The sequence below is a fragment of the Providencia sp. PROV048 genome, assembly GCF_033688165.1.
Lineage (GTDB): Bacteria > Pseudomonadota > Gammaproteobacteria > Enterobacterales > Enterobacteriaceae > Providencia > Providencia hangzhouensis.
The window spans coordinates 1,730,145-1,787,815 of sequence record NZ_CP096360.1 but is presented as its reverse complement, the minus strand read 5'-3'; the positions used below and the strand labels follow the sequence as shown (position 1 = coordinate 1,787,815).

Genomic DNA, 57,671 nt, shown 5'->3' with positions numbered 1-57,671 from the left:
AACACATTCACGACATTGAGCTCGTTGTGCTTCTCATTTTCGTTATGTTCATTATGCATGGTTAGCGATCCACATCCGACATTACAAAATCGATACTACCCAGATAGACGATTAAGTCTGAAACTAAACTACCTCTGATCACGGCAGGAATTTGCTGCAAGTGAGCGTAGCTTGGCGTACGAATACGCGTACGGTAGCTCATTGTGCTGCCATCACTGGTTAAGTAGTAGCTGTTGATACCTTTCGTCGCTTCAACCATCTGGAATGACTCATTTGCTGGCATCACCGGCCCCCAAGACACTTGTAAGAAGTGGTTGATCAGGGTTTCGATATGCTGCAACGTGCGCTCTTTTGGTGGCGGAGTTGTCAATGGATGGTCAGCTTTGAAAGGACCTTCTGGCATATTCTTATAGCATTGCTCAAGAATACGAATACTCTGGCGCATCTCTTCTACTTTAATCATCACGCGATCATAACAGTCACCGTTGTGAGCGATAGGGATATCAAACTCAAAGTTTTCATAGCCTGAATATGGACGCCATTTACGCACGTCAAAATCAACGCCTGTTGCACGTAATCCAGCTCCTGTCACACCCCATGCCAACGCCTCTTCTTTTGAGTACATTGCAGTACCGATAGAGCGACCTTTTAAGATGGAGTTTTTCAGTGCAGAAGTCACATAAGACTCTAAACGTTTTGGCAACCAGTCTAATAATTCGCGAAGCAGTTTTTCCCAACCACGCGGTAAGTCATGCGCAACACCACCGATACGGAACCATGCAGGGTGCATACGGAAACCGGTAATCGCTTCAATCACGTTGTAGACTTTTTGACGGTCGGTAAACGCAAAGAAGACAGGAGTCATCGCACCAACGTCTTGGATATAGGTACTGATGTACAGTAAGTGGCTGTTAATGCGGAATAACTCAGACAGCATGACACGAATGGTTTTCACGCGATCCGGCACTTCAATGCCAGCCAGTTTTTCAACGGCTAACACATATGGCATTTCATTCACACAACCACCGAGGTACTCGATACGGTCAGTGTAAGGAATGTAGCTGTGCCATGACTGGCGTTCACCCATTTTTTCAGCACCACGGTGGTGGTAGCCAATGTCAGGTACGCAGTCAATAATTTCTTCACCATCCAGTTGTAATACGATACGAAACGCACCGTGTGAGGATGGGTGGTTTGGCCCCAAGTTCAGGAACATGAAATCTTCGTTTTCATTTCCACGTGCCATGCCCCACTCTTCTGGTTTGAAAGTCAAAGCTTCCATTTCCAGATCTTGTTTCTGCTTAGTCAGAACAAAAGGGTCAAACTCAGTCGCACGCGCAGGATAATCCTTACGCAGCGGGTGACCTTCCCAGCTTGGTGACATTAAAAGGCGGCGTAAATTTGGGTGACCTTGGAACGTTATACCGAACATATCCCACACTTCACGCTCATGCCAATTCGCATTCGGGAACAGGGAAACAATAGAAGGCACATTTAAGTCTTTCTCATTAAGAGCGACTTTTAACATGATATCGCGGTTACGATCGATAGAGATGAGGTGGTAGAAAACACTAAAGTCTGCTTCTGGCAGACCTTGACGGTGAATTCGTTGACGTTCATCTACCCCATGTAAGTCAAATAACATGACATACGGTTTTGGTAATTTCTTTAGGAAATCGACCACTTCCAGTAACTGTTCACGACGCACCCAAAGCACTGGCATACCAGTGCGAGTTGCTTGAACAGAAAAGGCATCCGGCCCAAATTGATTGCGCAGTTCCAGAAGCACAGGATCGTTTAAGTGATCCTGTGTCTGCCATCCTGGCTGGTTACTACTCGCTTGCGCTATCTGATCTGTCATCATTCTTCACCATAACGCTTGATCAGGTTTATTATTTCGCAACAACATTGCTCTGTTACGCTGTATGGCTTTAAGCCTTAAATTTCGTCTGGTGTACGCAGGTTTGTCACTGCAATACGTTCACCGTGCTTTCTTTCTCTTTCTGATTGCATATTGGCACGGTAAACCCCTTGGTCTCCAACAACCCAAGACAGCGGTCGACGCTCTTTACCGATAGATTCTTGCAACAGAAGCAGAGCCTGCATATAGGCTTCTGGACGCGGTGGGCAACCTGGGATATACACATCCACAGGAATAAATTTATCGACGCCTTGTACAACAGAGTAAATGTCATACATACCACCAGAGTTGGCACATGAACCCATGGAAATTACCCATTTTGGTTCAAGCATTTGGTCATACAGACGTTGAATAACAGGTGCCATTTTTGTGAAACAAGTACCTGCTACTACCATGAAATCGGCTTGACGAGGTGAAGCACGCAGTACTTCTGCACCAAAGCGGGCAACGTCATGAACAGCCGTGAACGAAGTCACCATTTCTACATAGCAACATGAAAGACCAAAGTTATATGGCCATAGAGAGTTTTTGCGCCCCCAATTAACCACATCGTGAAGTGCATGAGAAAGTTTTCCCATGTAAACACTGTTTTCAACTTGCTGCTCCAGTGGATCGGTAACGATTTCCTGAGTTTGCAGTGGGTAACGGTCGTTCTCACCGTTCGGATCTATGCGGGTGAGCGTATAATCCATTGTATAATGCCTCGCTTTTTACTGCGGATGACGATTGCTGATTTTAATAACTTCACTAGGATGCTTTACTTTTCCGCGGGAACGGACTGGAGTCCAATCCAATGCCCCAACGCGGACGAGGTAAAACAGTCCCGCCAACAATACCAAAATAAAGATCGCGGCTTCGATGAAACCTACCCAACCGGCTTCGCGGATGGCGACTGACCATGCAAATAAGAACATGGCTTCAACATCGAAGATAACGAAAAACATGGCAACTAAGTAAAACTTAGCAGACATGCGGAGACGTGCACTACCGACCGAGTCGATACCTGACTCATAAGGAACATGTTTTGTTCTGGCTTTGGCGCGGCTACCTAAAAAGTGACCTGCGACCAACATGAAAGCACAAAGACCGATAGTGCCGATAAGGAATATCGCAAACGCCCAGTTATGGGCTAACGCTAGGATTGATGTAGACATACTCGTTGCTTACTCATTACTTATGGTGTGTTAGCTGCTCTTTTTTACATCACGGCAGTATTGCACCACAATTGCCCAGTTAATCGAGAAGAAAGACCAAAATTGATCACAAACTAAAATATCACCAAACTTAAATCAGCCTGTTGACTGCGTTTGGTTTGTCCTCTCTCATTACAATTTATTTCACTTAAACTAAGTAAAATAACCCGTATTTGTTACAAAAACTTCACACTTTGAAAACAATAGAACAACAAAAAGCACTCATAATCTGCTAAAACGTGTCAGTGTAATGATACTCAAGTAAACACGCAAACTAGTTTAACTGATTATTCGTTTTTACTACACCATTATCTCAGGAAAAACCTGTCTTAACAGATGAAAAATTGCTCTTTTTATTTGATCTAACGCACACTTTTATTGAAAAAGTACTCAATTTGTTTACATAGCATTCAATTTAACTTTAAGTCTTTGTAACTCTTTTTAACGCATTACTTCAAGTAACTAACTGACATTACAGCGCTATTTTATCTATTCAATAAAAAAACATTGTTAATAACATAACAAATTGTTAACCAAACAATGAAATTCAGGTTATGCCAGCTACATCACAATTATTTCATGGTCTTTCTTATTTAACCATACTTATTAAGTGGTTATTTGCTTTTTTTATGAGCGGAAATTAATAAAAAATCGATAAATTTGAACTCGATATCCTACTAAGGATATCACTGGACATTATTTAAACATGCATAAAAACAAATTTCTCGATACCATTTCCCAATATTGAAAATTGAGTTCCACTGCATGAAATAATCGTTTCAGTTATTACCAACGAATCCGTTAAACTGTTATCTAACAGCTTAACCTACCCGTGTGTTAACCATTTAACCAAAAATAGCTATCTCAGTCGCCACACGAGCCTTCTTTAGATTGCGATTAACACATTGATTTTATTTGTACACAGCCAATAACACATTGATCACAAACAAGTGATTCAGTAATAAACCAACAAAAATGATATAAAAAAACGGCAATCCCAAAATAATTGGAATTACCGCCAGTACAATAAATCGATTAGATATTGCGATTAAAGCAACTAGATGAATCGATTAACTTAATTACCTTCCTCGCTGCTATCCATCAACTCACTTGCTGAGGCTGCAACATAAGGGATTTTTTTGTTTTCAATCGCACTGAATACTGTCAGAACAAAATCTTTTTGCTCGTCTGCATTCTTATACAACCAATACTGAATATCGGGTAAACGTGGCAACCCATCAGCTTCATTCAAAATACGTAAATCTGCATTTTGCATTTCCATTGGCCTTGCAGTTACCCCTACTTCCGCATTAACTGCTGCACGAACAGCAGGCAGAGAAGCTGCTTCATAAGCAACATGCCATGACAAACCTGCATCATCAAGGGCACTAGTACAAAGTTTACGATATGGGTTAGTTTCATCCATAACAACTAATGGGATCGGCTCATTCGGACGCAATTGAAAATCGGGTGCGCTATGCCACAAAACAGGCACGGTTCTTAAAGCCGTTTTAGGATGGTGGCTAATTCTTGCCGTTGTTAATGCAAGATCTATCTCATGGTTATCAAGCATTGACTCAATAAACTGAGCTCGTTTAATGCGTACTTCAATTGCAATTCTTGGATAGACAGACGCGATACGATTAAGCAAGAAAGGTAATAGGATATCGACAGTGTCATCAGATGCACCGATGCGCAATTCACCATCGGCGTCATTATAAGTTAATGATGCCGTTGCATCGTCATTGGCGCGCAATATTTGCCTTGCGTAGCCAAGTAATTGCAATCCGTGCGCGGTGAGCAGTTTATTTCGCCCATGGCGAGCGAAAAGCTCACGGCCGACTAATTGCTCTAAACGTTGCATTTGCTGGCTCACAGCAGATTGTGTTCGACAAACGGCTGCAGCTGCGGCTGCAAATGTGTTAAGATCTGCGACAGCGACGAAAGTACGTAGCAAATCAAGATCTAGGTTCATGATGGGACGATTGGAATTTATCATCGTTCATTCTCTTATATAATTTTATGTTACCTGGTGTTTCTGCTCTCCTCCATGAGAATCAGCGAGTTTATAGCGACTACTAAGCGAGTGCATTTCTAATCCATAGATCTGCAATGACTTCTCATTATTTTACTTTTTTGCATCCAGCTCATTAATCGCTAACGATAGAGCAGGGTACAAATAGCATACTTCCAAAAATCAAATAATTTTAATAAAAGTGGGATGATTTCCTAAAAAACACGCTAAAACGCGCTTGATAGGTTACGCTTAAATAGTAACATATTTAATGTAATCACAATTATTTTAATGTAAGCACATTATAAAATTCGTTTCACTATTTTTATATAGTCAAAAATATCAAATGGTTATAATTTTAAGCAGCACTTTTGGTTAAAGAAAGCAGCTTGAAACAATCAATATTACTAACAAAATCGCCCTGATTATTATAAAAAAAGGCTATTACAGCAAAAAAATCATGTCTGATTTAATGATTCAATGCTTAATATTACATTTTGATACAATTTTCTTTTTTTCCGCTATTTTTATGCTTTTTTACTTTTTATACTCCAAAACATCAAAGAATGTCGATATTATAATTCAACCAGTTCAATATTATGAGAATATACAACCAGCCTAAAATAAATAATAAGATACCAAACATTACATTTAAGCGTAAACCAACCTTTTACACCAAAAATAACCTTGCATCTTCAAAAGCTTCTGAGGGAGGAGTACAGTAAAGGAATAACGTCGGCCCGACCAATGCAACCCTTAGGGTAATGAGAGAACTATGAATAATCTAACTAAATCCAGTAAGCTCGATAATGTTTGCTATGACATTCGTGGGCCCGTATTAAAAGAAGCGAAGCGCCTAGAAGAAGAAGGCAACAAAGTCCTCAAACTCAATATTGGTAATCCGGCCCCGTTTGGTTTTGAAGCTCCAGATGAAATCCTTGTGGATGTCTTGCGTAATCTGCCAAGTTCTCAAGGTTATTGCGACTCAAAAGGCTTGTATTCTGCCCGTAAAGCGATTGTGCAGCATTACCAAGCTCGTGGCATTCATGAAATGACAGTAGAAGATGTCTACATTGGTAATGGTGTTTCCGAATTAATCGTACAAGCCATGCAAGCACTGCTTAATAATGGTGATGAAATGTTAGTACCAGCGCCTGATTATCCATTATGGACTGCTGCAGTTTCCCTTTCGGGAGGAAAAGCAGTTCATTATATGTGTGATGAACAGCAAGGTTGGATGCCTGATATTGAAGATATTCGCAAAAAAATCACACCAAGAACACGTGGTATTGTGGTCATTAACCCCAATAACCCAACGGGTGCGGTCTACAGCAAAGACCTATTAATGGAAATTGTCGAATTGGCTCGCCAGCACAATCTTATTATTTATGCTGATGAGATCTACGATAAAATTCTTTATGATGATGCTGTACATCACTCTATTGCCGCCCTCGCCCCAGATTTATTAACCATCACATTTAATGGTTTATCTAAAACTTATCGCGTCGCTGGTTTTCGCCAAGGTTGGATGGTATTAAACGGCCCGAAAAAACATGCAAAAAGCTATATTGAAGGTTTAGAAATGCTGGCCTCGATGCGCCTGTGTGCTAACGTTCCAATGCAGCATGCTATTCAAACTGCACTCGGGGGCTACCAAAGTATCAGTGAATTTATTCAACCAGGTGGTCGTTTATATGAGCAACGTAATCGTGCATGGGAGTTGATCAACCAAATACCGGGCGTTTCATGTGTCAAACCACAAGGTGCTCTGTATATGTTCCCAAAAATCGATATTAAACGATTTAATATCTATGACGACCAGAAAATGATTTTAGACCTATTGTTACAAGAGAAAGTGTTATTAGTTCAAGGTACCGCATTTAACTGGCCTGAACCCGATCACTTTAGAATTGTCACATTACCTTATGCAGATGACCTTGAAATGGCGATTAATAAATTTGGCCGTTTCCTTGAAGGTTATCGCCAATAAAAATTTATTCAAAATAATAAAAAGCCTCCTAATTCCGGAGGCTTTTTTTATTCTAAATTTAGCCATCATTAATAGACTGTATTATTTTGATAATCAAAGAATAGAAATAAAATAAATTGCCACAAGGAAAAACCCCAATAATATAAATGGAAAATATTTCATATTGCCTCGTTATTTCCGGATTGAACATCCATTATATTTTTTTAATTACATAATTCAACACAATTAAAATAGCAATTAAGTTATAATCTAAAATTGATTATATTATTATGATTATCTTAATATGAAAATAAATATTAATAAATAATTACGAACTAGTAACTTATTAAAAAACAATAAAAATATATCACTACCACATTATTTCCGTTATAATTTTAGTTGTTTGCAGACACCACAGAAGAGGACTTATGAGCTACTTTTTCGCCCACCTTGCTAGAATGAAACTCATTCACCGCTGGCCTTTAATGCGCAATGTACGAACTGAAAACGTTTCGGAACATAGCTTACAAGTGGCTATGGTTGCCCATGCTCTTGCTATCATCAAAAATCGTCGATTCGGCGGTCAGGTTAATGCAGAACGAATAGCCATGTTAGCCATGTACCATGATGCGAGCGAAGTTATCACTGGAGATTTACCAACTCCGATTAAATATCATAATCAGCAAATTGCTCATGAATATAAAAAAATAGAGAAGTTCGCCCAACAAAAATTACTCGAAATGCTACCAGAAGAACTGCAAGATGACTTCCGTGAGCTAATTATTGAAGATTTACAAACTGATGAAGAACATTCATTGGTTAAACAAGCTGACTCATTGTGCGCTTATTTAAAATGTTTAGAAGAGCTTTCCGCGGGTAATAGTGAATTTAAACTTGCAAAAAAACGCCTAGAGAAAATATTAGAAGAAAGAAAAAGCCCTGAAATGGACTATTTTATGGAAAAATTTGTCCCAGGTTTTAAACTTTCCCTTGATGAAATCAGTAATTAATTTTTTTAGTAGGAATAATAAATATTCCTACTCTGCATAAGCAGTTATTAATTATACTTCGTTAAATGCCGTAGAACAGTCAGACGATGACGGAAAATGCACATACAGCCGCTTAAAGTCCCCATTAACCCCCAAAACCACTTTTCCTTTATCTTCAAAGGTAATAGAACAATAAAAACTCGATTTTGTACGATATTTTTTGCCACTTTTAGTTGTTATTTCAACTAACCAGTAATCATATGAATCATTAATACCGAGCTCATATTTAAATGCAAAAATATCTTTCATAACTGCTTTATTTGCAATATTAGACAAAGTTTGTGAACTGGGATATTTTTTCGTTCTGCTATTACTAAGGTTATTAACATAGTGCTCAATAACAACAGAACTTAAGTCTTCCCCTTAAAAGTTTTCAAATGTTGCCAAGCCCAAATAATACCTTTCCGGTGTAGCAGTTTCTTTATTCATATTATATATTCCTCACATTGATTTGTCAGAAATAAGCTAGCATTTCATTTATCAAATGAAAAAACGAATAAATATTAACGCTTACGTTTTTTTAATAGAAAACCATCAATAACGATTTGCTTTTCATTCGTTATTGATGGTAATTTTGAAATTATAAATAACAAAAATTAATTAAAGGGAAATAATACCGGTACGACCAAAATACTAATTAACATTACGATAATAGTAAACGGTACACCAATTTTTAGAAAATCAGCAAATTTATACCCACCAGGCCCTAAAACTAAGGTATTCACTGGTGATGAAACTGGGGTCATAAAGGCAGCGGATGCGGCTATCCCAACAATCATGGCAAAAGGAAGTGGTGAAACCTCCATTTGACGCGCCGCCGCAATGGCAATCGGCGCCATTAACACCGCTGTTGCGGTATTGGAAATAAATAAGCCAATAGTGGCGCACAAAATAAACAGGCACAATAACATCACGTGCGGCCCTAACCCACCAGCCACTTTCATTAACGCATCGACAGCAAGCGCAATCCCCCCTGTTTCTTGTAATGCTAGCGCAAAAGGCATCATCCCAACAATTAAGATAATACTAGGCCAGTGAATTGACTTATAGGCACTTTCCATATCGATACAACGAAATTTCCCCATTAGCAAACAGGCAATAAGTGCTGCAATAAAATTAGGAATTTCATTGGTCACCATCATCGCGACCATTAGCGCCAAACAAAACAAGGCATGAGGAGCCTGAGATGCAGCGGGTGCAACGGCCTCGACTTCAGCAGCTAGGTTCAATACAATAAAATTACGCGGCTTAGTCGATAAAATTCGGATCAATTTCCAATCACCAATAACTAATAAAATATCACCTAACCTAAGCGGTTCATCAACTAGCTTTCCATCCAGTGCCTTGCCATCTCGACGAATACCAACAACGTTCAAACCATAACGAGTACGAAATTTAATGTCCCTCAACGATTTCCCCAATAGTTCGGAATCAGGGTTCATCGACACTTCAGCCATTCCCACATCACGTGATTGGTCTGAAAAATAATCTCCCCGTAAAATCATCGGTTCAAGAAGTTGCTCGCTACAAAATTGGCGCAAATCGTCATCACTCACGGATATATCGACTAATAAAACATCCCGCTCGCGTAGCTCGGTTCCCCCCGTTGCACTCACCATCACGCGACGGAATTTACGCCAACGCTCTATCCCAACCACGTTAGCTTCATAACGGGAGCGAAGATGCAGTTCATCAAGCGTATGGCCTATGAGTGGCGAACCTTTGCGGATAGCAAGGCGGCGAGCTCTACCCGTCAATTTGTAATCACGAATTAAATCACGGAAAGTACGTCGATAACGCTCAGGGAGTTTGTCGGGTTCATTACTGCCTAGCCAACGCCTTGTTAGCCACATGTAGGCAATACCGGCTAATAAAATGAGAATGCCTATAGGGGTAATAGAAAAAAATTGAAAGCCTTTGATCCCCTCTCGTACTAACTCACTATTCACTACCATATTCGGTGGCGTGGCCACCAGTGTCATCATTCCACTGATAAGCCCTGCGAAGCCTAATGGCATCATCAACCGGCTAGGGGACGTTTTCATGCGTGATGCAACGCTTAATACGACGGGGATAAAGATAGCCACCACTCCTGTGGAACTCATAAAAGCCCCTAACCCAGCGACGGTGAGCATTAAGAAAACCAGCATTTTGCTTTCGCTGCTTCCTGCAACGCGAACAAGCCAGTCTCCCATTTGATAGGCTATCCCTGTGCGAACAAGTCCATCACCAATAACAAACAATGCTGCAATTAGCAGGACGTTGGGGTCAGCAAAACCTGCGGTAGCTTGTTCTAGCGTTAAGGTATCGCTCAGCACAAACGCGACAATGACAAGTAACGCGACCACATCCATGCGAATTTTATTTGTGGTAAATAGAACTATCGCAATCAATAGAAGGGTTAAGACCCACAGCAATTCTCCGTTCAAAATATCCCCTTTCGACGAAAAAAAACATTGCTAAGAATTTTATTTAGTTAAGCATGTTTTACGGAGAATTTCTTTGATTAAATCACCATTAAGTCAAATTAGACACGAAAAGTTCATAATCACCATTATTGTCAGGTCCCATAACGGAAATTTGTTCCAATGAACTCACAATTACTTGAATTTCATCACGACGAGGCATCCCTTCTGGTGCATGGACTGCCACCACTTGGCAACCGGCTGTTAATGCTGAATGGATGCCTGCTTGTGCATCTTCAAAGGCAATACAGGATTTTGCAGGAAAAGAAAGTGCTTGGGCACCAAGTAAAAACGGCTCTGGGTCAGGCTTACCTTTGGACACTTTTTCAAATGTTACCCAATGTTTAGGCTCTGGTAACCCTGCCGCTTGTTGACGCCCATGAGCAATTGGTACAGTACCAGAGGTGACAATTGCCCACGGTGCACCAATTTCATTTAAACGCGTCAGCAAAGCAATAGCGCCGGGTAGAGCAACAACGCCCTCCACATCTTCGCTTTCCATTTTTTCTAGCCAATGGAAGTATTCCATAATTTCTTCATCACTCGCCTCGGGTAAAAAATGGCGCAAACTGGTCATTGCGGGTTTACCATGAATATAGCTAATAACTTCGTCCGCACTTTTACCAATACGCTCACCAAATTTGCACCAGCAACGTTCAACGACTGCGAGTGAATCCGCTAACGTACCGTCTAAATCAAATAGAAACCCTTTTGCCTTTAATTTCACATCTACCCCTTTAATTTTGCAATTCACATAACATAAAAAGTTGAATCGATTCTAGCCCACTAGTTAACGCTAAATAGGCGCTCATACGCAACCTCAATATTAAAAATAGTTAAGAATTGAGCCTAAGACATAAATTTGAATGCGCTAGGGCTGTTGATCTTTGTGTTTTTTGAACGATATGGTGATTTCTGTTGTATTTGCTTTTTTACGAAATCATTATATTGCTCCTGTACCACACAGGAAAAACGTAAAACTTACAGTTGGTTAGCATATTTATCGACATTAATAACTAGTAATTACATGATAAATAGTTAAATACACTGATGAATTAGACCGATAATTTCACGGCTAGTAGAGAGGAGCTTAAATTCTCTATTTTATTTATTTTAAATCATGTGGTTGCGATAACCTCTTAAGCTGAAATATTTGGTTACATAGTTTATTTCTATGTACATTAGAACTTACTGGGCTTATCGCAGTTTGGTCTATTTTTTGCTCGATGATTATTCGATAATGATTCATTTTTGGTGTTTTTCTGGAGTTATATAGCGATATTTCAACCCGTTTACGCTAAGTCACTTATCCTAGAGAGATACAAACTGGCCCTCCGGTTTACAGTCCATTCATAAGCTTTTATTATCCTTAACTCAAATCTTACCATGCGCACTGGCTGAGATGACGGAAATTAATCGATAATTATGTCGACCTAACCCAATTTGTCATTCTGGATAAAGGATATCGCTATGCCAACTCCATGTTATATTTCCATTGAAGGAAAAACCCAAGGCAACATCACTGCCGGTGCATTTACTGCCGATTCAGTGGGTAACATCTATGTGCAAGGTCATGAAGACCAAATGTTAGTGCAAGAGTTTTCTCACGTTGTGACTGTACCGACAGACCCACAATCCGGCCAGCCTTCAGGCCAACGTGCGCACAAGCCGTTCCGTTTCACCGTGGCGTTAAATAAAGCCGTTCCGCTGCTGTATAACGCCTTAGCGTCTGGCGAAATGCTGCCGAAAGTGGAACTGAAATGGTACCGCACCTCAGTCGAAGGTAAACAAGAGCATTTCTTCACTACCACGTTAACCGATGCGACTATCGTCAATATCGATTGCCAAATGCCGCACTGCCAAGACCCCGCAAAAGCGGATTTCACGCAGTTAATCGAAGTCTCTCTGTCTTACCGCAAAATCGATTGGGAACACACCGTTGCAGGCACATCCGGTGCCGATGACTGGCGTGCGCCGCTCGAAGCGTAAGTTCGAATTTAGCGAGCCTTTCGAGGCTCGTTTGCGTTTTTAGCTTTTTCTCCCGTAGAGGAAATTCCCATGTCTTGGACAGACCCCAATAAAAACAAACGACTCGGCAGCCCCGAAAATAACCCGCTTATTCACGGTGGCGGATACACCGGCGGCAGAACCTATGCACAGGACCAAGCCTTGCAAGAAGCCCATGGTCAACTGCTAGACCGTATTATGAATGGCGAAATGGGGACGGGATTAGTATTCACCTGTACCATTGGTGGGTTACCTGAAAATACCTTTCAAGTGACTCAGTTTGATTTACAAGAAGGGCTTTCCCAACTCTTTTCACTGTCGATTCAGGCGGTCAGCCCGTTACCCGAGATTGATTTTCAAACAGTATTGGGTGTGGCCTCCTCGCTGACCGTAAAACGAGATGGAAAAATTCTTCGCACGGTACAAGGGATTTTAGCGGGGGCTGAACAAGGGAATACCGATGGGGTTAAAACCTGGTATCACTTTGTGATACGCCCTGAAATGTGGGTGATGACGCTTAAGCAAGACAGCCGCATTTTCCAAAATATGACGGTGCCGAACATTCTTGAGACGCTATTGAGCGAGTCTCATATCAAATTTGATAAACAGCTTTATCACCCCGAAGAGCATCTGAAACGCGAGTACATCACTCAAAAGCGTGAAACCCTGTATGAATTCTGGTGTCGGCTTGCTGCCGAAGAGGGAATTAATTACTGGTTCGAAGAAGGCCCACAACTGTTTTACAGTGACCGTCATTTAGGCATGAAAGCGGGGATATCGCTCACCTATAATCCGCAATCTGAAACGGATATCACCGACAGCACCGCCACCACATGGCGCTATGCCGAGCAGTTGTGCAGCGATATTCGCGTGGATAAAGACTACAATCAACTCAGGCCCTCTTACCCGCTGAGTCATCAAGTCACTGGGGAAGTGCATCAACAACATGAAATCTTTGAAAGCTATGGTCGCTTTCAAGAAGATGCGCAGGGGCAACCTTTTAACCAAATTCGCTACGAACAATCACAAAACCAGCGGCAAGTAGGAACGGCTACGACGAACTGCATTGAGTTAGCACCGGGGCGTATTTTTACCTTGTCTAACCATCCTAGCCCTCGAATGAATACGACGTGGCAAGTGATTAGCGTATCCCATCACGGTGTGCAACCTCTTGCTGATAACAGTGGCGGTGAAGGGACTCAATTGAGTAACCAGCTTTCCTTTATTCCCAGCACTCAAGAGTGGCGACCGCCCTATCGGTATAAACCTACAGCGGATGGGGATGAAGTTGCGACAGTCGTAGGCCCAAAAGGGGAAGAAATTTACACGAACAGCAAAGGGGAAGTGACCGTCTATTTTCATTGGGACAGGCGTGGTATTCCTGACCACAGTGCTTCTTGCTGGGTACCTGTAATGCATGGCTGGAGCGGAAATGGCTATGGGTTTATGAGTATTCCCCATATTGGGCAGCAGGTTTTAATTAGTTATCTGAATGGCGACATTGACCGCCCCGTCATTACGGGATGCATGTACAACGGTCGCAATGCCCCTCCGTTAGATTTACCGACCCAAAAAACACGCACCACCTTTAAAACGTGCACTCATAAAGGGGAAGGTTTTAACGAATTACGTTTCGAAGACCAAGCAGGGCAAGAAGAAGTATATATTCATGCCCAGCGTGACATGAATGTGCATATTCAACATGATAGCCACACCCATGTTCAACAGGATGTCAAACAGCGTATTGACCAACACCGTTTTACTGACATTCAAGGGGATGACCACCTTCACATTAAAGGGACGCACAAGGCTCAAATAGAAGGTGATATCTCTGAACAGGTGCTTGGCAGTTATCACCAACAAATTAACGGTGCACTGGTGAGTGAAAGTGGTCAAGAGACCCACATCACCAGCCAAGGCAAAGTGGTGATTGATGCAGCGACGGAAATTACCTTAAAAGTGGGGGGTAGTTTTGTGCGGGTGACACCGGGCAATGTGTTTACCTCCGGCAATGTGGCGATTGGTGACAGTGCGGGAGGCTCAGGGCAAGCGGTAGACATTCAATTGCCGGATGGCGTTGACCCGTTTGCGATACCGCTGTTAGCGGAAAACCTGGCGTGTGAACTGTGGGAAAACCATGCGGAAATAGCGCTGTCACTCGACACACCGGAAGGTCAACTTCACCGACGTTTAGTGGATTGGTTACACCTGCATCCCTCACTCGTGGGGGATATTCATACTCGTACCGCCACACAATTTACGGACTATGCCCAGCAACAAGGCTGGTTAACCACGACAACGGAGCCGTCATGAGTCAGAAGGTTGAATCGTGCATTATCTGTGAAAACTACCGATTTTGGTTAGAACTGCAATTGGTTGATGATAAGGGACAACCCTTAGCCAACGTGCCCTATTCGCTCGCAGAGCGAGGCACAGGCCGTACATTGCAAGGCAGCAGCGACCCACAAGGCCTGATTAAAGCGGAAGGCTTAACGGCTCGCCCGTATACACTGAGCCTTGAACCGCAACCCTTAGCCGATGCCCTGACAACGCTGTCGCCTCCGGCAGCGATTCAAGGCAGCGATAAATTACTGAGTGATTATTGCCGTGAACAGGGGTATCTCCTGAGTGAAAACAACCGCGCTGGAGCATTTAACCCCAATATCCCAACGATCATCCACCGCATGACGGCGGGGCAAATCAGCCGTTCAGTGCATTATCAACAACGGGATAACGGCTATCCCCTGTTGTTCCCCTATGACCATCGTCGCGTGATTGCGATTAAACGCATTGCAGAGCCCGTATTTGCCAAATCCACGTTGAGAGGTCTGGGCAATACCGATGCGGGCGACACCGTCGAAGACTTGGCTAACTTTGGGCTATGTGATTACAACGCGTATACCTGTGGTATTGATGCCGCAGCGAAACAACCGAGCCAACGTTCTTCCTCATTTTTGAGCTTGTTAGGGATTGGTACTGCCAATGCCTTCGTAGCTCCTATGCCTCCGAGTCCTATAGGCGGATTCGGTGGAGCAGCGGCAGGTGGCGCTATGGGTCAACAAGCAATTAATCCACCGGATATCAATCAAGACTCAAGGCGATTTGCTTTCCAGTCTGAAAATGACTATGCAATAGCCAAAGGGGTATCGAAAGGATTCGGTTCGTCGACTTGGTTTGACAGTGCACGCGTATTGGTTGGTATGATACCGAATATCTATGATGGGGATAGTTTAACACACCCAGACTTGCTGGAAATCGCGGAAATAGGTGGAACTGCACCAACACGTATGCGAGTGGGATTTGCCTCAACGGGAACCACAGAGGCAGCGATGGCAAGTGCATCTCAACTGATTGCGTTCCATACTGAGCGAGACAGTGGCTTTGACCAAGTGCCGGTGATTAAAGGTGAATTGGCTTCCGAAGCTGAAGCGAGAGAGGTGTTGAGCTTACCGATATATCAATCCCCAAATGGATTGCCGAGCACTAATAACCAAGCCGAAATTTACCGTTTTGATGCAGGCGGGACAACTCTTTACATGGGCGTGGCGGCATCAGGGGAGATAATTAATATCTCTGCGCGGATTGATGATATCCCAAATGAACCCATCATTCATGCGGGCCCCTCGCCTCAGCCTCAAAGAGTCGAGAAACCGGAAGGTTTTGCTATCCATGAGTCTGATACTCGGCCTGAAACATTGCCGATTGCGGATGATGGGATTATTTGGCGCCATACGGGACACGATGTAGAGCCGGTGGATTTTAGGGATTATATTCTGACGGTTGAAAGAAAGGATGTAAAATCTGCTTATGTAAGTCTAGAAAAGGAGTATAAGAAGAAAATACAAGACTTTGAAGCAGAATATGGTAGCGACAATATACATGGCTTACGTAGGCATGGTTCCGGTACAACATTAGAACAACAAAAATACAGATCAAAAACTGGATATACTCCCGATGGAGTACAAGGTAGTCCAACTAATTCAACACGTTTTATCAATCCACAAGATCAGTTAGAAGCAATAGAAAAAGCAGGTGAATTATATGATCCTAACATTCATACAAATGGGCGTGTCGATGTTGACATGGGAAGAATCGTTGCGGAAGGCTATACAAAAGAAGGCGAATACTTTCAAACATCAACAGTAAGAGCTGGTTTTGATAAAAAAACAGGAAAAATGTATAGCATATTTGGAATAAAATGAAATGAAAAAGATAAAGATTAGTAGATGGTATATATCTGGATTTTGGGCTCCACTTGATGGTGGCCCGAATGAAGATGAAGCGTTATTGAAACTGAATTTGAATAATCATTCAAGTATTGATTTAATTGTTGATAAAATACTTAAGCCGTATATTGATATGTTGCCTTTAAAGTATCAAATTCGTTTCAAGGATAGTTTTAAGTATGCGATAGCATACTATTCAGAAAAAGAGCTAAAGGATTGCTACTATACTGGAGCACCTCAATTAGACTTACCTGACGGTATAACCGCTCGGGATTTTTATATCTATGTATGGAATTTAATGTATAAGAACGAAAGTTATTTGGCATCTGAGAAGGATAATTATACTGAGCTTTCACTTAACGAAATTTATAAAAAATAGTAGAGCCATTAAAGTATATCGAGACGAATAAAAAAATAATAGCAATTGTTTGATGTTCAATTACCAATCGATATATTGGGGATAATTTAATAGGGAATATTAGTGACTATGTCTATGGTTTATAATCGATTCAGTTTAATTGCCATCATCATTGGAGCTTTTAGCATTCTTGTAATACTTGTTAATCAAAGCCTTGAGCGTGAATACGTCCAATCCAAACCTAAGTTAGAGCAAATTGTTCATGAAAAGGTAAGTAGTATAAAAAAAGCGACAATCGATGCAATTAAAGGAAAAGCGTATCAAGCTCCTACTGTAGATCCTGCCAATGAACAGCGACAGCTTTTATTAGATAAAATTGAATTATCCAAACAAATTAGTATAACGCTCAGTGTGTTTGGCATTATTTTGACTGCTATTTCATTTATCCGCCATGAAAACAAAAAATCGGGCAGGATAGCGTTAGCGCTAAATGGGAGTGTTCTCGCTATTTCTCTTCTATTGTATGCTGCTGCTGGCGTAGCTAGCATTGTTGCTGTTTTACTTGTCATTTGGTTTATAGGTCACTTTTTTGACATTTTTAGTATTTGCTAACTTTTTCAGAAAAACTTGCTCATATAGCTCGCATATCAGTGTCACGTGTTGCTGCTTTACTAATGACAAGCAAACATGCTCTAAATATTCACGCTGTAGCTAGGCGACTAGAGAAGATATCTCGGGGAACATACAAATGTATGTGACCCGAGTCGCCGAACGCAGTCAACAAAGCTACAGCGCGAAGAATGACGAGCATTAGGCATTTAAAATTTGGGAGATCTCCACTGCTGATAAATGATACTGCCTTGGACATGCATGCCAAATCGCTAACATACGATTATATTTTTCCCACATTGGTGTTTGTGAGTTAAACCCATGCGTCCCGCTGTCAAAGTGGGTATAACGCCCTTCTGTGTTGACCATAAAACGGACATAGCTCAGATAACGTGCTTCTGTTGCCGCATCAAAGCCCAAAAATTGCACACGGCGGCCATCAATGTCTTCCTTATTAGCCATGTTGCTATAAGAGACTTGCAGCGCATGGTACATTTCCATGATATCAATAACAGTACGGCAGGTATCTTCACTTAAATGACCAAAGTCTCTGTCTAACTCACGCATTTGTAAACCGAAACCACGTTCAATAATGGTTTGTTGTCGGCGATAACGTTCTGCATTATCGGGGTCAAGCATGGTCATCATTTTATATTGATTAGATAAGATCAAGCGTTGTGCGTTAGTCATTTCCATCAGGGTTCTCCCACAAAAAAGTATGGCTTATCTTCGCATTCAACATCAATCATAGACAGTGAAAACATCGCTTTTATTGATCTAAACACTATTTTTGCATTACTTATTGTTAAATCTACCTTTTAATAAAAATTATCCCTTAGATATCTTCCATAAAGGAACGATCTAGCTGGTTAAATGCACGTTTTAGCAAGTCAGCCAACGCCATATAATCGGGTTGGTGTTCAACCGGTGCCATCGCAATTCCCGCTTCGGTAAATTTATCACGGATCTCATAAAACCAGCTTAGCAAGCTGGATGGCAAAGGCGTCGCCGCACGTTTTCCTAACCACCATAAGCCTTGCATTGGCAAACTACAGGCAAAAAGTGCCGTGGCAATGGCAGGTCCCAATTGCCCACCTAACGCGATTTGCCATGCTAATGTAAAAATTGCAATGGGCGGCATAAAGCGAATACCAAAGCGTACCGCCTTGTTAATACGAATTTCGGGGAATATCGGCGACAGTTTTTTCTCCATAGGAAAAGCCTTCAGATAGCGGTTACCTAATCTAAAGCGCTTAAAAAAACCGGGCGGTGTACTTTGCAATGTACTCATGAAACGTTTCCTATCGACTTCTTAAAAACTGAGGCAATAATTTATAAATTACGCATGGTAAAATGATAGCACATTTAAGGTAACGAAATTATTTCATTACATTTACCTTAAGTTAAGTCAATTTACTAAATATCAGCTATTCTAATAGCAACGTAACCCTGTGCTATAACACTACTTTATACGTCACTTATGATTTTAATCAATCAAAGTCCCTATTTTTAAAAAAAACGTATAAAATATAAAATAATTTTAGTAGAATCTGCCACATTTAGAATTGCTGTTGCATTTGTTATTTTTTAGCTTTATCCATCTTCGATACTGAAGATAGACAACAGTTATATATTGGGGTTGTTGGTCGTTATTTCAACACTAGGTGCAGAGGTTTACTTTTATAACCTTCTGTAGAAAAGAATAGCGCCTGCGTTATCAACCCCTGAAGATCTCACGATCTTTAATTTTTTTCGCCTTTAACATGATATCAATCATGATGTTTCAGGTCATAAATACGCTAGGCTCTAGCGGTATATTTTTATATCTGAGTCTTTTCATGTTTTTAAAAGGCTTCACAACAACAATTAACGATAGGTATTTCCATGTCAAGTAAGCTGGTACTGGTTCTAAACTGCGGTAGCTCCTCACTGAAATTCGCCATCATCGACCCAACTAATGGCGATGAATTTTTATCTGGATTAGCTGAGTGCTTTAACCTCCCGGAAGCCCGTATTAAGTGGAAAATGGATGGTGCTAAGAAAGAAGCGCCTTTAGGTGCTGGTGCAGCGCATAGCGAAGCATTGGATTTCATTGTTAACACTATTCTTGCTGAAAAACCTGAGCTATCAGAGCAAATCACCTCCATCGGTCACCGTATTGTTCATGGTGGTGAGAAATTTACCTCTTCTGTATTAATCACAGATGAAGTGATTGAAGGCATCGAAGCGGCTATTCCATTCGCGCCATTGCATAACCCTGCTCATCTCATCGGTATTGAAGAAGCAAGAAAATCCTTCCCGCATCTGGTCAACAAAAATGTCGCTGTCTTTGATACCGCATTCCATCAGACCATGCCGCAGGAAGCTTATCTGTATGCATTGCCATACGAATTATATTCAGAGCATAGTATTCGCCGTTATGGTGCGCACGGTACAAGCCATTACTATGTTTCCCGTGAAGCTGCGAAAAAACTCAACAAACCTGTTGATGAGCTAAATGTTATCACTTGCCACCTAGGCAATGGTGGTTCTGTTACTGCTATTGTTAACGGTAAATGCGTTGATACTTCAATGGGTTTAACGCCATTAGAAGGTCTGGTAATGGGAACACGTAGTGGTGATATCGACCCTGCAATTATTTTCCATTTACATGATTCTTTAGGTATGAGTGTTGAGCAAATCAACAAGATGCTGACCAAAGAGTCTGGTTTATTAGGTTTAACTGGCGTAACAAGTGACTGCCGCTATGTTGAAGATAACTACGGCACTAAAGAAGACGCAACTCGCGCAATGGATGTTTTCTGCCATCGTTTGGCGAAATACGTTGGTGCATATAGTGCTCTGATGGAAGGCCGCCTTGATGCTATCATCTTCACGGGTGGTATTGGTGAAAACTCAGCGCAAGTTCGTGAAATTACCTTGAAGAAACTGGCTATCCTTGGTTTCGAATATGACCACGAACGTAACTTAGCGGCGCGCTTCGGTAAAGAAGGTTTAATCACTACCGATAACAGCCGCCCAGCACTGGTTATCGCAACCAATGAAGAGTTGGTTATCGCCCAAGATACTGCGCGTTTAACCGCATAAGCAACTTCTACCGCCAGCAACCTGCTGGCGGTATCGTTTTGTCATTAGAGTAACCGAAATAAAGAGGTTCCCGTGTCCCGTACAATTATGTTAATACCTACTGGCACCAGCGTTGGCTTAACTAGCGTTAGCCTAGGTGTCGTTCGCTCAATGGAACAAAAAGGTGTTCAATTAAGCGTTTTCAAACCTATCGCACAGCCACGCGTCTCTGGCAATAAAGACCAAACCACTGAAGTCCTGCGCTCTCATTCAAGTATTACCACCATTGTTGAACCACTAACAATGGAATACGTAGAATCGCTACTGACCTCTTCCAAAAAAGATGTGTTAATGGAAGAAATCGTCGCTCGCTATCATGACCACACAAAAAATGCGGAAGTGATTTTAATTGAAGGTTTAGTGCCAACGCGTAAGCATTCATTTGCTCAATCATTAAACTATGAAATTGCCAAAACGTTAGGCGCAGAGATTGTTTTCGTCACTGCACCAGGCAACAGCTCAATCACACAAATGCAAGAGCGTTTAGAGTTAGTACGTAACGAATTTGGCGGCCAACGTAATAAAAATATCATCGGCGTTATTATCAATAAGGTGAATGCACCTGTTGATGAACAAGGTCGTACTCGCCCTGACCTATCTGAAATCTTTGATGATTCAACAAAAGCGACTGTGGCTAACCTCGATACTAAGCAACTTTCTGCGCTGAATCTGCCTGTGCTGGCATCCATTCCATGGAACTTTGATTTAATTGCCACCCGTGCAATTGACATGGCAAAACACTTGGGTGCAGAGATTGTTAACGAAGGCGAAATCAAAACTCGTCGTGTTAAATCAGTGACTTTCTGCGCACGCAGCATTCCGCACATGCTTGAACACTTCCGCCCAGGATCATTATTAGTGACCTCAGCGGATCGCCCTGATGTATTAGTTTCTGCCTCACTAGCGGCAATGAACGGGGTTGAAATCGGTGCAGTTCTACTCACTGGTGGTTACAACATCGATGCGCCTATTCGCCAGCTGTGTGAACAAGCTTTCGAAACCGGCCTGCCTGTTTTCATGGTGAAAAGCAATACATGGCAAACATCCCTGAATCTACAAAGCTTTAGCTTAGAAGTCCCAGCTGATGACCATGAACGTATTGAAAAAATTCAAAACTATGTGGCTCGTCATATTAGTAGCGATTGGATTGAATCACTGGTTGCTGACTCAGAACGCCCTAACCGCCTATCACCACCAGCATTCCGTTATCAGTTAACTGAATTAGCACGTAAAGCTGGCAAACGAATCGTTCTTCCTGAAGGCGACGAACCGCGTACAGTTAAAGCTGCATCTATCTGTGCAGAGCGCGGCATTGCAACTTGTGTTCTATTAGGTAACCCAGAAGATATTCGTCGTGTTGCTGCTGCACAAGGTATTGAACTCGGTACTGGTATTGAAATTGTTGACCCAGTTAAAGTACGTGAAGAATACGTTGCTCGCCTCGTTGAATTACGTAAGAGCAAAGGAATGACAGAGGTTGTTGCTCGTGAGCAATTAGAAGATAACGTTGTATTAGGCACATTAATGCTAGAGAAAGGCGAAGTGGATGGCCTAGTTTCTGGTGCTGTTCATACGACGGCGAATACTATCCGTCCACCGTTGCAATTAATTAAAACAGCACCGGGTAGCTCATTAGTTTCTTCTGTGTTCTTTATGTTATTACCAGAACAAGTATTTGTTTACGGTGACTGCGCTATCAACCCAGACCCAACTGCAGAGCAATTATCTGAAATCGCTATCCAATCTGCGGATTCTGCCAAAGCGTTCGGTATAGACCCACGTGTTGCGATGATTTCTTACTCTACAGGCGATTCAGGTGCGGGTAGTGATGTTGAGAAAGTGCGTGAAGCAACGCGTTTAGCACAAGAAAAACGCCCTGATTTAATTATCGATGGTCCATTACAATATGACGCGGCTGTTATGGCAGATGTCGCTAAGTCAAAAGCACCTAATTCACCAGTTGCAGGTAAAGCGACCGTATTTATCTTCCCAGACTTGAATACCGGTAATACCACGTATAAAGCCGTACAACGTTCTGCTGACTTAGTCTCTATTGGTCCAATGCTGCAAGGTATGCGTAAACCAGTCAATGACTTGTCACGCGGTGCATTAGTTGATGACATCGTGTATACCGTTGCGTTAACTGCTATCCAAGCAGTACAAAACGAAAACGCTTAATTCATCTCTTTATGCTAAAAAGCGCTCAACTGAGCGCTTTTTTATTGCCTGATTATTTTTAACTATCTTTTACGCGTAAATAATGAAACCACTACCGCAACAATAATATTCAGAATAAATGCAGCAATACCGATATTCATAAAGCTCAAACTTTCTCCTAACCAAGGGAACAATTGTGCTAAAGAAATTTTCTCTATATAGGTTACCGCAAGGAATAAAACCCCCGCAGAAATGCCACAAATAGCACCCGCTGGTGTCATTGGGTTTTGCTGTTTAAAGCTCATCAGTAAAGCAGGGAAAAACTGCGCGACAATATTGACCCCGAGTAACATAATAGCCACTAAGGTATCATTACTGTGGAAAATAAAATACAAGCTGACCAACGCAACGACAGGTACCATAAAGCGAGCATACACACCAGACTGGCGTTTTTCTTCACTTACTCCCATCGCTTTTTGCACAACTCCCGCTAACATATTAGAAGTGGTTAGCAACAACATCGAACCAGGTACTAATGCGGTTAACATCCCTGCCGCACCAATAAAACCAACCACAATCGGTGAGAAGGTGCTCTTAGATATCTCAAACAGCGATAAATCCACTGCCGCCCCTTCAAGATGTGGAATTTGTAATATAGACGCATAACCCACAAAAAATGCAAATAACATAATTAAGCTATAGGCAGGAATTAAAATACTATTGCGTTTTAAGGATTTTTCATCTTTAGCCGTAAATACCGCAGCCATATAATGTGGCCAACAGAAATAGGCAACCACAGATAAGAATATTGTGGAAATATACCAAGGGATATTTAGACCCGTTTCGGAGAATGTTAAAAAGCTTGGCATCGCCGTATCTATCGCTTTAAACATCTCCCCAAAGCTACCGTAATAATGAAGTGGGATATAAATACCAATAAATACGACCACAATTAAAATCATTAAATCTTTCAGTGCTGATGTCCAAGCTGACCCATGAATACCGGAGATCATCACAAACAACGTCACTGCAATAATTCCAATCCATATGGCAATATCTGCAGGAATTGCACCATAAGACGCTTGTGAAACAATAATGCCTAATCCTTTAAGCTGCAAAACAAATAAAGGCACCATCGCAGCAATAGAAATCAAGCTAATTAATAACCCTAACCCCGGGCTTTGGTATTTCTTGGTAAATAACTCAGAAATCGTTCTGACATCATTATCTTTTGCGAATCGCCATACCCTTGGGTGTACCCAGTATAAAAAGATCCCCATAAAAGCATTGACCGCTAAGGTATATAAAATTGCAGGTCCTTTACCGTAAGCCCAGCCGCTTCCACCAAGAAAAGTAAACGTGGTATATATTTCCCCTGCACTTAGAAGGAAAACCAGCAATGCACCATAGCTGCGCCCACCGACAGACCACCCTTCGTGATCCATCGTTTTGCCTTTTTTAGCACGGATAGCAAGATAAATGCTAAATAGGAAAAAAATTGTAATAATAATTAGCGCGGAGCTCATGGTGTTTCCTTCGTATTTTTATTATCTAATACATTGATTAGTAACATAACTAAGGCTGTAACAATCACCCATGAGACAATCCAGAACATTAAAAATGGCAAGCCCATAACAAAAGGCTCTACTTGGTTGGCATAATAGATACCCACGGTTAACGCTAGGATTGGGAAAATAACTAAATAATGATACCACTTCATATTCCGCCCCTTATTCCACTTGCCCGAAAGAAATCAATTCACGAGGCAAATGACTTAACATTTCCACACCGTCTTCAGTAATCAGAAGCATATCTTCAATCATAATACCGCCAACACCAATCCCGTAATAAGGTGTTTCTAAGCTCATTACCATCCCAGCTCGAAATATTTCTGTGGTCGCAGCGCTCACAAAAGGGGCTTCTTCCAACCCAACGAACACCCCGTCCCCATGGCCTAAGTGCCCACGGTTATAATGGGGCAAACCCGAAGAACGAATGAGTGCCATTGTTTCATTGAAAACATCACTTAATGCTACGCCGGGCGCAACTCGACTTAACATATATTGATGGCCTTTTAAGATAGTTTGATAAATAGCAGCGACTTTTTTATTCGGTTTCCCAACCACAAATGTCCGTGCAATATCAGCACCATAACCTGCCACATCAACGCCACAGTCAAATTTAATTAAATCCCCTTCTTTTGCAGGTTGGCCATCAGGGATCATTTTCGGTGAAAAATCACTGCCCACTGAAATTAAATTGAAGCGACTATAATTCGTTTCAGGGAATTCCATCACTTTCGCTTTAAAAGCGGCGGTTAATTCCGCTGAAGTACAGCCGACTTTGATCAATTTACTCGCAGCAGCAATACCAGCCTCTGTAATTTGTGCTGATTTTCTGAGATGAGCAATTTCCCACGGGCTTTTAATCATGCGTAATTCATTAAATAGCGGCGAAGAATCAACCAAATTTAATTCAGGAATAACCTTATCCAACCATACTTTACCTGTATGTGTAATTTGGTTTAATTCAATTGCAACCGGTTTACAATAAACTCCCGCTTCTGACAACGCCTCCTTGAGTAAATTGAAAATGGTTTCTATTGGGCTATTAATTGGCCTTGCCTTCACCACTTTGCCATTTTCCGGGTTGTAAGGGTCATCAACATCCACCCAAATTGGAAATGTTTTAATCCTTGCGTTAGGCATTTGAAGCGACAAATTTGCCGCTTCAAATTCATTCATAATAACCAATGATTGAATAGAAGGATCACGAAAAATAACCGCAATCGCCGAACCTGTTTGCCTGAAAGTGTACATAAAGAAGCTCGCAAAACCGGTTAAGTGATAAAAGTTATCACCCACGGTTGCGATTAACGCTTCAATTCCTTCACGCTCCATAATCTCACGGGCTTTATTGGTTACGTTATCAAGGTGTTGTTGTTTCAAAAAAGTATCTTGTTTATCAATTGTCATTTTTATTCTCTCGAAGCGTCATGTATACACCAAGCAGTGCATCATATCGCAAACGATAAATGTTAAGATCTGTCACATTATATCTAGTGTAGAAATGAATACATCGTTTAGCTTGCAAGTTGGTTATAACTAATCGTTATATATTAGCTTGAAATTAACTTTGCTAGAGATTTGATTTTGAGAGAAATAAAGTAAAGGACTAAATAAAATAGCCCTTTAACAATTTTAATCTGATCAACTATGAGTTTTCAGCACAAGTGATGGTTTTTTCTAACTCATTATTCCGAGTCAACCATAAAGAAAGCGCTTTAAGTGAATCCGGCGTAAATTCGTCACAGCGTGCGCTGATCTCTTTAGGGGTCAACCAACTGACCTCAACAACTTCAGATTCTTGTAAAGCAAATGGACCATGGCTCACACAGCTAAACAAACCACCCCATACACGACAATGCGCATCTTCAAAGTAAAAATGGCCATGTTCAGCAAAAGGAACGCCAGCAATACCTAGCTCTTCTTCAGCTTCACGCTTTGCAGAATCAAGAATGTTTTCACCTTGCGTAACCACTCCTCCAGCTGTTGCATCGAGGAAACCGGGGTGAAAATCTTTAATGTCTGTGCGTCGTTGAACCAATATTTTGCCCATTCCGTCATGAACAACAATGTAAGTTGCACGATGACGTAGGTTTTCTGCTCGCATTTGGCTACGTGTTGCCTGAGCAATCACAGTATTGTCTTCATCAACAATATCGACCCATTCAACAACTTCGGTTTGTTGTTCCATCCTGTAAACCTTTTATTTTTAAGCTAAAACTGCTTATATCATTAGACTGATTATTATTGTATGCCTGACAATACCAATCTGCATTGATCCGCACCTATGAAAATGATCCTAGCTGAATTTGTGATTGGTTGCCATCATAAAAAGCACTTCTTATTACAGTGATAATGAAACCGAATTTTTTAAAGGCAGGCTAAGCAAATCATACAAATTGTGTTCACAAATGCTATAGTTAAATCATAACGCTGTAGTTTGTTACTGATCTCAGGGATATCCCCTAAATAGTTCAAATTGCAGCTAGGCGCCAAGAGATGGCAGCCTTAGGAGCATACACAAGTATGTGACTAAGGTGACAAAACGTAAGCAACAACGCTGCAGTTTGAAATATGACGGGGATGGCGATGAAGATACTCATAACAGGCGGCACCGGGCTAATCGGAACACCACTAATCCAAAAACTGATTTCTCTTGAGCATCAGGTTACTGTATTAAGCCGCTCTCCACAAAAAGTTTATAGCCAGTTTTGCAAGGCTGTTGAGTGCTGGACGTCTCTCAATGGTAAAACCCACTTAAATGACTTCGATGCTGTCATTAACCTAGCAGGCGAACCTATTGCTGATAAGCGCTGGACAGAGGAACAAAAAAAGTTACTGTGTGATAGCCGTTGGAAGTTAACTCAGCAGCTTAGTGAGTTAATCACAGCCAGTGAAACCCCTCCCCGGGTATTTTTATCGGGCTCTGCTGTCGGCTATTATGGCAATCAGGGCCAATCGGTCGTTACCGAAGACGAACAGCCCCATGATGAATTTACTCACCAACTCACACAGCATTGGGAAGCTTTAGCCGCTAATGCTCAGTCAGAAAAAACTCGCGTTTGTTTATTACGCACTGGCCTTGTGTTATCAGCGAATGGCGGTTTACTTGCCAAAATTCTCCCCATTTTTAAAATGGGTGCAGGTGGGCCAATTGGTGACGGGAAACAATACATGCCGTGGATACATATCAACGATATGGTTCGTGCAATTTGTTTTTTATTAGATAACCCAACGCTTTCTGGCCCCTTTAATATGACCTCACCTTATCCAGTCCATAATGACCTATTTTCCGCCACGTTAGGTGAAGTTATTAATCGTCCTTCATTTGTACGAACGCCCGCTTTTGTGATTAAGGCCATCATGGGGGAATCCGCAGCGCTGGTATTGGGTGGCCAACAGGCGATCCCCAAACGGTTAGAAGAGGCAGGCTTTCAATTTGAACATATCGAGTTAAAAGAAGCGCTAACTGACTTACTTATTCCACATACTGATGAGTAAGGGTTATTTCGCCCCCTGCCAACGATGAAATAGGTCTTGTTCCAGTTCGATATCAAACTGATCAAGGATACGATTAACTGTTTGGTCAATAATATCTTGAATAGTTTCAGGCTGGTGATAAAACGCAGGCATGGGAGGCATAATCACGGCTCCCATCTCCGCCGCTTGCACCATCAAACGTAAATGGCCGACGTGCAATGGCGTTTCGCGTACACCTAACACCAATTTTTTACCTTCTTTAAGCACTACGTCCGCCGCCCTAGTGACCAACGTATCAGTATAACTGTGAACAATACCTGATAACGTTTTCATGGTGCAGGGCATGATCACCATCCCAGCAGTACGGAACGAACCGGAAGAAATCGCTGCAGCAATATCACGACTGTCATAGTTATGATCGGCTAACTGTTGAACGTCTTTCACCGTGTAAGTTGTTTCAAGTGCTAATGTTTGACGGGCGGCCGCACTCATCACCAAATGGGTTTCTACACCTTTGAGCGGTTTCAACACTTCAAGCAAGCGGACACCATAAATAGCCCCACTCGCGCCAGTTAACCCAATGATAAGTTTCTTCATTTCCCTACCTAACCACCCTAGCAAACAATAATCGAGCATTATATACGAAATACGCCACGGTTGCAGATGCAAAGAAAGCATTAAAATTAATTAAATAGGCGACTAATAACTCACTCATTATTTTAGCCTGTAGCCAACAACGCTACAGGTTAAAAGGCAAAAAGGATTTCTGGATCAGCCGCAATCCCAATTATACACCACACGACTAAAATCACGTTTTTTCAGGTCATCTGGGTGAATAAAGAAATTACCGACTCCCATATCTCCCCACATGATCCCTATTTCATAATCGGTATTTATTTGTAGAAGCAATTCATATTGTTGAATATCTTCTTCGTATTCTCTTGGGTCGGTTTGAGTGAAAAACGGATAGCCGCCGATGCAGTGTGCCCCTGATTCAAACGTATCACTGTAGGGCTCAACCCATTCATCGTAAAAATCTTCCCCTTCAAATTGCTCTTCATAATCATAGAGGTTATCAACCCCTAATATTTTCTGACCAAATTGGAAATCATCGATGCTGATGAACTGTTCCGCAGGCGTATATTCAATACTGTATTGGTGATCTATAGGGGTATAGTAATCATCGGAATGAGCCGCAATCACGGCAGAAAAATCTTGAGTTAATTGGCTGGCATCTTCAATAATATCTTCCCAATAAATAATGCGGAAATCTTCCTGTTTTTGCCTGTGTTCAAAGTCGGCTCCATATAAGTCATCACCACCAATAAAAAACTGTAAAATCCCCTTTTCAGGGTAATTTTCTAATTTAGGCATTTGTGCAAAGTTAATTTGGGCAAGCAACTTGAGTGGCATCCCTTCGATATTCGTCGGATATTTTTCATTTAGTGGCAAATACGGCATTCCCCCAACACGACTATCCCATAAAATATAGTCTTCAACTGGGGTTAACGTCATTTCAACAAGGGATTTTTTAGTGGATTTGATTTTATCTACAAAAGGTTTAATCACATCAGGAAGGGAGTTGAAATCAGCCATATATCGCTCCAAATAGGCAGTTAATGTCCCTCTAGCTTACTCGATTTTTACGTATTTTAAATCAGATATAACTGTAACTTAGGCCTTCATTTGACGTCATAGTTTTCTTGATATTTTAGGCTACAGATTAAAGATGGGAAAAATCAGAATCACTGTGGATTTTCTATATAGTTAGGGTTACAGCTAGGCGGCTAGCAAAGAGACCCTAGGAGCGTAGAAAACTACGTGACTAGGGCGAATTTGTGAAGCCAACAACGCTGTAGCCCAAACTATGACGAAAATTGACGAAAATTTAGCCTTCGTTATAAATCTCTAGGTCTTCAACCTCACTCTGATCCTTCAACTTTAACTCATCGTCTTTTCGTAAGTTTTCTAGGTAGTCTAAATAACTTTGGTCGATATCTTTGGTCACATAAATACCATCAAACACGGAACACTCAAATTCTGTAATTTCAGGGTTTTCTTCACGCACCGCGTCGACTAAATCCGTTAAATCTTGGAAAATTAGCCCATCTGCGCCGATAAGTTTGCGAATTTCATCCACTTCGCGCCCGTGTGCAATCAATTCATTTGCATTTGGCATATCAATGCCATATACGTTTGGGAAACGCACTTCGGGTGCCGCTGAGGCAAAGTAAACATTTTTTGCTCCGGCTTCACGCGCGAGTTCAACGATTTGCTCAGATGTTGTGCCGCGAACAATGGAGTCATCAATGAGTAAGACGTTTTTATCACGAAACTCTGCACGGTTCGCATTAAGCTTACGACGGACTGATTTACGACGTTCTTGCTGACCCGGCATGATAAATGTACGGCCTACATAGCGGTTTTTCACGAAACCTTGGCGGTATGGTTTATCCAGAATATGTGCGATTTCTAGCGCGATATCACACGATGTTTCTGGGATAGGAATTACCACATCAATGTTTAAATCTTCCCATTCGCGAGCAATTTTAGCGCCCAGTTTTTGCCCCATACGTAACCTTGCGTTATACACAGACACTTTATCAATAAAAGAGTCTTGGCGAGCAAAATAGACATACTCAAAAATACATGGGGTTAATTGCGGGTTATCAGAACATTGGCGTGTAAATAATTGGCCTTTTTCTGTCACATATACCGCTTCGCCAGGCGCCACATCGCGTAAAAACTCGAAACCTAAAGTATCAAGCGCAACACTTTCAGAAGCGACCATATATTCATGTTCACCACTTTCAGTAATGCGGCGCCCTAATACTAACGGACGAATACCGTGAGGATCACGGAAGGCTAACATGCCATGGCCAATAATTAATGCCACACAAGCATACGCACCGCGTAATTTTTTGTGCATCGCGGACACAGCACTGAAAACATTGTCTGGCTCGAGAGGGAAATGATCAAACCTATCCAGCTCATGGGCTAATACGTTCAGTAATATTTCAGAATCAGAAGTGGTGTTAACATGGCGGCGCGCTGTTTCAAATAAACTCCGAGTGAGTTCATGAGCGTTTGTCAGATTACCATTATGCGCAAGTGTAATACCAAAAGGTGAGTTTACGTAGAAAGGTTGCGCCTCGGAAGCACTTGAGCTACCTGCCGTTGGGTAACGGACGTGCCCTAACCCCATGCAGCCCTGTAATCTCAGCATATGACGTGTTTCAAACACATCTTTAACAAGGCCATTTGCTTTGCGTAAACGAATGTTGTTTTTGCCATCAATAGTGGCAATACCTGCTGCATCTTGCCCACGATGTTGAAGCACCGTGAGAGCATCATAAATTGATTGGTTTACCGGTGTAACACCGGCGATACCGACAATACCGCACATTTAGTCTTTCCTCATCAGCCAGACGGAGAAATGTTCTCCGGTAGGAAACTTGACGCATTTTGCAGGTAGTCAAAAAACCACCTGATTATATGACTGAACTGCGGAATAAGTTCCGAACGCTGCCAGTCCTCACTTTGAGGTAATGGTGTAAAGGTATCGAGAAAAAACAGCAATGCCGAAACAATCAATACACCACGCAACGCACCGAAGCAGATCCCCAGAACACGATCTGTGCCTGACAACCCCGTTTTTTGTACTAATGAGCTAATCACATAGTTTACGACTGCGCCAACAATCAAAGTGGCAATAAACAGTGCGGCGATAGCAATGCCATTTCTAACCAGCACATCCTCAAAGCGAGTAAAATAGTCAGCTAAATAAGGATAAAACGTACTTGCAACAAAAAAAGCACAGCCCCATGTAACCAGTGAGAGCGCCTCTCGTACAAACCCACGGATCAAGCTAACTAATGCCGAGAAGCCAATAATGGCGATAATTGTGTAATCTATCCAGACCATATTCCATTCCAAAATTCGCACTCGCGACATCAGCGAAGTGCATTCTAACAGAAAACGAAAACGTTTGCGTAACCATTTTTCTATCAAATTAAAAAAAATAGCGGCGAAAAGAAAAAATCATAATCGCCGCAGTAAGTTACTAAATCCCCTTACCTTTTAGGGATTATTTAAATTCTATTTTAAGGTTTATAGCTTTGAATTATCCCTTTTGTTCCCGTAATCCTATTCAGTTCTGGTAAAGCCGCTTCTAGCCTTTGCCTTGAGGCCTCAGGCCCTACGTAAATCCGCGTGAGTTTATTATTCACTGGTTTTGCAGGAACAGTATAAACTTGGTAACCAGACAACCTGAGCTGTGCGACTATCTCCTCAACTTTACTCGCATTGTTCAATGCGATGACTTGCACCACAAATGCTTTGCCTTGTGGCTGAGATTTCGGCTCGGGCTTAGGTTCAGGTTTCGGTTGTGGCTTCGGCTCAACTTTAGGCTCAGGCTTCGGTTCTGGCTTTGTGGGTTCAACTACGCTTGGTGCGGGAGTTGTCGTCGATGGCCGTGTTTCAACCTGTTCGTTTTGCTGCTGCGTAATCGCTTCTGATAACATGGCTTCAGAAGCCCCTTCTGAAGAAGCTGTTGTTGTCGTACTTACAATAGGCGCTATTGCCTCAATGTCTTCTTCATCACCTGGTTTAGGGATAATAGGAATGGCCGCAAATTCATTTTCATTGTATTTCTTATCGCCATCAAGCAGAGCAGGAAGCACAATGACACCCACTGCAACAAGCACAATGGCGCCAGCAAGTCGATTCTGAAATTTACTAGCCACCGGCACTATCCTTCTTGATTTTCCAATAACATCATAACGTGAGCGACGGTATGAAATGACCCGCACACCACAATCACATCTTGCTCATTAGCATCGACGCAAGCTTGCTGCCACGCTTTTTCTACGCTTTCAAACTGGTTAGCTGTGGGTAAATATTGACTAAGTTGGGCCACATCTGCTCCCCTAAACTCAGTTAATGGCGCAAGGTACCAGTCGGTGACTTGTTGTGATAAGCACTCAAGCGTCCCTTTGATATCTTTATCGCCTAGCATCCCTACCACCGCGAGAATGCGACGGTTTTTAGTTTCCGGTAAGGCCGCTAATTTACTGACTAAGTACCCTGCGGCATGGGGGTTATGCGCTACATCCAATATCATTAACGGTTTTTCACCAATAATTTGGAAGCGCCCCGGTAATTGAGCAGATTTCAAACCTTGATGAATAGCGGACTCAGTCACTTTTTGGGCAATATCAGCATCAATTTCCAATAAGCAACTCACCACACCCAGCGCTGTTGCTGCGTTCGCTAAAGGTACATTGGGTAACGGTAAATCATGCCATTCACGCTGTGAACTTTTCCATGACCAGCTATTTGCTTGCTCACTGTATTGCCAATCCGTACCACGGCGAAATAGCTGTGTACCTAGCTGCTCAGCCACTTGGGCAATTGAAGCAGGCATGTCCGGTTCACCGACCACTCCATAGTGATTTTTGCGGAAAATACCGGCTTTTTCATAACCAATATGTTCACGGTCTGCACCTAACCAATCTGTATGGTCTAAGGCAATACTGGTGATCGCCGCAATATCCGCATCAACGACATTGGTCGCATCTAACCGACCGCCTAAACCGACTTCTAAAATCACAATATCGAGTTTAGCTTGCTTAAATAATTGTAACGCCGCCAAGGTGCCGTATTCAAAATAGGTGAGAGAAATATCTGCACGTTGTGCTTCAATTGTGGCAAATGCTTCACAGAAATCAGACTCAGGGAGCTCTTGGCCTTGAATACGAACGCGTTCGGTATAACGAATAAGGTGCGGTGAACTGTAAACCCCAACTTTTAACCCAGATGCCATAAAAATAGACTCTAGCGTATGGCAAGTTGTCCCTTTTCCGTTGGTCCCAGTGACAGTGATAACTTTAGGTGCAGGTTGCGTTAGGTTCATTTTCCTAGCAACTTGACCGACTCGCTCCAACCCCATATCAATATTTTGACTATGTAAGTCGGTGAGATAAGAAAGCCAAGCCTCCAATGGAGACTTGGCATTAGGAATGATTAGATTACTCATCATCTTTTTTATGCTTTTCAGAATCCTTTTTTGGCTCTTGGGCATCAAGTTCATCAACGGCGTTAATGTCGATTTCAACCGTTTCCGCTACGATGATAGGTGTCTCATTAAAGCTTGGTTTATTGGTTAACATCGCTAACACTTCAGCTAAGCGATCACGCATCTCAGGGCGGCGAACTATCATATCAATCGCGCCTTTCTCAAGTAAGAATTCACTGCGTTGGAAACCTTGCGGTAACTTTTCACGAACCGTTTGTTCGATAACACGTGGCCCTGCGAAACCAATTAATGCTTTCGGCTCTGCCACATTAATATCCCCTAACATCGCTAAACTTGCAGACACCCCACCCATGGTTGGGTCGGTCAATACAGAGATGTAAGGTAAACCACGTTCTTGCAATTTTGCCAAAGCTGCACTGGTTTTTGCCATCTGCATCAATGATAACAGCGCTTCTTGCATACGCGCACCACCACTTGAAGAGAAACAAACCAACGGGCAGTTATCTTCCAGAGCTTGCTCCACTGCACGCACGAAACGCGCGCCAACAACAGAGGCCATTGAACCGCCCATAAAAGCGAACTCAAACGCCGCAGCCACCACAGGCATACCTTTCAACGTGCCTTTCATCACGATGATCGCGTCTTTTTCACCTGTTTCTTTTTGCGCAGCAGCAATACGGTCTTTATATTTTTTTGAATCTTTGAACTTAAGAATATCTTTTGGCTCAAGTTCACTGCCCAATTCCGTTGTTGAGTTTTCATCAAGGAAGGTTTCTAAGCGCTGACGTGCGTGAATTCGCATATGGTGGTCACATTTTGGACACACGGATAAATTACGCTCTAATTCAGCACCATATAATACTTGCCCACAGCTATCGCATTTGGTCCAAACCCCTTCAGGGATATTGGCTTTGTGTGATTGGGTCAAGTTACCTTTCTTTAAAATTTTTTCAATCCAGCTCATTAATGGACCTTTTTGTCTGATTCACTCTGGTTATCACCAGTATGTAATTTTTTGCCATTAAACCACAATGATATCTCACTGTAGATAAAAACTTGTTAAACCGCTTAGCGGTTATCGATTTTTTGCGCTGCCGCACGCTTTTCTTTCGCCGCTATTCGACGATGACGAATAATTTCAACCACACCCGGCAGAATTGAAACAAAGATAATCGCGACTATCAGTAATTTCAAATTGTTTTGCACGAACGGTAATTCACCAAAGAAATAACCCGCATAAGTGAATAATAATACCCAAATAAACGCGCCCGTCACATTATAAAAAGCAAAGTGACGATAAGACATTTTCCCCATTCCTGCAACGAATGGTGCAAAAGTTCTGACTATCGGCACAAAGCGTGCCAGTATAATCGCTTTACCGCCATGTTTTTCATAAAAAGCATGAGTTTTATCTAAATAAACACGACGAAAAATCTTCGAGTCTGGATTTCTGAATAATTTCTCACCAAAAATACGCCCAATTGCGTAGTTTACAGCATCACCAATAATCGCTGCCGTAATCATTAAAGCGACCATTAAATGGACATTCAGGTCATTGCTGTCTAATGACGCAATCGCGCCAGCAACAAATAATAACGAATCTCCAGGTAAAAATGGTGTGACCACTAACCCTGTTTCACAAAATAGGATCAGAAATAGGATACCATAGACCCATGTACCATAATCTCTGACCAGTTCAGCAAGATGGACATCGATGTGTAAAATAAAGTCGATAATAAAAGTGATAAATTCCATAAAATCCTCATTGATAATAGCATCCATGCTATTTACAAAAATTATGAGATAAATAAAAATTCGCTTTACATCAGTTCATCTGCCAGAAAAAGCGGCCCCATCACATTCTGAGGTAACTCAAATTTCTCTGGGTAATCGACACTCACTAAATACAGCCCTTCCGCTTTTGCGGTTGCAGCTGCCTTGGTACGGTCTTTTAACTCAAGAAGATGCGCCATCCAATCAATGTTTTGATTGCCACAACCAATCTCCAACAGACTTCCGACAATATTTCTCACCATATGGTGAACAAACGCATTGGCTTTGATATCTACCACCACATAATGACCGTGGCGACTGACATTCACATGCATCACATTACGCCATGGCGACTTCGACTGACACTGGACTGCTCTGAATGAGGTAAAATCACGCTCACCCAATAGCGCCTGTGCCGCTTCATGCATTCTTTTTTCATCGAGTGGATAATGAAAGTGCGTTACGCCACTCGATAAAATTGCTGGCCGATAACGGTGATTAAAAATCACGTAGCGATATCGACGCGCTGTTGCACTAAAGCGTGCATGAAACTCCTCGGCCACCGGTTTACACCAGCGGACAGCAATATCAGGGGGCAAATGCGTATTCGCCCCCATAGTCCAAGCCGCTTCTTTGCGGATGGCAGAGGTTTCGAAATGCACCACTTGCCCTGTAGCATGAACACCTGCATCTGTGCGCCCTGCGCAAAACACGCTAATTGGCTCCGCTGCAATTTTTGACAAGGCTTCTTCTAAACAACCTTGAATACTTTTCACTTCTTGCTGACGCTGCCAACCAAAATAACGACTGCCGTTGTATTCAATACCTAATGCGATTCGATACAACTGTGTAGGCTTAGACATTAGTAAAACAGCTCCTGAGCCAGTTTTTCTGCTGTTTCTACCGCCATCAGTGCCCCACCGAAACGCACGTTATCAGCCACTGACCAAAATTGTAAAATTTCAGGTATGCCATAGTCATTACGTACACAACCAATGCTTAATTGGTCATTACCTGACGCTTCAGTCACCTGTGTAGGATAATCACCCTCTTCTGAGACCTGAATATCTTCAAAACGTTCAAGTTCTTCGTTCGCTTCTTCTGCACTCATTGGGCGCAAAGTTTCTAAATGAACGACTTGCGCATTCCCATAAAAAACAGGGGATTGAATAAAACTCACCGCCACTGGTAAGCCATCATCTTGCAGCACCTTACGCACTTGCTCAACCAAACGACGTTCGTGAACGACACTACCTTCCATATCCGCCAGTAATGGCAACATATTGAACGCTAATTGCTTACTAAAACGGCCTTCTTCCGCAGGGATACCATTTAATAAACGCGCACTTTGCCCTGCCAGCTCGTCTACGGCGGCTTTACCATAACTGGAAACCGACAGCATATTTGTTAAGGTAATACGCCCTAACCCTGCGGCATCTACCAGCGGTTTAATTGCTGTTAATAGTTGGCTTACCGAGCTATCTGCCAATGAAATAATATTACGGTTGCGATAATCAGCTAGCACGTGCGGATTCACATTTGGCACGACCAACGGCACATCCGGTTCTTGAGCAAATACGCCACTCGTATCGATGACAATGCACCCTTCTTGTGCCGCTAATTCGGCATATTGTAGGCTGACACCTTCATTGGCTGCAAAAAAGGCAATTTGTGCCTGTGACCAATCAAAGTCGGTCACATTTTCAACTTGAATACTTTTACCATTAAAGCGTACGCTCTCCCCTGCACTACGCTCGCTGGCAAGTAAATACAATTCGCCGACTGGGAATTCTCTTTCTTGTAACAGTGAAATAATCGCTTCACCTACAGCACCGGTTGCGCCTAATACTGCAATATTCCAACCTTCAGTCATGGCTATTCCTCTAAAAAATAAAAAAATCAAACAACCCCCAATTATTAGGGGCTATTTAATTAGATGTTCATTTTAACTACATTTATTATGCGTGGGTTAAACGAGTCTTAAAACCCAGCGCATTCAGCTGCGATACCGTTTGTTCATGATCACAAATAATTTCAAGGGATGACCATTCACGGCGTTCTTGGTAATTTTTGCGCAGTTTATCAAATTCGCCTTTGCCCCCTGCAACCGCTCTTAACGCAGCGTCATCTCGGCGCACATCATACACGAGATGCACTAACCTTTTGAGCTGGTTTTGCGTTAATTTACCATTGAAAGTCAATTGATTGATATCTGGCTTAGGCAGTAATGATGAAAGAGAAACTTGTGACGATTTGCCGAGAAACTGGCAGTAAGCTTCATAAACTTGCGTCGTTCCTCGGGCTTTACCTTCTAGCGTATAGCCTGCAATATGCGGCGTGCCAATATCCACTAATGCTAAAAGTGCCGTATCTAAATCAGGCTCTGGCTCCCACACATCTAAGATAACGCTCAGTTTTTTTCCCCGGTTAAGTACAGATAATAGGGCTTTATTATCAACCACCTCACCCCGACTTGCGTTAATTAAAATGGTACCATCGCGCAATTTTTCTAAATGCGTTTCATCCATTAAATGGAAAGTTTGATATTCGCCTGACATATTCAGCGGAGTATGAAAGGTAATGACATCAGCGTGCTCAAGGATATCATCAAAAGAAACGAATGACTCGTCATCCCCCTTGGCTGCTCGCGGTGGGTCGCAGAGTAATGTTTTGACGCCCCAAGCCGATAACCTAGCGGCTAAGCGCCCTCCGACATTGCCAACGCCAATAATGCCAACTGTTTTATCACGCAAATCAAAGTTATCGCGTTCCGCTAGCAATAATAGTGAGGAAATCACATATTCAACAACGGCTATCGCATTACAACCCGGCGCTGATGAAAAACCAATATTTGCCGCCGATAACCACTCGGTATCAATATGGTCAAAACCGGCTGTCGCGGTTCCAACGAATTTAACTGGCGTATTACCAAGCAGTGATTCATTAACCTTAGTGATAGAACGCACCATTAATGCATCTGCATCAATTAATTCTTGTTCTGGTATAGGACGTCCCGGTACTGCTTTCACTTCACCAAGCTCGCTAAATAAAGTTTGAGCATATGGCATATTCTCATCGACTAAAATTTTCACGCTGTTGTCCCAATCAATAACTTTTTTGTATTGTGTCGTTATATAGATAAGTGGAACAATATTTTGCCACGGTTTAAGCCAGATGCCTATGATAGGTTGCCTTCTACGTCAAATTCTTTCGCTCGAAAACGGTCTGGTGTGACACCTGATATCTGCTGGAACATCGCAATAAAGGCGGATGCCGAGCTATACCCAACATCCAATGCGACTTCATGGACACTTTTCCCCTTTTCTAACCCGGCAACGGCATGTAAGTATCGCAAGCGTTGACGCCATTCACTAAACGACATACCTAATTCTTGCTGGCAGCGTCTTGATAACGTGCGTTCCGATGTATAATAGCGTTTTGCCCATTGTGCTAACGTCGTGTTATCAGCTGGGTCGCTTTGTAACTCTAATAAGATTGGGGCAAGAAATTTGTCTTTTGAAATAGGCAAATAAGTATCTTGGCAAGGGGACAATGGAAATTGGTCAATCAGCACATGAGCCAAACGTAAGTCTTGCTCTGTTTCAGGCTGAACAATACCGCGTTGGTACATATCCGTCATAATTGACTGAAATATAGGGCTAAGCTTAATCACACAAGGCCGCTGGGCAAGCACTTGGTTATATTCATGAGAAAAATCGATGATCCGAAATTTGACACTTTCTTTATTAAAGCTAGCATGGGGAATGTTCGCTGGGATCCAAATGCAAAACTCTGGCGGCGCTAGATAATGTTGACCAGCCACCTCCATTTCCATAATGCCACAGACCACATACAGCATTTGCCCAAAAGGGTGTGAATGGGATTTATACTCAGTGAGGGCCGCGGTTTGCTCGTGCCGAAAAGCCACCAATTCAGGCTCTGCGATATTACATTCACTGATTTGCCAAATGTCTGATTTTAAGTTTTCCATGGTTCCTGTCTGAAAAGCGTTATCGGTTGTCTGGTTATCAGTATATATAAAAAATCGGACAGATGTATACTAGCGCCCATTCAATATGGGAGAATGTTTTAATGAAGAATCTTCTTTTTCCGCTGATTGCGGTTTTATTATGGTCAATTAATGCCATTGTTAACAAAGCGGCATCCACTGCCATTGACCCTGCGGCAATCTCATTTTACCGTTGGGCATTGGCATTTCTTGTCATGACTCCTTTCGTATTACGTTCGGTGCTCCGAAACTTTAAAACGGTTATGAAACATTGGTGGCAACTCGCCATTTTAGGCGCGCTAGGGATGATGCTATACCAAAGTTTAGCTTATTATGCGGCTCACAGCGTAAGTGCGACCTTTATGGGAATTATGAATTCAATGATCCCATTACTAACAGTAATTATTAGTATCTTTGTGCTACGCGTTATTCCTACTGTGGGGATTATATTAGGCTCAATTCTTTCATTATGTGGATTAGTATGGTTAGTGAGCCAAGGAAGCCCAAGTGCGTTATTTTCTCAAGGCTTAGGTCAAGGGGAAGCCATGATGTTGGTTGCGTCAGCTGCATACGCCCTGTACGGTGTACTGACTAAGCGTTGGTCAATCCAATTATCTAGTTGGGACTCGCTGTACGTTCAGGTTTTCTTTGGCGTTATCATGCTACTCCCTAATTTCTTGCTAGCTGAAGATGTCTCTCTGAACAGCCAAAATATCGGTTTAGTGGTATTTGCAGGGATTGCCGCCTCCATTGTTGCTCCGGCATTGTGGATCCAAGGTGTTATGCGCCTTGGTGCGAATACAACCTCTATTTTTATGAACCTAGCTCCCGTTTTCACTGCCATTATCGCTATTTTCGCCTTGGGTGAAGAACTTAAAAGCTACCATTTAATCGGTGGTGGTGTGGTATTACTCGGGGTAATGTTAGCGCAACAATTACGTACACCACTGACAGAATTATTCCGCCGTGAAAAAAGGTGGTTCAAGAAGATTCTTGCCAGTAGAATAGAATTACAAAAGCAATAAATGCAATGTCGTCACTCATATGCCCCACTTTGTGGGGCTATGTTTGAAATCCTCGCCATTCCTTTGTTTATTTCCCCTTCATATTCCTTACCATTAATACTTTGTGACATTTTAAATCCCTCTCAAATCACCTTTAATTCGCCCACCATTGATATGATTTATCGAATTACCGTTTTTCAGATAGAGGATAATCCGATTGAATCTTCTGGAATTCCAATTAGACTTAAGCAAAATTAAATACCCCTTTAGGAGTATTAACTCCACTCAATAAGCCGTGATAATGCGATAAACCTAAATGGATCGTGGCAAGTAACCACCATAATAAGGAATGACAATGACTAAGCCGTTCAAAGTTGGGTTGTTCATATTGATAATAATTGCTGTAGCCATTGGCATTTATTTCATCAATACCACCAACTCATCCTCTCCCTCACAATTAGGCTACGACTTATATCAACAAGGTGAATCTCAAGCTGCATTTGAACAATTCCAAAAAAACGCAGATAAAGACTCACAATCCGCTTTTGCCTTAGCCATGATGTATAAAGAGGGTATTGGCACAAAAACTGATGATGTGGCAGCCCAAAACTGGCTAATTAAAGCGGCGGAAGATAACAATAAAAATGCATTATATAACCTTGGCTTTTTTCGTTATAAACACCTAATAGAAGACACTTCTACTGATGAAAACGGTTTAATTTCTTTAACTAAAGCGGCTAATCTCGGTGTCAAAGAAGCACAAGAAATGATTGGGGGTATTTATTTAGCTGATAAATACGAACAAGTTCCACAAAATATCGAACTTTCTCGCCAATATTTTACGTTGGCTTCTAACCAAGGCTCAAAACTGGCAAAATTTGCTTTGGGCTATATCGCTCATGACTTTGAAAATGACAGTAAGAAAGCCGTTGAAATATTAACACCGCTTGTCAGCAACGACTTTCCCTTACCCGCGATGTTACTCGCGTCGATATATGAAGAAGGTGGTAACGGCGTACCACCAAATCCGCTGTTAGCCAAAAAATATGAACGCCTCTCTTTTTCCTCTGCATTAGAATACATTTCTGACGCAAGTGAATTAGAGCCAGGGGCTTTATCATTGTATGGTTCACAAACAGAAGAAGAAAAACAAAAAGTCATCACTAATTTAGAAGAACGGGCGAGCCGTGGTGATGAGAACGCCATCTATGCTTTGTACCAAAAATATATGACCGGCGATGGCGTGCGGAGAAATAAAAACCGTGCGATAGTTTATCTGCGACCGCTTGTGGAAGCTAAACACCCTAAAGCCTTATATTTAAATTACAAAGCTGACACCGACCGCATTCAGGATTTAACTGATGCCGCTGATGGCCAATACCCTCCCGCGATGTATCAAGCCTATAACGTGTATTCTGGCCGTACATTTAGCGATGTTAAGCGAAATGACGCTTTAGCTGAAAAATATCTCACCGCTGCCGCAGATCTTGGCGACTTAAACGCACTTGTTACCATCAACGAGAGAGCAATCTCCAGTTACGATTTTCCAAACAAAAAACTGAGTGGTATTGTCGCCAAATACACTCCTATTTTAATGGAAAAATACCCGAACTCCGCAGATGCTTTAGTGGTAGCAAGTGAAGTTTATAGTGCTAAAGGTAGCCCATTATTTTCGCCAGAAAAAGCCTTCGCTGCTTTAGAAAAAGCAAATCGCATAGACCCCACTTATGATGCTCAGATGCAATTAGCGCGTTATTATATTAATGCTTTTGGTACTAAGCAGGATGTGCAGAAAGCCGCTAAATTACTCATCGACAACCTTAATGAAAACGATTACCCATCAACAGCCGATCGCTTATTAGTTCAAGTATATTATCGCTATGATATTAAAGCACTTATCGATGAAAAAACGATTGTCGATATCCTCAAAAACGATGTCATTAAACGCGAAAATTACGCCTTAGCTTATTTGTATGCTGACTATTTACTAAAAGAAGATGCAGAGAAAAATAGTGATCAGGCCTTTGATTTATATGAAAAATCAATCAAACAAAATTATAATAGCCAGGTTTATTATGCTGCAGCATTATTAAAATACCGGCCAACAGAAACCAATAAAATAGCTAACCTAATAGTCAATGTGCTCCATTCATCTCAAGCACAAGCCGAATTACTTCCAAGTCAGTTACAAATCGCTAAAGATATTTTATTAAAAGCAGGTTTAAATCGCGCTGACACAAAAGCGTTATTAGTCAAAATGGCTTTATATGATAACCATGCTGAAGCTCAAAAATTAATTGAACCGCTGATTAATAATGATGCTGATATCACCTATTTATATGGGATAAACAAACTCACTCAATTAACTAATGTTGATACCTTAAGTGATGCTGAAATAAAACCATTGTACGATTATATTTTAAAAGCTGCAGAATTGGGTAGTGCATCTGCTTATTTATATATCGCGCAAAACCTTGATGGCGTTACTTATCACAATGATAAGGCGTATTACAAATCTCGCTTCCAGCAAATTACTGGGCTTACCGCAAAAGATTTAGTTCCTCAATATAAAAAATGTGCGCCACTCAAAAATAACCGCTGCTTATATGAATTAGGGGAAATATATCAAGAAGGTAACTACGGCGAAGATGCCAATTATGATACCGCCCTTTTCTATTACAACCAAATTTCTGACCCTGATTTTAGCTTTTTAAAATCACGTAAAAGAGAAATTGAAAAAGCCAAAGCTTCATTTGCCAATATTCAACTAAAAGCGAAACAGAATGACCCTGATGCGTTACGTACGCTCGCCAATGCTTACAAATATGGTAATTATGGGCAAAAAGTCGACCAGAAAAAGTGGCTTGAATATTTAGAGAAAAGTGCAAAATTCAATCAAGAAAGTGCACTTGAAGAACTCATTGATTATTACCAACAGGATCAATATCTCAATGCAAATAAAGCAAAAATCCTAGGTTATTACGACCAATTAGCAGCGATTGGCAGTAAAGACTATACCCGTAAACTGGCACATCAGTATTTAAATGGCAGCCAGCTTGTTGAGCCTAATCGACAAAAAGCACGTGAGTATTACCTTAAAGCAGGAAGCTGGGGCAATGAATTCATCAAATATATGGATGATTATGACATTGGCATGAAAATGCTCAATGAAAGTCCTTCAGCAAAATACAAAGTGGGTCGAGCTTATTTCTATGGCCAAGGTGTCAAAGAAGATCGCCTTGAAGCGGCTAAATACCTGAAACAAGCTAGTGATGAAGGTAATGACCACGCAATCGCTCTCTATAGTGAGATGCGATATATGGGCGTGCTAAATGAAGAAAAAAACGCTTGGGTAATGGAACCTGACTGGGATGAGGCCATCGTTTATTTACGTAAACATTCGAATCCAAAACGGGTTGATGATTATATTGAAGTCTATGAAACTCTCGTTGTTCCTGCCAAAAAAGGCGATACCTCTGCTTATATTAAACTCGGGGATTGGTATAGTTCGCGCGGTAGAGATCTCGCGGCGCAAGATTGGTATAAGAAAAGTATCAAGGCTGGCAATTTAGCCGCTTATCAACCGCTTGATTCGGTTACTAAGGATAACCAAGAAAAACGCCAGAATTACGTTGAAGGTGCAGCAAAAGGTGATTTGTTCTCTAAAGTTCAACTAGCCAGAACGTATTTATATGATAACAAAATTCTCTCTGGCTCTCCTGAATATGATTTAGCCATTCAATATCTACAAGAGGGTATGAAATCAGCTGATGATAAGGTTTCTAATAATGCCTTCGATGCATTGGTGGATTTGTATCGAGATGGAATTAAAGATAAAAAAAGAGAGCTTAATCGCCCTAAAGACGAACAAAAATATTTAGCGCTGCTGCTAAGTGAAGAAAACACTCGTACCAAAGCTTTAATTAATCTGTATTACTATTACGTAAATAGTGATAACGCTAAAGCCTTAACTTATTTACAACAAGCTTACGATAAAGGTGATTTAGCCGCAACGGAGAAACTCTATCAAATCTACTATCCTGGCCAATATTGTGGAAACAGCGATAATGTGGATATGGATAAAGCAAGCCGGTATTTGAAGGAATGGATTGAAAAAAGCAATTTCCAGAAAAATACCGACAAACACTATATTCATTATCCAGAAAGTCTTTCCAAAGAGATGGGAACCCTCTATTTAAAAGGCGATTGTGATATTGATAAAAATATTAACAAAGCCATCGAATGGTATCAAATTTCGTTAAATTACCACCCAACTCACGCACTTGATGCAATTTATCAGGCTTATGTAGAAAAAGGCGATGCCAAGCAAGCCTATTACTATGCATTACAACTTGATAAAAAACCAAGTTCTATTGAGCTAATGGATACACTTTCAGCCCAAGATAAACAAGCAATTGAAAAACAAGTTGCCGATGAAAAAGCCTATGAGAAATATGGTCGTTTCGCCGAGCAAATTGAAAAGCAGCGCATCGAAGCTGAGGCAGGCGACAAAATGTCAGCCTTCTCATTAGGTATCGCTTATGCACGTGGTGAACGAGTGCCTGAAGATACCCAAAAGATGATCTATTATTATGAATTAGCAGGGAAAAATGGCTATCCTCGCGCTTATAATATTTTAGGTAATCTTTATCGTAAAGATAATGAGCGCGGTATAGAAAAAGACTTCCCGAAAGCGCTTTATTATTTTGATTTAGGCGCACAACAAAATGACAGTAACACCGCTCATTTAGCCGGGGATATGCTCTATTTTGGCCAAGGTGTGCCAAAAGATTATGTCCGTGCAGCAAAATATTACGATATGACAGACCTCGAACAAGGTACTCACCATGCGATGGCAAAATACAAACTTGCTTATATGTATTATAACGGCTGGGTCGGTACCAAAAGTAAAGACGATATCCAAAAAGCCCATGATTACCTTGAACTTGGCGCAAAATACCAAGACAAAGACTCAATCAACGCACTAAAAGAGTGGGATTTTAGTCTAATTAACCAATAATTGAATTATAAAGGCGCTAACTTCCTTTAGCGCCTTAACCTATCTACAATTATCATTTTTATATCTAAATAAAACAATATCATTCCCTCCACTTATGAGATTGCTAAAAATTTCATTGCTAATAATTTAAATTATACTAATCGCATTTTTATATAAAATAAAAATTAGTCTACTTCTTATTGTTAGATTATATTTTATTGGCATCTATATATATGCAAATTTCAATAACCATTAACACGGAGTGTTTACTATGAGCTCTACATTTAATAAAAATCGGGCATCATTAGGAAGTATAAAAAACCAAAACATATTTAAAGAAATAGACTATTCAGCAACCTTGTCAATTAGAAAGAAACCATCAATAAATGTCGTTTACCTAGAAGGGGTATATGAGCACATAAGCAAAAATTCAGAACACAACAAAAAAATATTTAATAATTTGTTAGCTAAAATTGATAATTTAAAAGATATATTTAAGATGGGTAAATCTGATGAATGGTACAAATTACAAGAGTTAGAACTTAAACTTATCGAACAAGCTGACAAGCAGACAAAAAATTTTGAAGTATTACAAAAGTTACATAGTAAACACACAAAAATGGAAAATTATTATACATTACCTATAACCTCGTCATCTATTAAACTTAATACCTTCGACTTAATTGAGCAATATAAAGCAGACTTATTAAATCTACTGAGTAATATGAGAGAGAAATTTATCTTACCTGATAACATTTCTTATCACAAGAACCCGATTATTCAAAATGCTATAGGCACAGAACTTGATCAGTTTAATTCTAATCTAAACGATAGCTATCAATTGTCTCAGCAATACACACAGAAAATGACTGAAAATGTGCAAAATAGGTTTTTACTCATGGAAAAAACATTCTATGCAGAAGGTCATATGAATGATTTATATACCGATGCCAAGAAAAGTAAAAGCAACATAGAACAGCTGCTAAAAGAACTTAACAGCAATAGCATAATGCATTCAACAAGTAATCATACAGTCGATAAGTTAATAAAATGCACAACAAAATTAAACACCCAATATACAGAAATTCAATATTCACATGATAGTTTTGATAAAATCAAAAACTTTGAATACTTAGATGATATTCATAACCACTTTGAACAAGATAAAGACTTTTACCTTAACTATCAGGAGAGCGACTACCAAAACAATAAAGAATTTAAATTATTAACTGAATTAAACCAGTCAATTAGTAACTTAAAAAAAATAAAAATTAATGCTCAAAAAACATTGGATAATCACATACTCCCGATTGATAAATTATTAGAACTTACTCCTGATAGACAACAGAAATACCAAAAAGACATTGATAATAAATTAGAAACATTATTCAATAAACTTGAAGCGCGTATCAATGTAGAAATAAAAAAAGAAGCGGGTTTATATTACGACCAGTCTACATATTTAATTAATCGTTCCCAGTTAGAAAAAGACATATTGAGTGTAAAAGAAGATTTAGCCAATTATATTATTGAAAATAGGACATTAGCTCAAGAGAAAAAAACTCATGATAGCATTGAAGAATTAACAACTCAGTTTCATGATGAATTCCTTAGAACAAAAACACTCCAAAAGTTTGTTAGTTTAGAATTAAACAGTCACTTATATCCATCTTCTAAACCAAGTAAAATAGGCTCTTATGCCAATAACGTTGGTGATAAAAAAGATAACATATATATGCTAGCAGTAGAAAAAAAACTATTAAAAAATGAATTAAATAATTTAATTTCTAACATTCATATAAAGATCCCTTTAAAATCAACTTCGTCTGCTGTTGGTGAAGATGCATATTATCAAACAGTTAAAGGAAAAATGTATACATTATTAGACTTAACTGAACAGTTAGGGAGTTTAACTAAAATGTACAGTTCAAAAGAACACTCAGAGATACTAGAATATATCAATGATATTCATTCGTTAGAAAAACAAATTGTTCAGACAGAAAAAGAGATTTCTCAATATATTTATACTCATTCAGAAAATAAAGACAAAAAATCAATTTCCTCAGAAATAACACCATTAATTATTGAAATCATGAATAAAAAATCAAAAATAATGTCAATTAAAACTCGCATTAACGAGAGAGCTGATGAATTCAATTTCACTGATGGTAATGGAAATAATAAAGACTTTGAATCCTTATTATCATCTATCATGGCTGAATTTCCACAAGACACAATAATTAGCGATGTATACGACCAACCATTGCATAACAAATCAATGCCTGTATTTATCCCATTACGGGATTAACACGTATTTTTATTTTCACTAGATTTGTATTTTACTATTATTTAAACCACCTACTGAATTAGGTGGTTTCTGTTATCATGGCGCTTGGCTGGCTTTAAATGCGACTCTAACCAATAATCCATTAAGTAATTTACTTTTTAATAATTGAGGTTCAGAACCATGATAGTTAGCAATATTTCAAATGATATCAACAATACTTCCATACCAAATAAAAATTAGTCACCTAATTTTAAGTAGGTTATATTAATTAACTACGACCACAGTAATGAAATATTTAAAAATTATTAACATGGAGTGTTTACTATGATTTCAAATTTAACCCTAAATACGAACCAAGAGTTACAACAAAGTGAAAACAATATCAATATATCTGAGGTTTTACGTGAGAAAGAATATCTAACCGCAGTAAGAGATGACTTTATTTCTAACGTATATAATCATGTCCCATTAAAATCTGTCACATCTAATGTCAGCGAGGAAACCTATTGTCAAACGATTAAAGATGCATTGCTAGATATCACTAATCAACGCTTACAATTAAACAAAATACAAAAATTGAAATCAGAATCTGTTGATACTACATATTTACAAGAAGAAAAACTTGCTAGTGCAAAAAATGATCTAGTGACATACATTCAAGAGCACTCAGAAAATAAAGATTCAAATTTGATTTCCCAAGACATATCGGCTTTGCTTGATGAAATATACAACACAGATTTAAAAATAGAATCAATCGAGACATTTATTAATGAAGTAAAAAATGACACAGCGCTAGCTATAGCTAATATATTTCTTAATGAAGACAATAAGTTAGATTCAGAATCATTATTATCATCCTCAATAGCAAGCCTCGAACAAAACACAATAACCTGTGATTTCAAACACGAACCTTCAAATAACACGCTATCGCAGATATTAATATCAATGTGAAACTAAACGTATCTAGCTTTTACTGCGTTTAGACTTTGTCACCAGAGAAACGCCTTAGTAAGGGCGTTTGTCTTACCACGGCGCTTGGCTGGCTTTAAATGCGATTCTAACCAATAATCCATTAAGTAATTTACTTTTTAATAATTGAGGTTCAGAACCATGATAGCTAGCAATATCTTTCACAAGCGCCAGCCCAAGGCCAGCGCCTTCCTTACCTAACGCATTATTTAAACGAGTAAAGGCTTCCATAGAACGGTTAATTTTCGCATCTGGGATCCCAGGACCAGAGTCTTCAACCTCTAAGACCCAATGAAGATGGTCATCACTGCTGACCACTCGAACGGTGACCACTCCATTTGCAGGCGTGTATTTAATCGCATTATCAATTAAATTTGCACACATCTCAGCCAATAAAATAGGCTCTCCCTTTATCCATGCTACGTCTAACCCTTCATAGCCTAAATCAATATTTTGGCTTTCTGCCTGCGCTAAGCGGGTAAAACACGTTTGATGAACAATTTCCACTAAATTAACTGCACGATATTGCGTGATGGCTTCTTTTTCATGTGCTTTTAAGCGAGATAACTGCAAAAGCCTATCCGTCAAAATGATCGTATTATCGAGGGTTTTATCAATAGCTTGTAAACTTTGTTGCCGTTGACTTTCGTCTGCACTATTAATGGCAACCGAAACTTGGGTTTTTAGTACGGTTAAAGGTGTTTTTAATTGGTGAGATGCATCTGCACTAAAGCGTTCTTGTCGTCTAACCATCCGCTTTAGGCGAGAAATATAACGGTTTAATGCATCAATTAATGGCGATAAATCCGACCACGGCAGTAAATCTGGCAAGGGTGTTAAATCATTGGCAGAACGGCCTAACATTAAGTGAGATAATCTTTTCAACGGTGCCAGCAGCTTACTAAGTAGAATATAGGCAAGCACCATGGTTAAAAGTACCACGGTACCTTGGCTCATCAAGGCAGAAATTAATAATTGATTAGCGAGATCTTGCCGCGAATAGACCGTTTCCGCAACACGAATTTCAACCATCCCAGTGATGCCACCTTCATTAATCGGTTGATAAAACGCAGCAATACGAATAGGTAAACCTTTATACTGTGCATCATAAAAATAAACTAGCGCAGTATAGTGCTGTGAACGCATCCAATAAGGGGGAATTGGCGGTAAGTCGTCATAACCAGAGATAGTTTCACCGTCAGGAGAGATAACTTGATAAAAAATTCGGTCATTATTATTTAGTTCGAAACTATCGAGCACCACATAAGGCACATTCACCGAGAGATGCCCATCTACCACTTGTAAGCGTTCTGCAACTGTTCGAGCTGAAGCTAGTAACGTTCGATCATAGGCTAAATTTGCAGCATTTTTTGCACTGTAATAGTGGGTATAAACCGAAAAACTCCCCAACAAAATGAGGGGGATACCGAAAAAGAGCAGTAACTGATGAAAGAGAGAGCGTGGATGAGCGACTAATTTCATACACTACACTGCTCTAATCGGTATCCCAATCCGCGTAAGGTATTGATGTTAACATCCGAACCGGCAAGTTTTTTTCTTACACGGTGAACATATAACTCAATACTTTGTAAATTGGCTTCATCTGACAGCGAAAATACCTGTTCAAATAATTGCATTTTAGAAACAGGCCGACCTCGTCGATGAAATAGGGTGTTTAACACCGCATATTCCCTTGGTGTTAAGCCTAACGGCTCTTCGCCTAATAAAAAATAACCGTCCTCATGGTAACTAAGTAAACCAAACTGTTGTGACTCATTAACTTGCCCTTGGCTACGCCGTAATAAAGCACGAAGACGCGCTTCTAATTCCGCAATATCAAAAGGTTTCGTCAGGTAGTCATCAGCCCCTGCATTTAACCCTTGTACACGGTCGGCTACGTCGGAATTCGCCGTTAGTAACAAGACGGGGGTTTCTTGATGCCGTTTGCGCATTTGCGCCAATACCTCAAGCCCACTCATTCTCGGAAGTGATACATCTAACACGACTAATTCATAGCGTTCAGTTTGTAATAGCTGGTCTGCTATCGCACCATCACTAGCAAGGTCAACCGCAAACCCAGATGACGATAAGGCCTTCTGTAACCATAATGACAACTCGTCATGATCTTCAACCAATAAAATTCTCATTCCGCATACTCATTATAATTATTTATCAGTATACGTTGGCATTCCATTGAATGAATGGAAAGCAAATGTGCACATTTTTACTGTGTCCATCACAACTATTGCTAACAAACACTATTAACGTGATTAATTTAACATTAAATTAACATAACAAAAAAGTAAAAATACAAAACAATCTGATATATATCACATAAAAATAATAATATTTGTTAATGAAAGGTAAATGAAAGCTTCATCGGGCGATGATGCCATACCAGCACAACAAGCAGTAATAATATATACCTCTAATTATTGTCTTAGTAAGGAAAAATAATGAAAAAATTCACCCAGACGGCCTTAGCAACAGCAATATTTTTAGTTGGCATCAATCAAGCAAACGCCCTACCCGAACGTACAGAATGTATTGCCCCCGCCAAACCTGGAGGCGGTTTTGATTTAACCTGTAAGTTAGTACAAGTGTCTCTTCTGGAAACCAAAGAAATTGAAAAACCAATGCGAGTGACCTATATGCCAGGCGGTATTGGTGCCGTTGCTTATAACGCTATTGTCGCACAACGCCCTGCGGAACCCGGCACCATTGTTGCTTTCTCAGGAGGTTCCTTACTCAATCTCGCGCAAGGGAAATTTGGTCGTTATAACGAAAACGATGTTCGCTGGCTCGCCAGTGTGGGAAGCGACTACGGTATGATAGCCGTACGTGCCGACTCACCTTATAAAACCCTGAAAGATTTAATGGATACCTTCAAAAAAGATCCTAACAGCATCGTATTTGGTGCGGGAGGGTCTATTGGCAGCCAAGATTGGATGAAAACGGCCTTATTAGCCAAAGCCATTGATATCGACCCACGAAAAATGCGTTATGTGGCCTTTGAAGGCGGCGGTGAAACCTTAACTGCATTACTGGGCAACCATATTCAAGTCCTTTCAGGGGATATCAGTGAAATGACGCCATATATCAATGAAGGTAAAATTCGTATCCTTGCTGTTTACTCAGACAAGCGCCTTGGTGATGGTTTATCAGATATTCCAACAGCAAAAGAACAAGGGTATGACATTGTATGGCCAATCATTCGTGGTTTCTATATGGGGCCGAAAGTCTCCGATGCTGACTATAACCAATGGGTCGAAGCCTTCCAAAAACTGCAACAAACCGACGAATTCAAAAAACAACGTGAACTGCGTGGTTTATTTGAATACAACTTAACCGGGCAAGAACTCGATAGCTATGTCAAAAAAGAAATCGAGCAATATCGTGAACAAGCCCGTGCCTTCGGTTTAGCTAAATAACGGAGTGAACGATGAGCCAACGCATATTTGCCATAGTTTGGCTAATACTGTGTGCTATCGGAATTTATATTGGTTGGGGGATCCAAAGTGAATTTAGTTATGAACCACTGGGCCCCCGCCCTTTTCCGGTTGTCATACTCTCCTTAATGGCGCTTTGTGCCCTTGCCTTATTATTTGGCAAGCAAGAAGCCGTTGAGTGGCCAAAACCCTATGTATTACGTCGTTTAGTTTTATTAGTTGTTGCACTTGTTATTTATGCATGGGCTTTTGAATGGTTAGGGTTCCCGATTGCAACCAGCTTACTCACCATCAGTATCGCCCTGCTATTTGGTGCGACACCTATCGCCGCGATTATTTCGGGCCCGGTCTTAGGTATCTTTTTGTTCTATGCCTTTGATAAATGGCTAGATGTAACCTTGCCTATTGGCAGCCTGCTAAGTTAAGGAGCGAAATCATGGAAACTTGGATGTATCTATCGCAAGGTTTCGAGGTCGCACTGGTTCCTCAAAATATCTTGATCGCCTTAATTGGCTGTTTTATCGGTACAATCGTGGGTATGCTTCCCGGCCTTGGCCCAATTAATGGTGTCGCTATTTTGCTACCATTGGCCTTTGCCCTGAAATTACCCGCCGAGTCCGCATTAATTTTACTCGCCACGGTTTATTTAGGTTGTGAATATGGCGGACGCATATCATCAATCTTACTCAATGTCCCTGGTGATGCCGCTGCCATCATGACCACCCTAGATGGTTACCCTATGGCAAAACAAGGGAAAGGCGGGGTTGCTCTCTCAATTTCTGCCGTCAGTTCATTTATTGGTTCAACGATTGCAATTGTAGGGATAATTTTATTCGCTCCCTTGCTTGCTCAATGGTCACTCGCCTTTGGGCCTGCCGAATATTTCGCCTTAATGGTTTTTGCTATCGCTTGCTTAGGTAGCATGATGAGCCAAAACCCAATCAAATCACTATTGGCTGCATTAATGGGTTTATCACTCGCCACTGTGGGAGTGGATGCCAACTCTGGGGAATATCGTTTTACGTTTGATAGCGTACATTTATCGGATGGCGTGCAGTTTATCGTCGTGGTTATTGGTTTATTTTCTGTTAGTGAAATTTTATTGATGCTCGAAGGCACTGCAACAGGCCAAGGTCTGATCCGTAAAACAGGCAGAATGCTATTCAATCGCAAAGAAGCCAAAGCATGTGCTGGCCCTGCTTTACGCTCTTCTTTTGTCGGTTTCTTTGTTGGCGTTTTGCCGGGAGCGGGTGCCACCATTGCCAGTGCTATCACTTACATGACGGAAAAGAAAATCAGTGGTGAAAAAGGCGATTTCGGTAATGGCGATGTCCGAGGGGTAGCCGCGCCTGAAGCCGCCAATAATGCCTCTGCGTGTGGGTCATTTATTCCTATGTTAACTCTTGGTGTTCCGGGCTCGGGAACAACAGCAGTAATGATGGGTGCCCTAACGCTCTATAATATCACCCCAGGCCCTGGTATGTTTACAGAGCAACCGGATATTGTTTGGGGGTTAATTGCTGCTCTGTTGATTGCTAACGTGGTTTTGCTCATCATGAATATTCCATTAATTGGCTTATTCACTCGCATGTTAACGGTTCCGTTATGGTTTTTAGTCCCTGCTATTGCTTGCATTTCTGCTGTCGGGGTATATGCCGTTCATAGTACGACATTTGATTTATTACTCATGATGGGGCTTGGCGTATTTGGGTTTATATTACGTAAAATGAACTTCCCACTTTCACCATTAATTTTAGGGTTTGTACTGGGTGAAATGTTAGAACAAAACTTACGCCGTTCATTATCTATCAGTAACGGTAGTTTCGATATTCTTTGGAGCAGTACGATTTCTCAAAGCTTATTAGTTCTAGCGGTATTAGTGCTAATTTTGCCACCGATTATAAAGCGTATTCGTAAACGTAAACAATCCACTGTCTCATCGTAATTACGTGTTCATACAATCTCTGTAAAACTTTGCCCCAGTGTGATTTTGGGGCATTTTTTTATTAATCAGTAGAAAGTTTTATATAACGAAGTAAAACCACATTGTTATCATGAGCTCCTTCACCATAATAGACATTCTTTGATGGTGAACTAATGGTAGTACTTGGCCGTTTTGGTGCATTTCTATGTAGTGGAAATGGATTTTCAATATTATGTATTTTGCTAATCAATCTACTAAATTTACTGCGGATATAACGAGATAATGCCGCACCTAAAATTTTAAAGTCCTGTTTCCAAATAGCCGTATGAAACCTTGTTACACTCATATGATTTCCTCTAATCAACTAAACATTGAGTCAATATCATGTCACTATTTTAGGCAGAAAAATTTAATAAAATGACGAATACTCATTCAATCATTAATAAACCACGGATTCAGATAATGACGATGTATTGAATAACCTCAATCAATTATCTTAGCCATCTCATTTATTAAAACATAAAACACAATGTTCGATAGATTACTTTTTGTCCTTTTTAATATCCAGCCAAAACCGTTAGCATATACTCGCACTATTGATGTCCATAGTGACTGTTACACAATCCATAGTCAGAAACCTGTCACTATCACGGAAAAAGACAGTGGTTATATCCAAATAAAAGCATTGGGTAAAATGCATATTTTTTGTGGGGAAATGTTGCTTATCAGCGTAAAGAAAAATACCACACTGGTGACTATTGGCTGGTCGAAAGATAAAAGCCAAATATTTGAAGTGCGTAAAAATGTGAAAGAAACTGCATATCGAGTGAATTCAAATAATTCGAGTTCAAGCTACACGCCCCCTTATTATGACAGCTCATCCAGTGATAATAATCACCGCTCAAGCAACCATTATTGTTCTAGTTCAGATTGCTCATCGTCCGATTCAGGAGGCGGGGACGGCGGAAGTAGTGATTAAAAAAAACGAGAACCGAAGTTCTCGCTTATTTAATACGTTAGCCTAATACAAATTATGCTTTGTATTTGCTCATCACTAATGTGGCGTTAGTTCCACCGAAACCGAAACTGTTAGACATGACTGTTTCCAGCGCTTGTTCGGTTGGCTTAGTCACGATATTCAAGCCCGCAGCTTTCTCATCTAGGTTTTCGACGTTAATACTTGGCGCAATAAAGCCGTGTTCTAACATCAGTAAGCTATAAATTGCTTCGTGAACACCCGCAGCACCTAATGAGTGGCCACTCATTGCTTTCGTTGCTGAAATTGCTGGAGAGTTGCTACCAAACACTTCTTGAATCGCTTCTAACTCTTTCGTGTCACCCACTGGCGTTGAGGTACCATGTGTATTGATGTAATCAATTTTATCAATACCTTGCATCGCCATTTGCATACAGCGCACCGCACCTTCTCCTGATGGAGCAACCATGTCTGCACCGTCAGAGGTCGCACCATAGCCGACAATTTCAGCGTAGATATGTGCACCACGCGCTAACGCATGTTCTAATTCCTCGACAACAACGATACCACCACCACCTGCGATAACGAAACCATCACGGTCTTTATCGTAAGTTCTTGATGCTTTGTCTGGCGTCTCATTGTATTTAGTCGACAATGCGCCCATCGCGTCAAACTCACAGGTCATTTCCCAGCTCAGTTCTTCACCGCCACCAGCAAAAACCACATCCTGTTTGCCTAATTGAATTAACTCAACCGCATGGCCAATACAGTGCGCTGATGTTGAACAAGCAGAACTGATGGAGTAGTTCACACCTTTGATTTTAAATGGCGTTGCTAAACAAGCAGAAATACCTGATGCCATTGCACGAGTCACCATGTATGGGCCCACACCACGCAAACCTTTAGCACGCATACCGTCAGAACCAGCAACTTGGTTACGTGGAGAACCACCACCAGAGCCAACAACGATACCTGTACGTAAATTTGAAACTTGTTCTTCTGTTAAACCTGAATCCGCAATCGCTTGTTCCATCGATAAATAAGCATAGGCGGAGCAATCACTCATAAAACGGAAAATTTTACGGTCGATTAAATCTTTTGGGTCTAAATTTTTAACATTACCCCAGACATGGCTACGCAGCCCTGCCTCTTTGAATTCTTCTGAGAAAGTGATCCCGGAACGACCTTCCTTCAGAGAAGCCAGTACTTCTTCCTGGTTATTACCAAGGCTGGAAACAATACCTAGACCAGTGATGACTGCACGCTTCATTCGTTACCTCATGTCTATAATTATATGATTGCGGGATTACAGGTTGTCACTTTAGCTTACACTTGTACGCTGAACAAGTCCGATCAGGGTAAATATTTGTATTTTTTTCTTTATGACGCCAATAAGACTTTTTTATGACGGTAGCCTTACACCCATATCAGCGGTAAAATTTAGGAATTAAATAAAGAATGTAGGCTTATCGTGAAAAAGAACGCTGTACAAACCGCACGCCTGAGCTGGAATGACGAAGGCACCCCCATGTCTGAACAGTTTGCAGATATCTATTTTTCTAACCAAGATGGCTTAGAAGAAGCTCGCCATGTGTTTTTGCAAGGAAATCATTTTCCTGAGCGCTTCGCGACGCACCCTTTCACAACCTGTGTAATTGCCGAAACCGGGTTTGGTACTGGATTGAATTTTTTAGCATTATGGCAATCTTTTAAACAATTTAAAGCCGAAAATCCAAACGCAAAATTGCAACAATTACATTTTATTAGTTTTGAAAAATACCCATTAACACAATCTGACTTAATGACAGCCCACCAATGTTGGCCTGAACTTAGCAGCTTCTCACAATCCCTTTGTGAAAATTGGCCACAAGCCTTACCGGGTAACCAGCGGATCATGTTAGAAAATGGCAGTGTGATATTAGATTTATGGTTTGGTGATGTAAATGAGCAAATATCTTTACTAAAAAACAATTTAAACAATAAGATAGATGCTTGGTTTTTAGATGGTTTCGCTCCCTCAAAAAATCCCGAAATGTGGAGTGAACAACTGTTCACTAATATGGCAAAATTCGCCCGCCTCAATGGAACTTTTGCAACATTTACCG

General features: G+C 41.0%; 49 protein-coding genes (2 of these 49 cut by a window edge). 19 read left to right on the top strand and 30 right to left on the bottom strand.

The features are described 5' to 3' along the window. From nuoE to M1F26_RS07720, 5 genes are all read right to left on the bottom strand, one after another. A protein-coding gene (nuoE, locus tag M1F26_RS07740; RefSeq protein WP_036958085.1) for an NADH-quinone oxidoreductase subunit NuoE crosses the window boundary here: on the bottom strand, positions 1–59 show its beginning. It extends 490 nt beyond the left edge of the window; only the first 59 of its 549 coding nucleotides appear in the window; it begins with the start codon at positions 57–59; the stop codon falls past the left edge of the window. Between the two features lie 2 nt (positions 60–61). Continuing rightward, on the bottom strand, positions 62–1,864 hold the full coding sequence (gene nuoC, locus M1F26_RS07735) for an NADH-quinone oxidoreductase subunit C/D (protein WP_004259810.1): 1,803 nt from the start codon (positions 1,862–1,864) through the stop codon (positions 62–64). A gap of 74 nt (positions 1,865–1,938) precedes the next feature. Continuing rightward, positions 1,939–2,613 carry a NuoB/complex I 20 kDa subunit family protein gene (locus M1F26_RS07730; protein ID WP_004912254.1) on the bottom strand — a complete coding sequence of 225 codons (675 nt, stop codon included), beginning with the start codon at positions 2,611–2,613 and terminating at the stop codon, positions 1,939–1,941. Positions 2,614–2,631: 18 nt separating this feature from the next. After that, positions 2,632–3,075 (bottom strand): NADH-quinone oxidoreductase subunit A, encoded by a 444-nt coding sequence (locus M1F26_RS07725; RefSeq protein WP_004259806.1) that lies wholly within the window; start codon positions 3,073–3,075, stop codon positions 2,632–2,634. 1,114 nt (positions 3,076–4,189) lie between these two features. After that, positions 4,190–5,113, bottom strand: coding sequence for a LysR family transcriptional regulator (locus M1F26_RS07720; RefSeq protein ID WP_140172581.1), 924 nt, complete (start codon positions 5,111–5,113; stop codon positions 4,190–4,192). Between the two features lie 790 nt (positions 5,114–5,903). Between M1F26_RS07720 and M1F26_RS07715 the strand changes: the two genes are divergently transcribed. Beyond that, positions 5,904–7,118, top strand: a complete 1,215-nt coding sequence (locus M1F26_RS07715) for a pyridoxal phosphate-dependent aminotransferase (protein ID WP_004259802.1) — start codon at positions 5,904–5,906, stop codon at positions 7,116–7,118. Positions 7,119–7,525: 407 nt separating this feature from the next. Next, entirely contained in the window at positions 7,526–8,107 is a 582-nt protein-coding gene (yfbR, locus tag M1F26_RS07710) for a 5'-deoxynucleotidase (protein WP_004259798.1), read from the top strand. Positions 8,108–8,158: 51 nt separating this feature from the next. Here the strand turns inward: yfbR and M1F26_RS07705 are convergent, their stop codons facing one another. The 3 genes from M1F26_RS07705 to M1F26_RS07695 all read right to left on the bottom strand — a co-directional run bounded on the left by M1F26_RS07705 (position 8,159) and on the right by M1F26_RS07695 (position 11,338). Next, positions 8,159–8,395 carry a hypothetical protein gene (locus M1F26_RS07705; protein WP_140172582.1) on the bottom strand — a complete coding sequence of 79 codons (237 nt, stop codon included), beginning with the start codon at positions 8,393–8,395 and terminating at the stop codon, positions 8,159–8,161. A gap of 347 nt (positions 8,396–8,742) precedes the next feature. Beyond that, the gene (locus M1F26_RS07700; protein WP_004259790.1) at positions 8,743–10,575 is read right to left on the bottom strand and encodes an SLC13 family permease; all 1,833 of its coding nucleotides are present in this window, start codon (positions 10,573–10,575) and stop codon (positions 8,743–8,745) included. A gap of 88 nt (positions 10,576–10,663) precedes the next feature. Continuing rightward, positions 10,664–11,338 carry a sugar phosphatase gene (locus tag M1F26_RS07695; protein WP_036958082.1) on the bottom strand — a complete coding sequence of 225 codons (675 nt, stop codon included), beginning with the start codon at positions 11,336–11,338 and terminating at the stop codon, positions 10,664–10,666. 743 nt (positions 11,339–12,081) lie between these two features. Between M1F26_RS07695 and M1F26_RS07690 the strand changes: the two genes are divergently transcribed. The 5 genes from M1F26_RS07690 (at position 12,082) to M1F26_RS07670 (ending at position 17,814) form a co-directional block, all read left to right on the top strand. Then, complete coding sequence (locus M1F26_RS07690) at positions 12,082–12,600, top strand: Hcp family type VI secretion system effector (protein WP_004246976.1); 519 nt, start codon at positions 12,082–12,084, stop codon at positions 12,598–12,600. A gap of 69 nt (positions 12,601–12,669) precedes the next feature. Further along, positions 12,670–14,931 (top strand): type VI secretion system Vgr family protein, encoded by a 2,262-nt coding sequence (locus M1F26_RS07685; protein ID WP_252728654.1) that lies wholly within the window; start codon positions 12,670–12,672, stop codon positions 14,929–14,931. Next, positions 14,928–16,820, top strand: a complete 1,893-nt coding sequence (locus M1F26_RS07680) for a hypothetical protein (RefSeq protein WP_140172364.1) — start codon at positions 14,928–14,930, stop codon at positions 16,818–16,820. The genes M1F26_RS07685 and M1F26_RS07680 overlap by 4 nt, the downstream gene beginning before the upstream one ends. A gap of 1 nt (position 16,821) precedes the next feature. After that, on the top strand, positions 16,822–17,223 hold the full coding sequence (locus M1F26_RS07675; protein ID WP_004257363.1) for a hypothetical protein: 402 nt from the start codon (positions 16,822–16,824) through the stop codon (positions 17,221–17,223). Between the two features lie 108 nt (positions 17,224–17,331). After that, positions 17,332–17,814 carry a hypothetical protein gene (locus tag M1F26_RS07670; RefSeq protein ID WP_036957978.1) on the top strand — a complete coding sequence of 161 codons (483 nt, stop codon included), beginning with the start codon at positions 17,332–17,334 and terminating at the stop codon, positions 17,812–17,814. Positions 17,815–18,012: 198 nt separating this feature from the next. Here M1F26_RS07670 and M1F26_RS07665 read toward each other — a convergent pair whose 3' ends face one another. Further along, on the bottom strand, positions 18,013–18,507 hold the full coding sequence (locus M1F26_RS07665) for a YfbU family protein (RefSeq protein ID WP_004257356.1): 495 nt from the start codon (positions 18,505–18,507) through the stop codon (positions 18,013–18,015). 139 nt (positions 18,508–18,646) lie between these two features. Then, on the bottom strand, positions 18,647–19,102 hold the full coding sequence (gene yfbV / locus M1F26_RS07660; protein WP_004257353.1) for a terminus macrodomain insulation protein YfbV: 456 nt from the start codon (positions 19,100–19,102) through the stop codon (positions 18,647–18,649). A 593-nt stretch (positions 19,103–19,695) separates the two neighbouring features. Between yfbV and ackA the strand changes: the two genes are divergently transcribed. Both ackA and pta read left to right on the top strand, forming a co-directional pair. Next, entirely contained in the window at positions 19,696–20,898 is a 1,203-nt protein-coding gene (gene ackA / locus M1F26_RS07655) for an acetate kinase (protein ID WP_004257349.1), read from the top strand. An 87-nt stretch (positions 20,899–20,985) separates the two neighbouring features. Continuing rightward, positions 20,986–23,115, top strand: coding sequence for a phosphate acetyltransferase (gene pta, locus M1F26_RS07650; protein WP_153673987.1), 2,130 nt, complete (start codon positions 20,986–20,988; stop codon positions 23,113–23,115). Between the two features lie 62 nt (positions 23,116–23,177). Here the strand turns inward: pta and M1F26_RS07645 are convergent, their stop codons facing one another. The 4 genes from M1F26_RS07645 to yfcD all read right to left on the bottom strand — a co-directional run bounded on the left by M1F26_RS07645 (position 23,178) and on the right by yfcD (position 26,850). Further along, the gene (locus tag M1F26_RS07645; protein ID WP_140172363.1) at positions 23,178–24,620 is read right to left on the bottom strand and encodes a sodium:solute symporter family protein; all 1,443 of its coding nucleotides are present in this window, start codon (positions 24,618–24,620) and stop codon (positions 23,178–23,180) included. Then, positions 24,617–24,814, bottom strand: coding sequence for a DUF3311 domain-containing protein (locus M1F26_RS07640; RefSeq protein ID WP_140172362.1), 198 nt, complete (start codon positions 24,812–24,814; stop codon positions 24,617–24,619). The genes M1F26_RS07645 and M1F26_RS07640 overlap by 4 nt, the downstream gene beginning before the upstream one ends. 10 nt (positions 24,815–24,824) lie before the next feature. After that, complete coding sequence (locus M1F26_RS07635; RefSeq protein ID WP_140172361.1) at positions 24,825–26,069, bottom strand: M24 family metallopeptidase; 1,245 nt, start codon at positions 26,067–26,069, stop codon at positions 24,825–24,827. Between the two features lie 238 nt (positions 26,070–26,307). After that, the gene (gene yfcD, locus M1F26_RS07630) at positions 26,308–26,850 is read right to left on the bottom strand and encodes an NUDIX hydrolase YfcD (RefSeq protein ID WP_004257328.1); all 543 of its coding nucleotides are present in this window, start codon (positions 26,848–26,850) and stop codon (positions 26,308–26,310) included. Positions 26,851–27,248: 398 nt separating this feature from the next. Between yfcD and M1F26_RS07625 the strand changes: the two genes are divergently transcribed. Next, positions 27,249–28,160 (top strand): TIGR01777 family oxidoreductase, encoded by a 912-nt coding sequence (locus M1F26_RS07625; RefSeq protein ID WP_094962708.1) that lies wholly within the window; start codon positions 27,249–27,251, stop codon positions 28,158–28,160. Between the two features lie 3 nt (positions 28,161–28,163). Here the strand turns inward: M1F26_RS07625 and M1F26_RS07620 are convergent, their stop codons facing one another. The 12 genes from M1F26_RS07620 to M1F26_RS07565 all read right to left on the bottom strand — a co-directional run bounded on the left by M1F26_RS07620 (position 28,164) and on the right by M1F26_RS07565 (position 39,940). Then, complete coding sequence (locus M1F26_RS07620) at positions 28,164–28,736, bottom strand: UbiX family flavin prenyltransferase (protein WP_036957976.1); 573 nt, start codon at positions 28,734–28,736, stop codon at positions 28,164–28,166. Positions 28,737–28,910: 174 nt separating this feature from the next. After that, positions 28,911–29,735 (bottom strand): YwqG family protein, encoded by an 825-nt coding sequence (locus M1F26_RS07615; protein WP_140172360.1) that lies wholly within the window; start codon positions 29,733–29,735, stop codon positions 28,911–28,913. 292 nt (positions 29,736–30,027) lie between these two features. Continuing rightward, complete coding sequence (gene purF, locus M1F26_RS07610) at positions 30,028–31,545, bottom strand: amidophosphoribosyltransferase (protein ID WP_004257307.1); 1,518 nt, start codon at positions 31,543–31,545, stop codon at positions 30,028–30,030. A gap of 14 nt (positions 31,546–31,559) precedes the next feature. Next, positions 31,560–32,063 (bottom strand): colicin V production protein, encoded by a 504-nt coding sequence (gene cvpA, locus M1F26_RS07605; RefSeq protein ID WP_004257304.1) that lies wholly within the window; start codon positions 32,061–32,063, stop codon positions 31,560–31,562. Between the two features lie 179 nt (positions 32,064–32,242). Further along, positions 32,243–32,884 carry a cell division protein DedD gene (dedD, locus tag M1F26_RS07600; RefSeq protein WP_036957975.1) on the bottom strand — a complete coding sequence of 214 codons (642 nt, stop codon included), beginning with the start codon at positions 32,882–32,884 and terminating at the stop codon, positions 32,243–32,245. 5 nt (positions 32,885–32,889) lie between these two features. Beyond that, positions 32,890–34,179, bottom strand: coding sequence for a bifunctional tetrahydrofolate synthase/dihydrofolate synthase (folC, locus tag M1F26_RS07595; protein WP_110591922.1), 1,290 nt, complete (start codon positions 34,177–34,179; stop codon positions 32,890–32,892). After that, complete coding sequence (gene accD, locus M1F26_RS07590) at positions 34,169–35,140, bottom strand: acetyl-CoA carboxylase, carboxyltransferase subunit beta (RefSeq protein ID WP_140172359.1); 972 nt, start codon at positions 35,138–35,140, stop codon at positions 34,169–34,171. The genes folC and accD overlap by 11 nt, the downstream gene beginning before the upstream one ends. 104 nt (positions 35,141–35,244) lie before the next feature. Beyond that, the gene (locus tag M1F26_RS07585; RefSeq protein WP_140172358.1) at positions 35,245–35,931 is read right to left on the bottom strand and encodes a DedA family protein; all 687 of its coding nucleotides are present in this window, start codon (positions 35,929–35,931) and stop codon (positions 35,245–35,247) included. Between the two features lie 65 nt (positions 35,932–35,996). Beyond that, positions 35,997–36,812 (bottom strand): tRNA pseudouridine(38-40) synthase TruA, encoded by an 816-nt coding sequence (gene truA, locus M1F26_RS07580; RefSeq protein ID WP_140172357.1) that lies wholly within the window; start codon positions 36,810–36,812, stop codon positions 35,997–35,999. Further along, complete coding sequence (locus M1F26_RS07575) at positions 36,812–37,822, bottom strand: aspartate-semialdehyde dehydrogenase (RefSeq protein WP_140172356.1); 1,011 nt, start codon at positions 37,820–37,822, stop codon at positions 36,812–36,814. The genes truA and M1F26_RS07575 overlap by 1 nt, the downstream gene beginning before the upstream one ends. Positions 37,823–37,907: 85 nt before the next feature. After that, on the bottom strand, positions 37,908–39,041 hold the full coding sequence (pdxB, locus tag M1F26_RS07570) for a 4-phosphoerythronate dehydrogenase PdxB (protein ID WP_140172355.1): 1,134 nt from the start codon (positions 39,039–39,041) through the stop codon (positions 37,908–37,910). Positions 39,042–39,127: 86 nt separating this feature from the next. Then, positions 39,128–39,940, bottom strand: a complete 813-nt coding sequence (locus M1F26_RS07565; RefSeq protein WP_004257268.1) for a helix-turn-helix transcriptional regulator — start codon at positions 39,938–39,940, stop codon at positions 39,128–39,130. 101 nt (positions 39,941–40,041) lie between these two features. On the opposite strand from M1F26_RS07565, the gene M1F26_RS07560 reads away from it, so the two are divergent. The 4 genes from M1F26_RS07560 (at position 40,042) to M1F26_RS07545 (ending at position 49,199) form a co-directional block, all read left to right on the top strand. Then, a complete protein-coding gene (locus M1F26_RS07560; RefSeq protein ID WP_318837667.1) occupies positions 40,042–40,983 on the top strand; it encodes a DMT family transporter in 942 nt (313 codons plus the stop codon). A gap of 334 nt (positions 40,984–41,317) precedes the next feature. Then, positions 41,318–45,982: a tetratricopeptide repeat protein gene (locus M1F26_RS07555; protein WP_227528927.1), complete on the top strand. Its 4,665-nt coding sequence runs from the start codon at positions 41,318–41,320 to the stop codon at positions 45,980–45,982. 250 nt (positions 45,983–46,232) lie between these two features. Beyond that, positions 46,233–48,269 carry a hypothetical protein gene (locus M1F26_RS07550; RefSeq protein ID WP_140172353.1) on the top strand — a complete coding sequence of 679 codons (2,037 nt, stop codon included), beginning with the start codon at positions 46,233–46,235 and terminating at the stop codon, positions 48,267–48,269. 303 nt (positions 48,270–48,572) lie between these two features. Further along, entirely contained in the window at positions 48,573–49,199 is a 627-nt protein-coding gene (locus M1F26_RS07545; RefSeq protein WP_140172352.1) for a hypothetical protein, read from the top strand. Between the two features lie 72 nt (positions 49,200–49,271). Here M1F26_RS07545 and M1F26_RS07540 read toward each other — a convergent pair whose 3' ends face one another. Continuing rightward, positions 49,272–50,699: a sensor histidine kinase gene (locus tag M1F26_RS07540; RefSeq protein WP_140172351.1), complete on the bottom strand. Its 1,428-nt coding sequence runs from the start codon at positions 50,697–50,699 to the stop codon at positions 49,272–49,274. Continuing rightward, positions 50,696–51,364 (bottom strand): transcriptional regulator TctD, encoded by a 669-nt coding sequence (tctD, locus tag M1F26_RS07535; protein ID WP_004257247.1) that lies wholly within the window; start codon positions 51,362–51,364, stop codon positions 50,696–50,698. Before tctD ends, M1F26_RS07540 begins: the two co-directional genes overlap by 4 nt. 309 nt (positions 51,365–51,673) lie before the next feature. Between tctD and M1F26_RS07530 the strand changes: the two genes are divergently transcribed. Genes M1F26_RS07530 through M1F26_RS07520 form a run of 3 tightly spaced genes read left to right on the top strand, consistent with a single transcriptional unit; the run spans position 51,674 to position 54,611 of the window. Beyond that, on the top strand, positions 51,674–52,648 hold the full coding sequence (locus M1F26_RS07530) for a Bug family tripartite tricarboxylate transporter substrate binding protein (RefSeq protein ID WP_004257243.1): 975 nt from the start codon (positions 51,674–51,676) through the stop codon (positions 52,646–52,648). An 11-nt stretch (positions 52,649–52,659) separates the two neighbouring features. Continuing rightward, a complete protein-coding gene (locus M1F26_RS07525) occupies positions 52,660–53,091 on the top strand; it encodes a tripartite tricarboxylate transporter TctB family protein (RefSeq protein ID WP_094962691.1) in 432 nt (143 codons plus the stop codon). A gap of 11 nt (positions 53,092–53,102) precedes the next feature. After that, on the top strand, positions 53,103–54,611 hold the full coding sequence (locus M1F26_RS07520; RefSeq protein WP_140172350.1) for a tripartite tricarboxylate transporter permease: 1,509 nt from the start codon (positions 53,103–53,105) through the stop codon (positions 54,609–54,611). 61 nt (positions 54,612–54,672) lie between these two features. Here the strand turns inward: M1F26_RS07520 and M1F26_RS07515 are convergent, their stop codons facing one another. Next, entirely contained in the window at positions 54,673–54,936 is a 264-nt protein-coding gene (locus tag M1F26_RS07515; protein WP_140172349.1) for a hypothetical protein, read from the bottom strand. A gap of 183 nt (positions 54,937–55,119) precedes the next feature. On the opposite strand from M1F26_RS07515, the gene M1F26_RS07510 reads away from it, so the two are divergent. Further along, positions 55,120–55,569 (top strand): hypothetical protein, encoded by a 450-nt coding sequence (locus M1F26_RS07510; RefSeq protein ID WP_140172348.1) that lies wholly within the window; start codon positions 55,120–55,122, stop codon positions 55,567–55,569. Positions 55,570–55,621: 52 nt separating this feature from the next. Here the strand turns inward: M1F26_RS07510 and fabB are convergent, their stop codons facing one another. Next, positions 55,622–56,836, bottom strand: coding sequence for a beta-ketoacyl-ACP synthase I (fabB, locus tag M1F26_RS07505; RefSeq protein ID WP_140172347.1), 1,215 nt, complete (start codon positions 56,834–56,836; stop codon positions 55,622–55,624). 201 nt (positions 56,837–57,037) lie between these two features. Here fabB and mnmC point away from each other — a divergent pair, with 201 nt between their 5' ends. After that, a protein-coding gene (gene mnmC, locus M1F26_RS07500) for a bifunctional tRNA (5-methylaminomethyl-2-thiouridine)(34)-methyltransferase MnmD/FAD-dependent 5-carboxymethylaminomethyl-2-thiouridine(34) oxidoreductase MnmC (RefSeq protein ID WP_140172346.1) crosses the window boundary here: on the top strand, positions 57,038–57,671 show its 5' portion. Its footprint extends 1,406 nt past the window's final position; 634 of the gene's 2,040 nt are visible here — the first part of the coding sequence; it begins with the start codon at positions 57,038–57,040; its stop codon lies beyond the right edge, outside the window.

Bases quoted from the DNA above. Each gene is read 5' to 3' on its own strand.
- nuoC (WP_004259810.1), bottom strand. From the start codon at position 1,864: ATGATGACAGATCAGATAGCGCAAGCGAGTAGTAACCAGCCAGGATGG.
- M1F26_RS07730 (WP_004912254.1), bottom strand. From the start codon at position 2,613: ATGGATTATACGCTCACCCGCATAGATCCGAACGGTGAGAACGACCGT.
- M1F26_RS07725 (WP_004259806.1), bottom strand. From the start codon at position 3,075: ATGTCTACATCAATCCTAGCGTTAGCCCATAACTGGGCGTTTGCGATA.
- M1F26_RS07720 (WP_140172581.1), bottom strand. From the start codon at position 5,113: ATGATAAATTCCAATCGTCCCATCATGAACCTAGATCTTGATTTGCTA.
- M1F26_RS07715 (WP_004259802.1), top strand. From the start codon at position 5,904: ATGAATAATCTAACTAAATCCAGTAAGCTCGATAATGTTTGCTATGAC.
- yfbR (WP_004259798.1), top strand. From the start codon at position 7,526: ATGAGCTACTTTTTCGCCCACCTTGCTAGAATGAAACTCATTCACCGC.
- M1F26_RS07705 (WP_140172582.1), bottom strand. From the start codon at position 8,395: ATGAAAGATATTTTTGCATTTAAATATGAGCTCGGTATTAATGATTCA.
- M1F26_RS07690 (WP_004246976.1), top strand. From the start codon at position 12,082: ATGCCAACTCCATGTTATATTTCCATTGAAGGAAAAACCCAAGGCAAC.
- M1F26_RS07685 (WP_252728654.1), top strand. From the start codon at position 12,670: ATGTCTTGGACAGACCCCAATAAAAACAAACGACTCGGCAGCCCCGAA.
- M1F26_RS07680 (WP_140172364.1), top strand. From the start codon at position 14,928: ATGAGTCAGAAGGTTGAATCGTGCATTATCTGTGAAAACTACCGATTT.
- M1F26_RS07675 (WP_004257363.1), top strand. From the start codon at position 16,822: ATGAAAAAGATAAAGATTAGTAGATGGTATATATCTGGATTTTGGGCT.
- M1F26_RS07670 (WP_036957978.1), top strand. From the start codon at position 17,332: ATGTCTATGGTTTATAATCGATTCAGTTTAATTGCCATCATCATTGGA.
- M1F26_RS07665 (WP_004257356.1), bottom strand. From the start codon at position 18,507: ATGGAAATGACTAACGCACAACGCTTGATCTTATCTAATCAATATAAA.
- yfbV (WP_004257353.1), bottom strand. From the start codon at position 19,102: ATGAGTACATTGCAAAGTACACCGCCCGGTTTTTTTAAGCGCTTTAGA.
- ackA (WP_004257349.1), top strand. From the start codon at position 19,696: ATGTCAAGTAAGCTGGTACTGGTTCTAAACTGCGGTAGCTCCTCACTG.
- pta (WP_153673987.1), top strand. From the start codon at position 20,986: ATGTTAATACCTACTGGCACCAGCGTTGGCTTAACTAGCGTTAGCCTA.
- M1F26_RS07645 (WP_140172363.1), bottom strand. From the start codon at position 24,620: ATGAGCTCCGCGCTAATTATTATTACAATTTTTTTCCTATTTAGCATT.
- M1F26_RS07640 (WP_140172362.1), bottom strand. From the start codon at position 24,814: ATGAAGTGGTATCATTATTTAGTTATTTTCCCAATCCTAGCGTTAACC.
- M1F26_RS07635 (WP_140172361.1), bottom strand. From the start codon at position 26,069: ATGACAATTGATAAACAAGATACTTTTTTGAAACAACAACACCTTGAT.
- yfcD (WP_004257328.1), bottom strand. From the start codon at position 26,850: ATGGAACAACAAACCGAAGTTGTTGAATGGGTCGATATTGTTGATGAA.
- M1F26_RS07625 (WP_094962708.1), top strand. From the start codon at position 27,249: ATGAAGATACTCATAACAGGCGGCACCGGGCTAATCGGAACACCACTA.
- M1F26_RS07620 (WP_036957976.1), bottom strand. From the start codon at position 28,736: ATGAAGAAACTTATCATTGGGTTAACTGGCGCGAGTGGGGCTATTTAT.
- M1F26_RS07615 (WP_140172360.1), bottom strand. From the start codon at position 29,735: ATGGCTGATTTCAACTCCCTTCCTGATGTGATTAAACCTTTTGTAGAT.
- purF (WP_004257307.1), bottom strand. From the start codon at position 31,545: ATGTGCGGTATTGTCGGTATCGCCGGTGTTACACCGGTAAACCAATCA.
- cvpA (WP_004257304.1), bottom strand. From the start codon at position 32,063: ATGGTCTGGATAGATTACACAATTATCGCCATTATTGGCTTCTCGGCA.
- folC (WP_110591922.1), bottom strand. From the start codon at position 34,179: ATGATGAGTAATCTAATCATTCCTAATGCCAAGTCTCCATTGGAGGCT.
- accD (WP_140172359.1), bottom strand. From the start codon at position 35,140: ATGAGCTGGATTGAAAAAATTTTAAAGAAAGGTAACTTGACCCAATCA.
- M1F26_RS07585 (WP_140172358.1), bottom strand. From the start codon at position 35,931: ATGGAATTTATCACTTTTATTATCGACTTTATTTTACACATCGATGTC.
- truA (WP_140172357.1), bottom strand. From the start codon at position 36,812: ATGTCTAAGCCTACACAGTTGTATCGAATCGCATTAGGTATTGAATAC.
- M1F26_RS07575 (WP_140172356.1), bottom strand. From the start codon at position 37,822: ATGACTGAAGGTTGGAATATTGCAGTATTAGGCGCAACCGGTGCTGTA.
- M1F26_RS07565 (WP_004257268.1), bottom strand. From the start codon at position 39,940: ATGGAAAACTTAAAATCAGACATTTGGCAAATCAGTGAATGTAATATC.
- M1F26_RS07560 (WP_318837667.1), top strand. From the start codon at position 40,042: ATGAAGAATCTTCTTTTTCCGCTGATTGCGGTTTTATTATGGTCAATT.
- M1F26_RS07555 (WP_227528927.1), top strand. From the start codon at position 41,318: ATGACTAAGCCGTTCAAAGTTGGGTTGTTCATATTGATAATAATTGCT.
- M1F26_RS07550 (WP_140172353.1), top strand. From the start codon at position 46,233: ATGAGCTCTACATTTAATAAAAATCGGGCATCATTAGGAAGTATAAAA.
- M1F26_RS07545 (WP_140172352.1), top strand. From the start codon at position 48,573: ATGATTTCAAATTTAACCCTAAATACGAACCAAGAGTTACAACAAAGT.
- M1F26_RS07540 (WP_140172351.1), bottom strand. From the start codon at position 50,699: ATGAAATTAGTCGCTCATCCACGCTCTCTCTTTCATCAGTTACTGCTC.
- tctD (WP_004257247.1), bottom strand. From the start codon at position 51,364: ATGAGAATTTTATTGGTTGAAGATCATGACGAGTTGTCATTATGGTTA.
- M1F26_RS07530 (WP_004257243.1), top strand. From the start codon at position 51,674: ATGAAAAAATTCACCCAGACGGCCTTAGCAACAGCAATATTTTTAGTT.
- M1F26_RS07525 (WP_094962691.1), top strand. From the start codon at position 52,660: ATGAGCCAACGCATATTTGCCATAGTTTGGCTAATACTGTGTGCTATC.
- M1F26_RS07520 (WP_140172350.1), top strand. From the start codon at position 53,103: ATGGAAACTTGGATGTATCTATCGCAAGGTTTCGAGGTCGCACTGGTT.
- M1F26_RS07515 (WP_140172349.1), bottom strand. From the start codon at position 54,936: ATGAGTGTAACAAGGTTTCATACGGCTATTTGGAAACAGGACTTTAAA.
- M1F26_RS07510 (WP_140172348.1), top strand. From the start codon at position 55,120: ATGTTCGATAGATTACTTTTTGTCCTTTTTAATATCCAGCCAAAACCG.
- fabB (WP_140172347.1), bottom strand. From the start codon at position 56,836: ATGAAGCGTGCAGTCATCACTGGTCTAGGTATTGTTTCCAGCCTTGGT.